We start from the raw sequence: 57671 nt of genomic DNA on the forward strand, positions 1-57671 counted from the left end.
GCGGCAGCTCTGCGAATTCCCGGTTCACATGCTGGAACAGTAGCTGGATCGTGTTCATGATTTCCTGACGGGACAACATTGAGGCATGAATTTGCTCAAACAGCCTGTCAAAATGCTTGTCCCAATCGTCATCGGACAGCCGCATCGCCTGTACCAACAGCGATATGGTCTTCAGGAATTCATACACGTCATTGGTTGAGCCCGGTACATCACCGTACGGAATAATCCGGTTTACACCCAGTACCGCTTTGTAATCGAGCGCATGGACAGCCTCCTTGAAGGATGCTCTGAGACCACGCAGGTCCACAGCTACCCGTCCAATTCCGATGGTTACCGTGAAGTTCAGATACTGCTCGACCTGGTCCAGATAACCTTCGAGCAGTCTGCGCTCACTCTCCTCCGGCTGCGGCGTCTCCGGTAACCATAAGATGGCATACAGCCGATGGTCCGAGATCCACTCCGCCCATACCTCTGTATCTTCCTTGCGGGCGCTCTCCTGCAAAATGCTGGACAATACAAATTTCAGAAGGGACTGGTCCTGCACATGGTATTCATCAATGAAGCGGGAGTAGCGATCGATCTCCACGACCATCACGGTCCATCTGTCATCCAATCGTGGCAGGCTGAACTTGTTCATCTCGGCCAAGAGCTCATCTCCGGTAAACTCCTTCGTTCCCTCCAGCAGTTCCTGAAAGAAGTATTTTTTCTTCAAAATCAGATTCTCTTCGTATTCCTCCTGATACTGCTTCGTTTGGTCAATCATTTGCTCCAGAGTCGTCTGGATAAATCGGAACTCATTCTCCTTGGCATAGCTCATGCCTGGCTGTTTCTGTGAAGCCACCGTCTCGATTAACGTGACAATCTGCTGAATTGGCTTATAATTCCTGCGCGTTACATAGATCACCCACACTACACCAATCAGAACAACAGCCACGGCAAACACAAACCAGATATTGTAGAATTTCAGGGCAAATTTGACGACTTTGCCATTGTTCAGCCCTGTCTGTACCTTCCACCCGCTGTAGCTGGAAGTGAATTCAGAGAAAACTTCGCCGGAAGAGGCTTGGACTGCATGCTCTTCTGTCACACCGCTGTCCCACAGATTGCCGCCTGATCGATTGTAGATATTGACGAAGGTGAACTCGGGATCGTACATCTGCATAATGGACTTTTGCAGCGTCTGCAGATCAACATTTACCACAATCAGCCCACTCCCATTGCCAACTCCACGGATCAGTGTAATGACTTGTTTCCCTTCCTCTGTGGGAAAGGCCCTGAAAGTTCTTCCGCCGACCCATTTCTGCGTTTCTGCAGCCCGGCTGTCTTCTATAAATGCCGCATCCGGGAACTCCTCGATGGGCACGGGCTTGCCATTGCTGAATACCTTATCATCCCTGTAACGGACCATATAAATGGAGTCGATTAACGGATATTCTATTTTCAATTCGTCGATAACCTGAACTGCCTGAATGCCGGCATAGACATCATCACTTCCGGTTACCGCGTAATAATTTTTCAGATTCGGATTGGTCAAAATCTCACGCAGCACCTTGAAATCGATCGAGCGCAGGGAATTATCCAAATACTGCGTCACTTGTGAAGCCAGAAATTCATTGGCCTTTAGCGCTTCCTTGCGGTTCTGTTCATTGAAAATCTGAAAGAAGATAATAAATAGAATCGTAGTCACAATAAAGAACACAGGCAGATACGAAAGCAGCAAACGTCTAAACCAATTGTTGTTCATCCCCAAGGTCCCCCCACCACTGTTTATACATGTGACGACAACCACTCGCTCTGGTCGTTAACTACCTATAAATAATCCGTATTATATCGGAGGAAGTGGGGTTGTCAAAGGATAAAACTGTCCCGGTCACTGGTGACTTCGGGACAGTCTCGATCTTGAATTCCTCAACTATTATTGATCCTTCTCAATTGCACGCTGGTAGATCTCAAGGTAATTGCTGAGTCCCAGTCCATCGAAGCCTTTGACATATGAATCCCATTCCTTATCGATGCTTTTGCTGCCGATAATGAACTGTGCCATATTGGTCTGCACATAATCCTTGATGGCCGTGGTAAGTTGTGCTGCCGATTCGGTATCCTCCGGACGAATAAATACATTTGCCGGATATACTTCTTTTGGTGCATATGGTTCATACACATTGGTCGCTTGAGCCAGCCTTGTACCGTAGCCTTCTGCCTCTAATGGATTTTGACCTTCGGCAAACAGGTTACGGAATGTATTGGACAAGTCATGTGCTCCGATCTGGGACCAGCTTTCGTTAACGACAACGTTCGGGTCACGTTCAGGCAGGTTGTAGTAGCTGTACTTGGCAGGCTCACCATTAATGTTTTTCTCATCTGCATCAGCCTTCTTCCATCCCTTGCCTTCGGTCGGGCCATATTCCGCGTACAGGGCACCTTCTTCACTGAACATGTAATCCACAATTTTGATCGCCGCAATCTGCTGTGCTTCTGTTGCTTTGTTCGTGATGGCAAACTCAAACTCGCCTACGCTCTGTGTAGCACCTGTTGTCTGTACGCCATCCGGTCCTTTCAATGGAGGAACGATCTCCCAATGCTGGTGACGTGTAATATCTTTGTCATAGGTGTTCACGAGATAACTGACCAGTGCCGTCGTAATGGAACCGACCACTTCGTCGCCTTCCTTATTTCCCAGCTGTCCGATGGCCTGGTCGTTTTGCGTGAATGAAGCCGGGTCAATCAGGCCTTCCGCATACAGCTTGTTCATGTACTCCAGCCCTTTTTTCCACTCATCCTTGTTTGCTGCAAAATCTACCTTGCCATCGTTCACGATCAGGTATTTGTCATTGTCGTTGTAGATGAAGCTGTTCATCAGGTAGGCATCAATGTTGCCATTCCATACATACTTGTTCGGTGCGCCAGTGAGAGGAATCTCATCAGCCTTGCCGTTACCGTTGGGGTCCTGCTCCTTGAACGCCTTCAACACCGTGTACAGTTCATCCGTCGTTGTTGGCATTTTCAGGCCCAGGTTATCGAGCCATTCCGTGTTGATCCAGTACTTCTGTGCATACGTACAGTGGTAACATTCATTGAAAATCGGCAGGGCATAGATGTTGCCGTCCGGAGCTGTGATGGCTTCTTTGAAATATGGCTTCTCTTCCATGATCTTGGTCAGATTCGGGCCATATTCCTTGATCAGATCCTGCAGCGGAAGGAACACGCCTTGTTTTCCATAGTTCTGAAGATCTGAGGTGGTGAACTTGCCGTGAAGGAACACTTCGGGATAATCACCACTGGCGAGCAGCAATTGTCTGCGGTCCTGCAATGCGTCTGTCGGGGCCAGATCCCATTTCAGGGTAACGTCGAACTTGTCTTCGATAAATTGGGTGAACTCATTCTCTTCCATGGACGCTTTGCCTTGCGGGGCAAAGAAAGTCATCGTTACAGGGCCACCGCTCTCGCCGCTACCGTCGCTACCTGCACCCGATTCTTCGGATGAACCGCATGCGGACAACAAAGCCATTGAAGCAAAGACCAGAAACAACATCGAAATCCAAGATTTTCTCAATCTGACTCCTCCTTTTTGTTCAAAACGGCATACAACTCGTTTACTGCACTCGTATAAAACCGATCCCGGAAGCCGGCGTGTTCCTTCCACCTCCTTTCAAGAGGCCAGCCGGGCATCATTTCTGTGAATTATCCCTTGAGGGAACCAACCATGACCCCTTTGACAAAATGCTTCTGTACAAACGGATACATGATCAAAATTGGAATACTTGCAACAACAATAAGTGCATATTTCAATACCTGCTCGAAGCCCTGATCCCGCATCTGCTGACTGGTATTGGCGAGCATCGCCGGATCAGCCGCATTCAGGATGAGCAGATTGCGCAGGACATATTGCAGCGGGAACAACTTTTCGGAACGCAGATAGATCAGGGCATCGAAATACGCATTCCAGTGACCTACGGCATACATGAGTGTCATGACAGCCAGGATGGGCTTCGACAACGGCAGAACGACACTGATCAAATACCGGATATCCCGGCAGCCGTCCATTTCCGCCGCCTCTCCGAGCTCTTCCGGGATGGAAGACTGGAAGAAGGTTCTCGCTACGATGACCTGGAACACCGCGAGCGCCCCTGGCAGCCACATCGCCCAGCGTGTATCGAGCAGGTGCAGGTCCTTCATCAGGAGGTAGGTTGGAATCAAACCGCCATCGAAGAACATCGTAATCATCATGAAAATGATAATGGCTCCTCGTCCATAGAACGACTTGCGTGACAAGGGATAAGCCAGCATGACGGTCAGGGCCACGTTAATGAATGTGCCGACCACGGTGTAGATGATCGTGTTGTAGAAACCGAGCATGAGCTGCTGGCTTTTGAAAATGGAGATGTACGCTTTGATGTTAAAGTCCACCGGGAACAGCCACACTTGACCGGATGTAACGGCTCGTGAAGAGCTGAATGAAGAACTGATGATATACAAGAGGGGGTAAAATACCGTTAACAGTATGGCGAACAGAAAGATATAGTTGAGTGTCATGAAGATGCGGTCACCGAGCGGATCCTTGATCCGGTTACGATTAAACAGGTTGAACATGGATGAGCTCCTCCTTTACCACAAGCTGTTCTGGGATACTTTGCGGGAAATGCCGTTGACGATGATCAGCAGGATCAGATTGATAACGGAGTTGAACAACCCTACTGCCGAGGAGAAGCTGAAATTTGCACCGATCAGACCGACCTTGTACACATACGTAGAGATGACCTCCGATGCGCTTGTGTTGAGCGGATTCTGCATCAGATATATTTTTTCAAAGCCGACACCCATAATGCTGCCCAAACTCAGAATCAGCATGATAACGGTGACTGGAACGAGCGTTGGAAGGTCGATATGCCATATTTTTCGAAGCCTTGAAGCCCCGTCCATCTTCGCTGCCTCATACAGCGATGGATCAACACCAGCAAGAGCGGCGATGTATATGATGGATGAATATCCCATGCCCTGCCATACACCGGACCAGACATAGATGGATTTGAAGTATTCCGGAATGCCCATGAAGTTGGTCATCGGGAAGCCGAGCAGCGTGAACAGCTTGTCTACCACGCCCACATGCGGGGACAGCATCAGAATAATAATGGATACCATCACGACCGTGGAGATAAAATGCGGAGCGTAGGTGACCATCTGGACGGTCTTCTTAAAGTAACCCGTTCGGATCTCATTCAGCGCCAGCGCAAGCAGGATCGGAATGGGGAATCCGGCGATCAGGGAGTAGAAGCTGATGCCGATCGTATTTTTGATCAGGAGCCAGAAGTTGGGGGATTCGAAGAATGCCTCGAAGTGTTTGAATCCGACCCAGGGGCTTCCCCAGATTCCTTTGACTACACTAAAATCCTTAAAGGCAATCTGTACCCCAACCATGGGGATGTACTTGAAGATCAACAGATACAACACGGGAGGCAGAACGAGCAGATAGAGCTCCCAATGCTTCTTGAGGCTTTTGATGAATGGATGCTGCCTTTTGGGCTCCACCTGATTCCTTTGCTGGAGTTCCAGGTTGGCGGGTATGCTTTCCGTAGCTCGACTCATTTGCGTCACTCCTTCTACACCTCAAGTGTAATAATACATTACATTTAATTCGCTAAAACATCCTGTTTTTCGATCAAATTGATGTTTTGACGCTAACCGTGTTAGTAATAGTATCAGGTAGCGCTTTCTTAATTCGATAGTACATGGAACCTTGTTTTTTGATCAATTCGTAATTTTCTCCCACCTCTCCATATTCCATAAACCCTTGCGGCACAAGCATTTATGCGCCTTTATTATCAGGAATCCCACCTCCCTATGCTTAAATACAAAAATCCCGGAGGCCCTGATTGCTCCCCCGGAATTCACATGCCATCTACCCACTTGTTAACAATTTGAACGTATGCGTGATCGGTGCTGTCCCAGAAACCTCAGATGGCGGCAGATCGACAACGAGTCCATTCTCCGTCTGCTGATACGAAATTACGTCATTGGTACCCACGAGTTCGACTCGCTCTACTTTTTCCAAATAAGGGATGATGACTTGTGCTTCTACTGCTTCGTTCTCGTTTCTGTATAAACGGAAGGCGTACACGGTGTTGATATCTTCCTTCTGCGTAAAGGCCCAATCCTTCGTAAAATAAGGTCCGCAGATCCGGGTTCCATAGATCCCTTCACCGTGGGTGTTGAGCCATTCACCAAGTGCCTTGATGCCCCTCACTGCCCCTTTGGGAAGGCGACCATCCGGCTGCGGTCCAACATTCAGCGCCAGGTTGCCGCCCTTGGACACTACTTCCAGCAAAATATGCGCCAGCTGTCTTCCCGATTTATATTGGTCATCAAATCCGAAGGCGAAGGAATTACCCACTGTGATGCAGCTCTCCCAAGGGATATTCATCGGGTGTTCCGGGATGGTCTGCTCTGGGGTAACAATATTCTCGTATGCTCCACCTACGGTGCGGTCTGCTGACAGAAGCCATGGCTGAGTTGTCTGACGTGCCCGCTCCACAACTTCTCCCAGCCGGATATCCTGGCCGTGGCGACCCTCTCGCACCCAACCGGCGTCCAGCCATAGACATTCGATCCGGCCATAATTCGTCAGCAGCTCCATGATCTGCTCATGTGTGAACTCCACGAATTTCTCCCACAGCCACGGGTACTTGTGGGGATCGTACGATGGTCCGCGCCACATGTGGCTTCCCCGCTCCATTCCAGGTGCCCAATAATACGGGGTATGCCAGTCCGCTTTGGAGAAATACGCCGAGATCCCCAGCCCTTTGGCCCGGAATGCGTCAAAGAGTACTCTACAGATGTCCGCATATTTATGGGTATGAAACGGGGTATCCTTGCCCGTGATCCGATAATCGGTCGTATGGGTGTCCCACATGCAGAAACCGTCGTGGTGCTTCGTCGTGAACAAGAAGTATTTGAAGCCATTGTCTGCTGCCATCTGTGCCCATTCTTCGGGTTGGAAACGGATCGGATTAAAGGTTTTGTTCAGATCGAAATATTCCCGCTTGAAATGCTCCATGTCGTCCGTCCAGTCGATGTCATCACGCGACCAATCGCCATCCTCATCGCTCAGTGCCCAGGACTCCACGAGTCCAAGCTGGGAATAGGGGCCCCAGTGCATCATCAGCCCCAGCTTCTGGTCCTTGAACCACTCCAGCCGCTCAAGGAGCAGCGGATCTTCCGGCTTGACCCATTCTTCCTCTTTGCTAAAATGGTGTACCCCGGCTTCAACGACCTGTTCTTCCTGTTCCAGCACCACGTCTTTGGTTTCGCTCATCCCGTTCATCTCCTTTGGATTAGATGTCATAAGCTGAATAAATAGCTTTACCCTGGGCCACTGCGCGGTCAGAACCATCTTTCGATCGCTGTTACCCCCGGATTTTTTTGAATTCACTTTATAATTGATGGAAATCCGGGGATAAACGCGAGCGCTTCGCTTCTCCAGATTGGTTCTGCCCTCTCCGTTAACGTGTAACGGTTTAGTTCAACTAAGAAAGACATATTAAGTCCTGTTACTTCGTAATACAGATTGGTTCTGCACTCTCCGTTTTGGCTTAAACGTTCAGTTCAACAAATAAGGGCATTATTACAGTGAAATTTCGCGTCCCTCGCGTGCTGACTCGTAAATGGCACAGAGCATTTTCATCACTTCCACGCCGTCCTCTACCGGACTAAGCGTCTCCTTCCGGCCCTGTGTGCTGTCGATAAAATGGTTGATTTCATTGCGGAACGAGCCCATAAAATCGAAGGATTTGAAATCCACCTGCGGGGTCATGTTCAAAATGGTATTGAATTTCTCGCCAATGATCGAGATTTCTGGCTCCAGTTCGGCACCACCCTTGTCACCGTACAGTTTGACCGAGGTTTCATCCGCTTTGGCATGAAGCGTGAAGCTGACATCTACGAGCAGACTTGCCCCATTTTCAAAACGAATCAGGGCATTCGCCATGTCCTCAACAGTGTTCTGGTCAGCGTCATAGTCTGCGGCTTTGTAAAAGGACAGATTCTTGATATGGGCACGATTGCCGAGTCGATTGGATACGTTGGCAGAAACGGATTTCACCTTCGGTCTGCCCATCAGATACCAACAAATATCAATGACATGTACGCCAATATCAATCAGCGGACCGCCGCCGGAGCGATTAATATCCGAGAACCAGCCGCCCGGGTTACCGAGGCGACGCAGGCTGGATGCTTTGGCATAATAGATCTCGCCCAGCTCACCTGCATCAATGAACTTCTTCAGAATCTGCGCATTGTCGCTATAGCGGCGTACAAAACCGACCTGCAGCAGCTTGCCGCTGCGATGAACGGCTTTCTCTACTTCGAGGGCATCTTCTACGGTTTGGCATAGCGGCTTCTCACACAGCACGTTTTTGCCCGCGTCCAGTGCGGCAATGCTGATCTCTGCATGAGAATCATTCCATGTACAGATGCTGACGGAATGAATCTCGGGCAAGGCCAGCAGTTCCTTGTAATCCGTGAATACATGAGTTGCATCATATTTTTTCGCCATGTCTGCGGCACGTGCTTCATTCAGGTCGCATATGGCGTATATTTCAACGTCTGGATTACTGGCATAGGCTTGCAGGTGGCAATCGGATATTGATCCGGCACCGATAACGGCGACTTTCAATTTGGACATTGTGCTGATCCCTCCATCGTTTTCATAAGAATGGACTCAATTAATTATAATTTTGGCTTAACGTAACGACGGTGAATGCTTGGACTTTCGGCCGCTGTTGTCTGCCAATTTCTTTTATCGACCGCTCTGGCGGTTGAAATCTGCAGACAAAGGCGGTCGCTTCCGCTCCTACAGTTCCAAGCTTCCCCTCTGTTACTCACGCCTTCTTTAGAATTTGATTCAATTTATTTAAAACAAGTACTCTGCCCTATGCCTCTTCCCATAGGCGGCGAACGTTATCCATCGCAATGCGTGAGGCGGTTTGGCAATTTTCCATGCCCTCGAATTCAACCGAGATGTATCCGTCATACCCGGATTGTTTCAGTACACGGAACACCTCAGGCATGTCGATATCGCCATGGCCTACAATAGCACCGCGCAGGTAATTGCCGTGCGAAGTTTGGAACCAGCCTTCACCGGGATTCCGGTACGAAGATCTCCAGTAGAAGTCCTTGGCGTGCACAATCGACGCGTATGGAATGTTATTTTTCACGGCACTCACCGGATCTTCATCCACACAGAGAAAATTACCGACATCCAGCGTAGTCTTAAAATTTTCCCGTGCCGTTTCATGCAGCAAACGCTGAATTCGCTCGCTGGACTGCACATAGTACCCGTGATTCTCTACACTCGTTGTAATTCCGAAGCCTGCTGCATAATCGGCAATTCGCTGACAGGCCTGCACCAGTACCGGCAGGTCCTTCTCAAACTGCGCTACAGTCCCTTCTTCGGCCGGACGAAAAGCTACATCATGACGCATAAGCTTAACACCCAGCGCAGCAGCCACATCCACATGCCGCATCACATTCTGAATCTCTTGCTCCAGCGCATCGGCGTCCTCCTGTACAGCGAAGTTTGCGCCAATCGCATAATTGGAAATGTCGATTCCGACCTCTTCTGCAGTATGTTTAATTTCATCAATCAACTCCGGATTGTCGATCAGACTGAATCCCATCGGTACAATTTCCACATGCTCACCGCCATGGCCCGCGATAAATCGGATGGCATCCGGCACGGTCAATTCATTGCGATCAAGTGCCTGCTGCAAACTGTAGGTACTAAGTCCAACTTTCATACTTCACCTCATCCTCTCTTGTAGTCGATGACCATACCCAACGTATACCTTTTTCCGGATGGCTCGACAATTCCCAATAATCGTTTGCTATGCTTTTTTCCTTTTCCTAGCCCAAATCTGCCTTATTTACAAAAGTTACTGCCTGATCGGTCGTCTTATGCAGCTCAAACACGATGATTTCATTTACACCTTGGCGCAGCAGCGGCGCAGGGACGTACAAGGTTTTTTGCGGCCCCTTATCCCAATATCGCCCCAGATTGAAGCCGTTTACATAAACGACACCCTTGGTCCAATGGTCCAGTCGCAGAAAGGTATCCTGCGCTTCATTTACTTGAAAGTTCCCCCGGTAAAATGCCGGACCTTCAATATCAGAAGATCGTTCGCCGAATTGCAATCCTGATAGATCCGTCAGCGGCAGACAATGAATCGTCCAATCGAACAGAAATTGAAAGCCATGACGTACTCCCTCTGTAATGCCCTTCGGATCTCTCAGGTAAGGTCCATAGTTGATTCGCCCCATGTTTTCAACAAGGATCGTAATGTCCGCACCCTCTACTGGCACTTCAAAGGATACTGACAAAGCATCGTTCCAGCGTTCCAGCACGCCCTGGAATTGACCATCCACAAACACCAGCGCACGGTCATGCACCTCTTGAACCACCAGCTCCTGTCGCTCTCTGGGCCCGGAAATTCGGGTTTGGTACAAAATAAATCCATAATCCTGTCCGAGCTTTTCCATCGGTTCGGGATTGGTTCGCTGAACAGGGATTGAGATTTGGTCCACCTGTCTCAGCAGTTCGGCCTGTTCCGTCAACTTCACTTGACCGTAGGCAAAGGTGCCCTTTGATTCAGGCAGCACAAGCTCTCCCATATCGCGGCCGCTATAACGGGCAATAAGATTACGTACTGCATGGAATTTTGCTGTCGGCTCCCCTGATTCACTGAGCAGAGAATCGTAATCATAACTTGTTATCGTAGGCTCGTATTGATTCTTTTGCTGACAATTGGCCCCGTTGTAGAATCCGAAGTTTGTTCCACCATGGAACATATAAAAGTTAACTGAAGCTCCTTCGCGCAGCATCTCTTCAAATACACCGGCTACATCTTCTGCATCACGAGTGTGATGTGACTCTCCCCAATGATCAAACCAACCGTTCCAGTATTCCATACACATCAATGGTTCTTCGGCTTGATATGTGCGCAGCTTGTCAAAGGCCCCTTGCGTCCCTGAGCCAAAATTGACCGTAGCCAGGTGTCCCGGCACTGATCCAGCCTGCAGCATGTGGTCTGTCGGTCCGTCCGAGGTAAAGAGCAGTACATCGACACCACGCCGCACCATGCCGTCGCGCAAATATTTCAGGTAACTCGCATCATTTCCGAAGCTGCCATATTCGTTTTCGATCTGCATCGCGATGATTGGTCCGCCTTGGGTGCTGAGGAACGGGTGCAATTTGGGCAAAAGCACATCATAATAGCGGTCCACACTCGCCAGAAACTGCTCATCATTACATCGAAGACGTATGGCATCATCAGCCAGCAGCCAGGAAGGCAATCCCCCGAATTCCCATTCGGCACATATATAAGGACTCGGACGGACAATCACATACAAACCCACATCTGCTGCAATTTGAATAAAACCCTCCAGATCCGCCATGCCCTCAAAACGATACTGTCCCGGCTGTGGTTCATGGAAATTCCATGGCACGTATGTCTCCACGGTATTCAATCCGCAAGCCTTCAGCTTCAGCAGCCGATCCTCCCAATATTCGGGGACTACCCTGAAATAATGGATGGCTCCTGAACAAATTTGAACAGGCTTGTTATCATACATGAATTGTGAACCTTGATAAGTCAAAACCGCCATGCTACACCTCTCCCCCCTCGCTCAGATATACACCCAGCCTGGACAACGTCGGGTACCATCTGGATTGATGAATGGTTAGTCGAACCCTTCTCGATGTGACCCTCGGAAAGCGACAAATTCGTTTGTACCCTACAACCGTACCGGTATATATCTCATCCCAGGTGCCGTCTGGCCTGCTAACCTGCAATGTAAAACGCTCAATCCGTTGACCTATCTGGATATGTTCCATTAACACAACCCGGTCAAACATTGTCTCCGTTAGCAAATCCACCTCAACCCACGCCTGCTCCGTTCCTTCGCGCGGACACCAATACGTATCCTGCTGTTCACTCAGCACTTGCAAGACTTCATGTTGTTCATCCATCGTCTCTGATGCTTCAGCCTGTGCATGCAATGCCAGGTTTTCCTGAAACGTGGTACGCAGAACATCTCCGAGCTCCTGCAGCCGTTCCACATCCCGTTCGTGAATAAGGCCACGCGTATTCGGCGGCAGGTTGAGCAGAAAACTGGCGTTGCCGCCTACGGAGCCGTAGTAAACGGTAAGCAGCTCTTCTAGCGTTTTGACCTGGGTATCCTCGCTTGCATGATAGAACCATCCTGGACGAATGGATGTATTCACCTCGGCAGGGTACCAGATCAGCTCGTCACCTAGGTCACGGATGACCTCTCTGCTTCCCAAATCACTGTCCTGCGTATTGACCCTTCTGGCAAACTCCCCATCATCCACCTGCTGGGATTGCTCCTGAATCTTCTCATTATCCTGCATATGCGCCGGCACAACACTCCATTCCGAATCCCGTGTATGACCAGCCTCGTTGCCGCACCAGCGGACATCCGGGCCGCATACCGAGATCACAGCTTCCGGCTGGAGTTCCCGAATAAGCGCATAGTAAGCGTCCCAGTCGTAGACCTGCCTTTTGCCATTCGCACCTTCGCCGCATGCTCCGTCAAACCACACACAGAAGATATCGCCATAATTGGTGAGCAGCTCGCGCAGCTGATGGAGGAAAAACTCGTTATACCTCTCTGAATCCCCGTATGATGCCTCATGACGATCCCAAGGGGACAAATAAATGCCAAATTTCAATCCGCCCTCACGGCAGGCATCGGCCACTTCTTTTACCAGATCACCTGTGCCGCTTCTCCACGGACTGGCCGCGACTGTATGCTCGGTAAACTGACTTGGCCACAAACAAAACCCGTCATGATGCTTGCATGTCAGGATCAATCCCTTCATACCTGCCGCCTTACACGTCTCTACCCATTGCTCTGCGCTGAGCTCCGAAGGATTGAAGATTGCTGGACTTTCTTCGCCAGTCCCCCATTCGCGATCCGTGAATGTATTTACCGTAAAATGAATAAAGGCGTAGAACTCCATCTCCTGCCATTCCAGCTGGCGCTTGGAAGGACTGACTTGTGCTGCAGCCTTGACCCAATCGGCTGCTTGCAGTCCATGACTCATCGTGTATCACTCCCGTCATTCGTGGATTGGAATGCACTTAACAGATGTCGTTTGGCTTCTTCAACCATCTGCGGATGAATGGGCTTATGAAAACCGCCTTCATATCGGACACCTGAACCCATATGTATTTCCGTGATACCCGTTTGCCTTACCAAATCCCTAATCCTGTCCAAGGTTACCCCTGAGCCAGCCATTACCGTTATATCCAACGCCTGACTCAGTTCATGGAGCTGTTTCAATTCAGAAATGGCTTCAGGTGCTGTCCGTTTTCCTCCAGATGTCAGTACACGTTCTACCGGTCCCAGCGTGCTGATGGAATGGAGTGTTCCTGTCAGACTTGCGCTCACATCCATGGCCCGATGAAATGTAACACCAAGTCCCTGCGCTTCGGCTAGACATGACTCCATGGCTGCAAAGTCAACTTCTCCGCCTTCCGACAAGGCACCGACCACAATGCCAGATGCTCCAAGTTCTCTAGCCATACGCACCTGCTGGGTCATAACACGGATGTCCTCGGCGCTATAGCAGAACGAGCGGCTATGCGGACGAATCATGACATATACCGGAATGGAAACTTGGGACACCACTTGCTCGATAATGCCAACGTTGGGGGTAAGGCCTCCTTCAGACATGGCAGAGACCAGTTCAATTCGATCTGCTCCACCCTGCTCGGCTGCCCTGGCGTCTGCTGCATCTACTGCAATCACTTCCAGTATGGGCTGTTTCTTCATTGGATGACTCCCTTCGTTCCTTCCAATATATAAGTCCTTGAGGCTTCTCACCATTCACAAAGCGTCCGGTTTTTTGACCTTTTGTGCCTGCTGACCGAGTGGTATAATCTGTGACAACAAGCTCAAGGCGGTGATTCCATGGATACGGATGTGATCTTTCCCAATATGACGAGCACACTGCAGGTTACGGGATGTCATTTTGGCAGGAAATCACCCGGCTGGATCTATCCAAAGCACCATCATCATTTATATGAAGTTCTGTATTGCCAGTGCGGAGAAGGCAGAATGCTGATCGGTGCGGATGAAATTCTGCTTGGTCCAGGAGACTGGTTCTTCATCCGTGCAGGTGCCAGACACCAGATGGAGAACGCCCATACCAACGAGTCCACAGGCGACATGGAACCGATCCATCATTCACGCTTTGACTTTTTTAATATTCACTTCGACATTGATGATTCCGAGCTGCGAAGAACGCTGAGCCAGCAGGAATATCGCCTGATTCCCCACAGCAAGGCAGCAACCACTGAACTGCCTGCCTATGTAGCCAAGATTGAACAGGAGATGCAGCATTGTCTGTCCTCGACTTCTTTGTCAGCTCCAAATGGCTCAGAAACCAGAATCACCCTGACCTCTGTTCAGAAAATGGCACTGCAGGCCTACATCCTCCTGATCATTCAGGAGATCATCCTGCTGCAATCCGGAGAAGCTGATTCTATCCCGGACGCCATACCGGAGGTCACCATGCATAAAGCTGATACTGCACATCGCATCGAAGAGCAGCTGCTGAACATGATTTCGAGTGAAGGTTCCATCTCTCAGATGGCCGAAGAGCTGAATCTCAGCCGCAGCCAGTGCACCAAAATATTCAAAGAAATATACGGCATCTCCCCTCGGCAATATGTCACGGAGAAGAAGCTTAACCATGCAAAACAGCTGCTCGTCAGTACCAACAAGACCATTGAGGATATCGCAGATGAACTTGGCTATCACTCCGTCAGCCACTTCTCCAGGCAATTCAGACGGGGTACCGGACTCTCACCAAACCAGTTCCGTCCACGCCCCATGACATAAGGACCGAAAAGCGCATCACTTGTGCATTTGCGGTCCTTTTTCCTCACTGTTTGAAGCTTAACATCCAGGGTAAGGGGAGCTCCTCGCCTCTTCAGTTTTTTTCAGTCCTCTGCGTTTCCATGTAATTGTGCAAATTGAATCCATTGCTTATATTGTTATTTTTGTTATTCACATATCGTTATTATGATTTAGGTTTAGTCTAAAACGTTAGGTTCAGCACGTCAATACAAAAAAAGACACCCCGGAGGGTGCCTATCTTGCCTTGATTTCCTTTTCGGTCATCCTGGCTTTTTTTATTTTTTGCGACGAGCCTTCGTCATTCGATTAAACATAATAAGTGCGGCAATCACCATGGCAATCATGGCGATACTACTTGCTGATTCCTGCGACATGCCGAACAGCATACCCAGATTGGTTACCAGGCTTCTTACAATCAATGCCACTGCAATCAGCAGGATTGGACTCCAAAAATTATACCTTCTCATCCTTCGCAACACTCCTGACCAGATTGTTCAGAATTCCAGGATCTCCTAACAACATCATAACAGTCAGCCTGTCCAGTGACAACATGCCCATCACGGGATGCCTGTATGCCTGTGCTAGACCTGTTTGAACTCAATCCAGTCAATCTGCAGACCCGGTTTGGTGAAGTCCAGCTTCAACTCATACAGCCCTGCTTCCAGTTCTACTTTTACAAGCTTCTGTCTGATCCATTTGCCTTCTGTACCATTGGTCTGAATGGTCGTCATCAACTGGTCATTCAAAAGCACATTACATGCGCTTTGGGCCAGTTCTGGCTCAGGGGACATGATCTGTACGATAATCCGATATTGGCCTGCCTCGTCCACTTTCATGTAGACTGGCTCGTTTACAGCAGGCTTCACCTGTGCATTCTCAGCCAGAGCCTGGGCCTGGTCTGCAGCAAGGGATGCATTGGCCTGGAAGGAAGCCACGTTCTCCACGATTTCGTGTTTTCTCGACGAAACCGGTGCATTCATGATGAACTTGCAAATATTGATCGCCGAGCGCTGGAGCTCTCCTCGTGTCAGGGTTCCATTTGCCAGGGACTCAATCGTGTTATCATCCCAGCCGTTAATCTCTGCGCCATAGTTCGGCACGACCATATACAGATCGTTCTGGGCACGAATCATCCAGTTTGTATATTTGCGGTCAGCCTCTCCGCCTTCGACCACATCGTTCATAATGGCCCACCAGTCTGTCATAACGATCCCGTCGAAATTCCACTCTCCGCGAAGAATGGTCGTGTTCAGATCGTAGTTGGATGCAGCCCAGTGTCCATTAATCGGGTTGTAGGAGGTCATGATGGAATTGGCGCCGCCTTGTTTCACGGCAATTTCGAACCCTTTCAGGTAAATCTCACGCAGGGCACGCTCCGAGACTACGGCATCGACCTTGCTGCGGTGTTTCTCCTGATTGTTGCAGGCAAAGTGCTTCAGGGTCGCGTTGGATCCACCCTTCATAATACCTTTGGTGCATGCTGCCGCAAACACACCCGAGATCAGCGGGTCTTCGGAGAAGTACTCGAAGTTACGACCGTTGAGCGGGCTGCGGCGAATATTGAGTCCAGGTCCGAGCAGCGTATCTACCTGATTTCTTAGCAGCTCCTGGCCTTCCATGACGTACAGCTCTTCAACCAGATCCGTATTCCATGTTGCTGCCAGCAGCGTACCGATCGAGACTTGTGTCGCTTTCTCCCCACTATCCATACGAATGCCGGACGGGCCATCCGCTGTGCAGGCTACAGGAATGCCGTAGTTAAACAGGCTGTCACTGACACCACCGAATGCGGACGCTGTACCGGAGGTAACAAGAGGACTGCTCATACCTTCGCCTCGTACGATCGCAGCCAGATCCTGATCGCTTAATTGGGCGATGAAGGCTTCCAGACTAACTTTTCCGTTTTTGACATCGCTTAATTTGTAACCTTGGTTACCCGTTTGCTCCAGCGTTTGCGGCAGGTTTTGCTCAATCCGGTCTGCCATGGAAACCTGACGCTTCGGTACGTCTACATAAATGAGCTCGTACGACCCATCCGCCTTGCGAACACCTGGCTTCATCCGAGTGAAATCTTCGGTTGGGGCCATCGCCTCTTGCAGCTGCTCTACCAATTGAATCGTTTCTACGATGTACCCTTCCTGACCGTCAATTTCGATGTGGTCTGCTTGTTTTACACTGGTACCGACGTGCAAACAATACGTGCCTTCTTCGAGAACGTAAGCAGAAGCATATCCTGTGACGCCTGCATCATCGTAGGATGCCATGGTATGTACCGGGAAGCTTACCGTCAGCAATTCCGATTCTCCAGGCTGGAGCAGTCCTGTTTTGCCGAAGGCAGCCAGAGCCTTCACAGGTTGTCCGAGCTTGCCTTGCGGTGCTTCATAGTACACCTGTACAACCTCTTTGCCCGCATATGTTGTGCCCGAGTTGGTCACGTTTACACGGACTTCAATGAAGGTTTGGTCTTCTGTGGAAATCGTGCGAGCACCTTGCGGTTGAATGGCAAACGTCGTATAAGACAGGCCGTAACCGAATTCAAACTGCACCTTTTCAGGTCGAAACGTTTCGAAATAACGATAACCCACATAAATATCTTCCTGATACAGGTTCTTGAACTCGTTGCCATAGTTGCTTGTTGAAGGGTAATCTTCGATGGAATACGCAATCGTATCCGTCAGTTTACCGCTCGGTGTAACGTCTCCCGCCAGTACATCAGCAATTGCGTTACCACCCTCCATACCACCATGCCAAGAGTAAATGACGCCCTGAATCGGATGTACATACGTTTCGTTCAACCAGCTCATATCGATAATATTGGAGACATTCAGCACCACAATGGTGTGTTCAAAATGCGCTGTAACCTGCTTCAGCATGGCCTTCTCATCTTCGGTCAGCTGGTAGCTGCCTGGTGCATCGGCATTATCCTGATCTTCCCCTGCAGTACGTCCAATGACCACGATGGCTTTGCCGGACTTGCTTCTTGCCTGTGCAACCAATTCATCTGTCAGAGGCATTTCCTTCTGGTTCCAAGGCTCAGCGGCCCATACTTTACCGCCATCATCAAATGGATTTTCCTCAATCCACTTTTCATAGACTGCTGCCAGCTCTTCATTAACGGTGATATTCTTCTTGCTGCGAAGCCCATCCAGCAGGTTCGTTGTATATGCTACATGCACGCTTCCGCCTGAACCTGTGCCGCTGCGATAGTAGTTAACTTGAATCCGGCCAAAAACTGAAACGTTTTCGTTGTCACGAAGAGGAAGTACCTGACCTTCGTTTCTCAATAGTACCGCGCCTTCTGCGGCAACCGTGCGGCTAAATTCTGCAAACCCTTCCAATGGAACCCCGATTTGATGTGTACTCAATGATTTCCCTCCTGATTGTTCTCCCCATAATCCATGAATCGCTATGTATAAAATGAACTTGGAACCAACCTACATTAGACCACTTCGATTGCAGAACAACCATCCGATCACTCTTATCCCCAGATTTCCTGACTCCCTTTTTTAAGGGAGAAATCCGGTGATAAAGGCGAACGCTTCGCTTCTCCAGGTTATTTCTGCCCTCTCCGTTCTATTGTACTTGTTACACCAAGCCCCTCTTATAAATGAGATATTCAGTGATTTGGTAGATTCACTTGTACATAGTCCCATATTAACAGATTCTATAGAAGAAAATAACTCACGAAACCGCTTTTTCACATTGTCGACATGACATTTTAGAAAAATCAAACCAAAAAGCCACGAACGCAATCCGTCCGTGACTTATAAATTCGTTTTAAACCGCTATTCAAGTCGTCAGCTTCGCATATAGAAGGAAGAATAACATATCTTCACCCACGATAACGTAGTTCGGAACCTGATAGATCAGATCCACAATAACAAATGCAGCCAGTACGCCAACCATCGTTACCAGATGAATCGGACGAAGTCTTAAGTGTGCATGTCGGTAACGATGAAACACGAGCGAGGTTGACAGGAAGTACAGCAGTACAGATCCGAAGCCAAATCCCAGCATGAATACATAATTAAGTTCATTCAGGTACAGCAGTTGAATGGAAGCGGCGATCATGCTCATTGAAATGTAGATGAACAGATGGCCATAGATGATCGCTTGCCCGGCCGTCTGAATTTCCTTGCTGACCTTTTTCTCCACGTTATCGAAATACTGCCACCACATCGCAATGACGAATATGGAAGTAAAGGCGGCAAACAGGATGGATCTCAGATCCCAGTGATCTGCCTGCAGTACGGCAATAATACTAATTACCGACTCACCGAGCAGGATGAGTGTAAAAAGTGCGAAGCGTTCGAGCAGGTGATGCGTCTGGATTGGTACCTTCACCAGATTTTTGCGTCCAATCAGCGGAAGCACGATATCTAAGGCAATCCCCGCATACAGCACGACGTAACGCACCCAGGAATCAAAGAACAGGGAACCGGAGGAGATCAGAATACCGATGATAAAGCAGATCCCGAGATAGCGGGCCGCCTGTTGTTGATGTGTGCTTTTGGACTTGTGAACCGTAAGATACTGAATCGCGGTAAACGCCCTCGAACCGATATACCCTACGAAGAATGACAGATAATACTGATCAAAATGGGTGGAAAGACTTGCCGTCATCACGAGAACCGACAGAAGCTGAAGGATGAGAAAGATCCGATGGCTGAGGACATCCTGACCGTATCGATTAATGAATAGGGTCTGTCCCACCCATGCCCACCAGACGGGGATAAAGATCAATACAAATTTCATTAGATATTCAAACGAAATAACGCCGTGTTCGGCATGCAGCAGGACATGTCCTGCCTTGGATACGGCTGCGACGAAGAGCAGATCGTAAAACAACTCCAGCCAGGTAACCTTTTTCTCCATCATCCTTCGATGCTCCTTTGGGTTCAAGTCTTCATTTGTCTTATGTAAAAGTTAATCCATTCGCGGCCGGAACATCGTTCTGGCCGCTATGGTTTATATTGTCCACTTACTTAGCAGCTGTTGCGGCAGGTTCCAACGTTCTTACCACAATCGGCTGCAGATTGCCTTCGATTTGTTCACGGTATGGTTCGAACCACTCTGGCAGCATCAATTTTTCTCCGAGTGCATCGGCAGGTTCATCTTTGGCAAATCCCGGTGGATCTGTTGCAATCTCAAACAGGATTCCGCCTGCTTCTCTGAAGTAGATGGCATTGAAATATTGACGGTCGCGGACTGGGGTTGGTTGGTAGCCATATTGGTATACGGCCCCTCTCCATGCCTCATGCTCTTCAAAATCTTTGGCACGCCACGCAATGTGGTGTACTGTGCCCGAGCCGCCTACACCCAGAGGTATGCGGGTAACCGGAACGTCCACGACGTTACCGATATCTCCGCTGGAGCGGAAACGGACATACTCTTCATTTTCATCCACTCTGACGAATCCCAGAATGTTCTCGAGCGCATCCATCGTTCTCAGTGGATTCACACTGAACAATACAGCACCGCCGAAGCCTTTGATTGCTTTGTTTGCCGGAATTCCTTCATGCTCCCATGTGCTGGCAGCACCCTCTTCCCTTTCAACAAGCTCAATCCGCAAGCCTTCGCTGTCTTCGAATTGAAGAAGCTCTTCATTGAAGCGACTTGTTTTGGTTACCTCAATGTTATACCGTTCCAGTCGATCCTGCCAGAAGCCAATAGTCCCAGGAGGAATGACATAAGAGGTAATGCCGACTTGGCCGCCGCCAATTTTGCCTCGAGGTGATCCGGCAGATGGGAAGAAGGTAATAATGGTGCCCGGGCTGCCTTTTTCATCCCCGAAGTACAGATGGTACACGTCGGGTGCATCGAAGTTGATTGTTTTTTTCACGAGACGAAGTCCCAGAACCCCAGCGTAAAAGTCGACATTGGCCTGTGGATCTCCCGCAAAAGCCGTAATATGGTGGATACCTGCAGTTTGAAGTGTCATAATAAATTCCTCCTTGGATTTTCGAATTGGATATGGTGGTTTTAGTTTTTTTATTTATTGTAATTTGTATTATCTTTATTTTAAGATATATGACCAATTGAACTTAGTTGTTGTTTTGGCTTGCTTGTTCCTGTTTCAATTTGTCCGGAGTAACGTCATCGCCGTTCGGATCATAGATGGTGACATTCAGCAGAATATCATTGATCGAACCGCGAAAGATTTGCAGGTATTCCTGGCGCAGACGAATTTGTTCCGCTTTCTCCATCTCTGTCAGTTCTGCCTCTTTAGCTTTTCTGGAAAGTTCATTTATTCTGGTCAATGTTGGAATCATCATCTTGATCTCTCTCCTTGTAATTGGATTCAGATATTATTCTTTGGTGTCGTTTTCCTTTGAATTAAATATCTTAAATTAAAGATAAATCATTTTTGAGGTATTGTCAACACTTTTATCAAAATGAAATAGCAAAAGAAAAAAAGGCTCCATACAGAGTTTTCACTCCGATGTGAGCCCTTCTTCAATTCCGTTATGTTAAACCAGCTTTTGACCACAGTTGGGACAGAAGTTGGCTCCTTCATTTTTGGCACCACAGTTCGGACAGAAGTTCGGCTTCTTGGCCCCCTCGGAAGAAGATCCTTCCTTGGGCGCGGATGGTTGATCCGTATTTTGGCCTGAACTGTTGTTATTATTATTTTGATTCTGGCCTTGATTCTGGTTCATGTTCTTCATCATTTCGTTAGCCATATTCATACCCATCATCATGCCCGCCATATCCGATGCTGCGCCGCCACCTTTCACCTTGCCGGATGCGATGCCATCCGTCATGCTAACCTGCTGGTATTTCTGCAGATTACCGATCATCTCATGCGAAGCGGTCTTCGTGATCATGTCCTGAATCTCTTGCGGGTAATTGAAACTCATCACTTGGAATCCGGTAATGCCAATCCCGATGTCCATCATTTGCATATCCAGGTCTTCCTGTATGCCTTTTGCAATCTCCGATGCGTTCGCCTGCAGGTTAAACATATCCTTGCCCTCACGGCTAATCCACTTCATAAGCAGCTGATCCAGTACAGAAGTCATGCGGATTTTGACATCCTCGACCAGATAGCTCTGCTTGATGCCAGCAATTTTATCAATGAGCGTGACGTAGTCACTCACCTTGAAGTTGAACGTACCGTTGGCCCGAATCGGCATTCCGCCCGGAAGCTGAGGTGTCGGAATCAGTACAGGGCTTTGCGTTCCCCACCGAACGGTAAATTCCTTTGTATTCACAAACAGCACTTCGACCCGCATGCCGCTGTTGAACCCGAATTTAAACCCTTTTAATGTAGACAGAAACGGAATGATCTCGGAATCAATATTAAATGAGCCTTCATCTTCAAAGATTCCCTCAACCTTTCCGTTGTTCAAAAAGATCGCATCCTGACCCGAACGGATAATCAGCTTACTGCCCTTCTTGATCTCCCGGTTGCTCCACTTCCAGAAAATCATGTCATCTCTGAATTCTTCCCATTCCACTACATTCGAAAATTGATTTTTGAAAAATCCCATACTCGTTCCCATCCCTTCTATGTTGTACTAAAACAAATGTTAAAACGATCTGCTGCTTCCGCTATGTGAGTGGCCGCCTCGGGTGGTACCTCCACCACCGCCGCCTCCGCCTCCGCCTCCGTTGTTATTGTTTCTTTCTATTTTTTGTTTGGTGACCGTTGTGCGGATATACCGATCCTGACGATCAATTACACTGGAGGAACCGGAATCCTCATATGTTACTCGATTGACGGTGACTCTTCCTCCTGAACGGTAGGCCATCACCCCAACTACGATTCCTCCGATAGCCACGGATGCAGCGAGCTGAAACCAGGTTTTGAATAGAATGTTATCCGGATTCACACCCGGTTTAATTCCCATGTATTCATAGGACAGGTCCAGATACTTCTCAAAGGCCAGTCTATAATTCCCGTCCGTTACATCCGGGGCTATTTTGGCTGTAATTTTGTCAGCCCTCCCGTTGTCGATATATTCTTCTCCTTTGTAAAAGCCAGCCAAATACATTTTTCGATTGTACATATCAAGTGTCAAAATGACCGTGTTTCCGTGGGCCTTATCGTAACCGGGCGCTCGCTCGTCGTAGAAATCCTCCGTTAGCAATTCTTCATTTTTGTGCTCTTCATTATTGGAAGTAAATATAATAAAATCCGTCTGCCTCTCGGCTCCATACTCATTCGCCAGTGCGTTCAATTCACTTTTCTCCTGCTCACTCAGCAGATTGGCCTCATCATGGATGAGATTTTTACTCTCGGCTGCCGAGGCAGTCTGAACAGTCCAAAAGGAGAAGGCCAGACCAAACACCATCATTACCAGCGTGGTCACCATTGCAAGCTGTTTGACCTGTTTCACAGGAACCCACCTCCCATCATCCAGGAGATCAGTTTCAAGGACAATAAGGACACGGCGGAAACGCCGGCGAACCATCCGGCCACTTTGGCTTTGCTAATGGGCGGTTTGCCGACCACTTTTCCCGTCTGGCCATTCATGGCAAAGGTATATTGGGCACGATTGAAGTCATAATAGACCATCCATACGGGAAGCAGCACATAGTCTGCATTTTTTAGTGTCGTATCAATTTGTTTGTCCGTGTAACTTACACTGTTATATCCGGATACGGTTGAAGCAATATATGAATCAATATAAGATCGGGTCTTCTCCTTGGCCCGCGGATATAACTCTTCATCGGTGTAGCTGTATTTCTCTGCAATGTATCCCGCAAGATACGGGGTCTTGAACTCTTTCAGCTGATTATAGGGAAACGGCTCCAGCTTATCCATCAGCTCATCCTTCATTTTCTCCGAAGCGTCAATGGGCAGATTCACATAGTTGAGCCGGATTTTCCGGTAAATATCAAAATGCTGTGTCTCCGTATAATGGTAGTCGCCTTGCGTGTAGGTTCTCACCTTGGTTCCGCGGCCGTGAACTTCGATTTTGTTATGTAGCTCATATAACCAGAACGGCACATACATTCCGGTAATATTCTGAATCCGGTCTGCACTCATGAATCCGCTCGGGGTCAGCAGGCCGTTCCGGCACCACTTTTTGAATGCCTGCTTCGCCTGCTCCTTGCTGATAGAAAACGGAATAACCATGACGGGTGCCAGATCACCCGTCAGCCGATCGCTCAGCACAACTGCCGCTCCGCAGAAGCTGCACGTGGTTGCACTCGTCTCCGGTTCCGTGACGATATCCGCGCCGCAGCTGTTACAGTGATATTGCTTCACTTCATTTTCCGTGAACACCTGTTTCTTGAGCGGATCAGGGATTTGCTCAATGTTGTCCTGTCGTCCACAGCTCGGGCAGGATAATGAACCTGTCGCGCTGTCAAAAACCATACCACTGCCACAGTTGGGACACTTGTATTCAATAACTGGCATCTGCTCACCTCAATATTAACGAAATATAATCGTATAAATCCTAATTATTCTTCAGCTTCTCCTGAATTGCTGCGAGTTCTTCCTCCGCACTCGGAGCTTTATTGTCACTATTACCCGCTTCCGCGTTCATTTCTCTCTCCAGCTGCGCAATAAGTTCATCCAGATCATCTTCCTGCTTCCCTGCCCGGAGCTCGGCAAGTGCTTCTGCTTCATTCAAAGCCTGATTGGCCTTCTCTTCCATCGCCTGAAAAGCCGCGTTTGCTTTTCCTACTGAAGCATTCCGTTCATTGGCCTGCTGCTGGGCTTTCGCCTCTGCCATTCTGCCTTTCAGCTCGGTATGTCTGGCTTCCAATTGTCCCAGATCTGCTACCAATTTCTCATTCATATGCTTCATCATTTTGACTTTCGCGGAGGCACGTTCATACGCTGCCTGTAATTCGTTCCATTTCTCTGTCTGCTTCACTTTCTTCTCCAGAAAACTCCGGGCCTGATCTTCATCGCCTGATTCTGCCGACTTCTCTGCATACCGCTGCAATTTCTTCATCTCAGCACTGCATTCGTCCACAGCTCGCTTCGCCCTGCTCTCCTCCGACAGAACGGCCGCCGTCTCTGCCTTTACCTGTCCCAGATCACTGCTTAGACTCCGCATATATTCATTCACGGTCTTCTCCGGATCTTCCGCCCGAGCCAGCAAGCTGTTCACATTGGCCTTCATCACGTCCCTAAACCTCGATAAGATTCCCATTCCTGTGTTCCTCCTCCGAAAAGTTTACATATACCCTATAATACATGAATTCCAAGAACGAGGTTTCATTACACGGATTGGGAAGTTATTTCCCAAATGAAAAACCATCAGCTCCTGCTGATGGTTGCTCTTAAGCTGCACTATCCATTTTTAATGGTATGGCTATCCGGATCAGGCGGGAAGACTCTCTACCGCGGTAAAGAATACATCCAGCAGTTCTACACCAAAGTTTGCCTCAACATATGCCGTAATATGCTTCAGATCCTCTTCGTGCTGATACTCCAGACATGGACGACCTTCGCTCCAGAGCACTCTGCACGTAAACTCATTAACCACGCATTGAATAATCTGATCCTGCTCTACCGCTTCACGAAATGCTGGCATCGCATGACGCTCCTTTCTTCCCTTTCCATCGTTGATGCTATGTATTCATTTTGAAAAAATGGATTCCGAACTTCCGTGATAATTATCACAAGGTCGTAGTGCAGCAAACAGCATGGCTTATCCCTCCTCTGTGACCTTGCACCTAAAGCTTCTAGAGCAAAGATGCCAATCTCTCGTAAGTTGGCTATAATAAGGGAACCATGAAATGAGATTTCTATAAAAGGCAGGAACATTATGCGTACACGAGTTCATATCATTGCTCCTTACGAATCCATGACTACCATCATACAAGAATGCATTCCCCAGTTTCCTCAATTATCGATTCAATGCGATGTGGGCGACTTGGCGAAGGGGGCCGAACTGGCTTCACAAGCCGAACGAAACGGGGCCGAAATCATCATAAGCCGTGGGGGTACTGCACAGTTAATCAAGGAAGCCGTCACCATTCCCGTCATTGATGTACAGCTCTCGGGATATGACATGATTCGTTCCTTGACTCTGGCCAGCCAGTTTAACGGCAAAACGGCCATCGTTGGCTTTTCAAATATCACATCAGGTGCACAGTCCATTATTGATTTGATGGACCTGCCCCTCAAGGTATACACGATTCGCAGTTCCGAAGATGTCGCCAGGCTGCTGCTGGAGCTGAAAGCATCCGGGTACCGTCAGATTGTCGGGGACGTTATCACCGTAGATACCGCCAGAACCTATGGGCTCGAAGGGTTACTGATCCAGTCTGGCAAGGAAGCCATTCTGCGTGCGCTTGAAGATGCCCAGCTGGTATTTCGCTATCTGAGCAAGAACCAAGCCATTTCAGTCATTTTGAATAACCTGGTCACACAGGAACACCCCAATCTGCTTATTTTAGATGACCGGAATGATATTGTATTTGAGAACCTGACAGACTTCGAACAGAACCCACTGACGGATAATTACATTCATTTGATTAACACCAATCTGGAGTTTGAGCAATCCCAGGTTCAACATATGTTCATGGTGGACGATTATCAGCTGACAGTAACGGCCCATGAAACGACACTGAATCATAAGGGTTATAAAGTCTACACACTTGAAAAAGGACAGCCCTACCAGTTTGCACAATTCGGCATAACCACCTACACGGATATATCCATCGAGCCCATTGTTGCTGAATCGCCAGCCATGCAGGTGATGTTGAAGAACATTCAGGCTTTATATGAAAATCACGAACCCATATATCTGCTCGGACATGCGGATTCAGGCAAATCATTTCTCGTAAAACACATGCATCAGATGTACTCAGGCGGTGGACTGCTGCTGCAAATAGACCTGTCACAGGTACCTGCCGGTCATTTGCATAAAATACCGCTCTCCAAGGTTCGCAACGTGGAGCTGAATCATATCGAACAACGACTCTATGATGAAGAGGTGACCTCCTTCATTCAAACCTGTCTAAACAGGCAGATTGGTGTATTCATTCTGGGAGAAGAGCCCCTGAATCCGTATTGGACCCTTGATATCGAGCTCAGTACCATGATGATGCCAAGTCTTGCGGACAGGCTGGAGGATCTGGCTCCACTGATCCAGCAGTTCCTTACCGACTATTATCATAAGTATGGAACCGCTGCGGTGAAGATCAAAGAGGATGCACTGCAGTTAATCCGGGAGCAGGTTCCACAGATGACAGTCAGCCAGCTGAAGCATCTTATCAAACAGGCTGCCCTGAATGAGCAGGATTATGTGATCTCGACAGATACGTTGTCCCGCCTGCTGAATCAGCATTCTGCAACGAACACGATGAGGTTGAATGGTACGCTGAAAGAGATCGAGAAGGAAATTATTCAGCACGTTCTGCAGGAAGAAAACAATAATCAATCCAAGGCTGCAGATCGCCTGGGGATTAACCGGGCCACACTTTGGCGCAAACTTAAAGAATAATCTTTAAGTTTGTGCTTTTTTTATTGCTCAATGTGTTGCATTATTAAACACTTTAGTGATTACTTAAAATTTACAGCAAATTATTGTTGCTAAAATAAACAATCTGCGTTAAGATAGTCCCTGCAAGCGCTTCATAAAAACGATTACTTAAATAAGGAGCTACTACTATGAACATTAAAGCGACATTAGATCGTATTCCTGGCGGTATGATGGTTGTCCCGCTGTTACTTGGTGCAACGATTAACACTTTCTTCCCCAATGCCTTGCGGATTGGCGGATTTACCGAAGCCCTGTTCGTTAACAGTTCAAGCACGCTGATCGCTTTGTTCCTCCTGATTGCCGGAACACAAATTACGTTCAAGACAGCCGGTTCATCTGTCGGTAAAGGTATTACACTGCTTGTGTTCAAGTGGGCTGTTGGTGCAATATTAGGTTTGATCGCCATTTTCTTCGCGGATTCCAATGGATTATTCCTTGGTCTGGCACCACTTGCCATTATTGCTGCGATGACGAATTCCAACGGCGGGCTGTACATCGCACTGGCCGGACAATACGGCAAAGAGGATGACAAGGCTGCTTATCCATTCCTCGCGCTCAGCGACGGACCTTTTCTTACCATGGTTGCACTCTCTATTTTCGGTGCGATGGGCTTCGCCAATGGCATGTTCTCCCCGATGGCTTTTGTAGCGGTACTGCTTCCCCTGATCGTCGGTGTGGTTATTGGTAACCTGGATCGCAGCTTGGCTGAATGGCTGCACAAAGGCAGTGACAAGCTCGTTCCATTCTTCGCCTTTTCACTCGGTATGGGAATCAACTTCTCGTCTATCATTCAAGGTGGACTAAGCGGCATCATGCTCGGTGTAATTACAGTATTGATCACTGGCGGCGTTGGCTACCTGCTCTTCAAAGCCATTGGCTGGAATCCCATTGTCGGAGCTTCGGAAGGTTCCACAGCGGGTAACGCTGTAGGTACACCTGCTGCCATCGTGGCTGCGAATGCTTCTTTTGCCCCAATTGCTGAAATTGCTACCGTACAAATTGCAGCAAGTGTCGTAACCACCGCTATTCTATTGCCGATCTTCATTGGTTTCCTCTCTAAACGGCTGGAGAAATCAGGCGGCGTCGAGAAATACAATCAAAGACCGACCACATAAATGGATGTAGCCCTATTACGACCGGACATGAATTCACTTTTTTTGCTCAAGGAGGCGAGAACAGCATGAAATTAGCCATTATTGCAGATGATCTGACTGGTGCCAATGACAGCGGGGTCCAGCTTGCCCGTCATGGCTTGAAAACCAGTGTACTATTCGACATGGACGAGAATAACATTCGTCATTACGATGCTGTTGTTTTCGACACGGACAGCCGTTCCATTGCCTCGGATGAAGCTTATCAGCGTGTTCGTAACGCAGCGGAGTTTCTGACGAGAAACGGATTCGATACCATTTTTAAAAAAATGGATTCTACTATGCGTGGTAACATCGGAATTGAGATTGATGCTTTGTACGACGTGATTAAACCGGATTTCATGATGATCGCACCAGGTTATCCGAAAAACAATCGTACGATCCAAAGTGGAGTACATTACCTGAACGGAATTCCACTGGCAGACACTGAGATCTCAAACGATCCAAAAACACCTGTAACTGTTTCGTACCTTCCGGAACTGCTGAAACTACAGACGAAATATGAAATCGGCGAAATTAGCGTATCCGATCTGGAAGCAGGCAAAGACCATATACAGAAGAAGTTAACCCAGTTTAAAGAAAACGGCATCCCATACGTGCTTGTGGATTCGACGGAGGAACTGCATCTGGAGCAAATTTTGCAAATGACCAGCGCACTGGAGTACACCTTTGCATGGGCAGGCTCTGCAGGAATTGCCAATTATCTTCCCGGGCACTACAGTCTGGAGGGTAAATCAACGGAACTGACTATACCGGGAAACTCTGGACCCATTCTAACTGTCGTAGGCAGTGTAAACAAAAACTCACGTGCTCAGTTGAAGAAACTGCTGGGACAGACCAGCGTTTCCTCTGTTGCATTCCACTCCTTCAAAGCCGTATCCGCTGCATCAGATCGCACAGAGGAAATGGAGCGTGTGTATAAAGAAGTAAAAACCAAGTCTCTTGAAGGCCATGACGTTGTCTTGTATTCCACGGCAGAGCAGGTTGATATTGAACTAGCACGTGCCACGGGTGAAGCCCGCGGTCTGGATCATACCGAGGTCAGCAACGAAATTGTGCGGGCTATGGGCGAGATTTGTGCCAGATTGCTTGAAGAAGGCAATTTCAAGGGTGTATCCATGACCGGTGGAGACACTGCCAAGCAAATTTGCATGAAGTGGAATATTAGCGGCTTCGAGCTGCTGGACGAACTTGAGATTGGTGTTCCAATATCCAAGTTTATCGGAATAGAAGGCTTACATGTCATTACCAAAGCAGGAGGCTTCGGCACACCAGAAGTCTTCATCCATGCGATTGAAAAATTAAAAGGAGGGATTCCAGTATGAAACCCACAGTTGGAATTACAATGGGCGATGCAGCAGGTATCGGACCCGAGATTATTATGAAGGCACTAGGCCATCAGGAGGTCTACGACAACTGCAACCCACTCGTTATTGGTGATGCAAAAATATTGGAACGCGTTCTGCCCGTTATTGGATCAAGCTTGAAAGTCAACGCTATTCAGGAGCCTTCGGAAGCCAAGTATGAATTCGGCACAGTGGATGTCATTGATCTGGATCTGGTTCCTGCCGATCTCGAATATGGAAAAGTATCTGCCGTAGCGGGAGACGCAGCCTTTCAATTCCTGGCCAAGTCTATTGATCTAGCCAAAAAACAGCAGATCAACTCCATCTGCACTGCTCCTCTGAACAAGGAAGCTCTGCATCAAGGTGGACATCTGTATCCAGGACATACTGAAATTCTGGCTGACCTGACCGATACAAAGGATTTCTCCATGATGCTGACGACACCCAACCTGCGGGTTATTCACCTGACAACACACATGGGCTTGATCGATGCGATCGCCAGCATCAACCCGGAAAGAACCTACACGGTAGTTAAGCTTGCACACGATACACTCAAAAAAGCAGGCTTCGAAAATCCACGTGTAGCTGTATGCGGCATTAATCCGCACGCCGGCGAGAACGGATTGTTCGGCAATGGTGAAGAAGAAGAGAAACTGCAGCCAGGTATTGAGCGCGCGCAGCAGGAAGGCATTAATGTGGTTGGTCCTCTCCCTGCGGATACATTGTTCTTCCGTGCAGGTCGCGGTGACTTCGATATCGTAGTTGCTTGCTACCACGATCAGGGACATGCTCCGATTAAAGTTATGGGCATCGAAGAAGGCGTGAACATCACCGTTGGCTTAAAAGGCGGCATCATCCGCACTTCCGTTGACCACGGTACGGCCTTTGATATCGCTGGTAAAAACATCGCCGATGATAAAAGCATGCTGGCAGCCATTCGCTCTGCCATTGAGCTTGCTCCAAAAATGTAAATGTAACCGAACGTATTCAAACGTATTTAACTATTGAAGCAAAATAAAGCAGCGACTCTCCCCAGTCGGGAAGAATCGCTGCTTTTTCTTTTGTACACCCTGCTGCATTATTGCCTACCATTCGATCTCCGGTCATACCAATATCCAGGAATGCCTCGTTCCAAACGCATCAATGCCTCGAGATAGAAATAATCGCCCCAGATGACATAGTCATCCGGTGAATCCCCACCTCTTACGGAGTAGGAACCATGCTTGAGTAAGCCTTCTTCGGTTTCGGACCCGTGAGTGGAGTAATTCTGTACCAGGGACGCCATTGAATTCTGCACCGCGTCCAGGAAGAACTGACGCTCAGGATCGGTTGGATCCAATCTCTCGGCGATCTCCAGAATCCCGCACGCAGCAATAGCGGATGCAGAGCTGTCGCGCTTTGTTTCGGAGGTCTGTGGTGCATCGAAATCCCAATAGGCTACATGATCCTCAGGCACATGAGTAATAAAGTAACGGGCTAGACGCCTCGCTGTCTCGAACATCTCTGCATTTTGCAGATATCGGCTGCATAACGCAAAGCCATATATCCCCCATGCCTGACCGCGGGTCCATGTTGAGCCATCATTATAGCCCTGATGGGTCCCTCCACGAATGGCTTCGCCAGTAGCCTGATCAAAATAAAAGGTATGATAGCTGGAATCGTCTCCACGAACCAGAAAACGCCGGCTTTTCTCCGCATGGAGCTTGGCGACGCGCCGATATTCTTCGTTATGGGTCTGTTCATACGCCCATAACAATAATGGAAGATTAAGCAGGCAATCGATAATAATACGACCTCCGTTGTTCACATCGCCCTTGCGTCCCCAAGCCTGGATCAGCCCTGACTCTTCACGCCAGCGCTTCATCAACATATCTGCAGCCTCCAGCGTGAGGTCACGTGCAGCAGGGTCACGTTCCACGATCCATTGGGCCTTGGAGGACAACGAGTAGAGAAAACCTATGTCATGATGGTCAAAAATGCTCTTCCGTTCCATGCGCCCCCGAAAGTTATCAACGGTCTTAACAGCTGCCTCGCGATACAGCGGGTCCTGCGTGTATTCCGAGCATAACCAAAGGATTCCTGACCAGAAACCAGCCGTCCACTCCGTATTATCATTCAGCACATAATGCTCATCCCCGTTACTTACATGGGGAAATCGCCCCCCAAATCGGTCAATGTTGCTTCTCGTGACTTGGAGTGCATCATCAATGGCATTTTTCCACATGGAACAAGTCCTCCTCTATGAATCTATTTTCTTCATCCTTCATGTTGGACAAGTCTGCTATTTTGCTTATATTGACCAGGCGTAATGCCCTCATACTTTTTAAAGACACGAATGAATGAATTGCTGTTGAGAAACCCTACGCGCTCGGATACGTCCTGAATGGTCCCTTCCTCTGCCTGCAGAATTTTCTTGGATTGTTCGATGCGATATTGGTTGATGTAATCGATCACGTTGATTCCAGTCTGCTCCTTAAAGTACTTGGAGACATAGGTTGGATGGAAGCGAAAGCGTTCTGACAAATGGGTCAAACCCAGATTGACGTCTGCATAGTTCTCTACAATGAATTCGATCAGCTGATCTTTCAGCTCTTCGTTGCGGGAGCGCTTGCGTTCATTCACCATCTGACAGACGGTCTCCAGGATTCGCAGCAGCTCGGCTTCAATCTCCTCAAACGTCTCGCATGCAAACAATTGCCGAATCAGATCATTACGATGCGTCATCTCGTTCTGGTCATCTGACTTGATCTGTTCCGTGGCTTTCAGAATGGTACCGATTAACTCAAACATCAGGCAGCGTGCCAGTTCAACAGACAAGGGCTCTCCTGTAAAATTGGTCATGAGAATTTCGTTCATCACTTCGGTTGAACGGGCATAATTGCCTGTCGCGATATAATTAATGAGCTGTCTCTCCAGATCGAGAGGATAATATAATTCCTCCTTCGGCCTGCGAATCCGGTTTTGGTCAATGATTTGTCCGATCCCCAATATCAGCCGATATTCCAGTGCCTCTTCCGATTCCCGAAAACTGTCTCCAATCGCTGCAATGCCGTGATGAACATCGCTTACCCCCACCGAAAAGTACACGCAAAACCGTGATCCGATAAAACGCTGGGCCTCCTCAATGGCGCTGATCAGCCGGTATCCGGTATTCTCCTCATCTGCCCGAATGTTGATGAGAAATGCGATCCGTCCATCAATATCTGCCGAAAACACCTGGCCAATGGGGCCTATAATTTCCTCCAGCACATTGGTCAGAATGAGCTGCACAAATTGTTCTTTCTCCTCCTGGTCCTGCTCGCGTACTTTTGTCCGGAACAACCCATCCACATTCTCAATGTGAAGGAGCAGTACGGCAAACGATGGAGTCTCGAAGTGAATACCAAGCCGTTCCAGCGTTGAAGCAAATTCTTCACCTGCCTGAACCCTGCCCTTCATCAGCTTGGCGAGCAAATTGCTCCTTACAACGTTTTGCTGGTCCTTGAGCCTGCTCGCGAATTGATCCTGCTCTTCCCAGGCACGGACCAGCACGGATTGCAGAATGCCATATTCATCGTCCGGCTGCTCCAGTTTCCATTTGACCTTATCGGAGATAATGTTCATGATCCGTCCCAGCGGACGATAGTTCCTCCTGGTGAACCACCAGGCCGCTACCCCGCCCAGCAGAAGTCCAGCTGCCACGCCTCCAATCGTAATATTGCGAATGACCGTTAGTTTCTTGGCATAGATCCGGGTAGGTATAATCGATACATAATTCCAATCCTGGACCTTGGAAGAGATCTGGGACATGGTGACGGATTCACCGTTCCAATCGATCGTCTCGGTGCTGACTCCTGAATCTTGCCCGGAATTCAGATCTTCATTTATTTTGAAAGGGGTTTCAAAACCTCCTGTGGAAAACAACGTGTTCCCCTCATCATCCAGGATGAATACCGTGCTCTCTTTTTCCAAACGGACATTATCAATCGCCTGTTGGAACCGATTCGGGTCAAGATTGACCACGAAGGTTGCAGGACTGTCCGCAGCACTCTGGATGGGGAACGGCTGCAGGTAGACAAGTGTATCTTCAATGCGCCGATCCTCACTCCGAATCGCCATTTTCCTGAACCTGCTGGTGTCGGTATCGTGCATAAGTCCGGTCCACGCCTCCTCGGTTACATCCGTGCCTTTGTAGAACATGTCATACAGATAGGTCTTCTGAATAAGGGAAGAAGAGGACAAGGCAACGTCGGCGTCCTTAATATAAATATATAGTTCGCTAATTAGACCGTTTCCGACGCGTGTAGACTTCAGATTTTTGATTAGCTCCAGTCCCATTAACCGCCACCGGCCATCCTGTTCAGACGCATGATTAATGAAGCTCGTTAACTGGGAATCGGCCATGAGTTGATTGCTGATGCTGCCAATATCCCCAATCTGGTTATCGATCGTCTCCTGCACCTGAGAGAGCAGCACCATGTTGGAGCGATTCACTTCTTCCTCAAGCAAGATGCGAGACTCGGCAAATACAGCTGCACCGATCACAATCGGGATGAGCAGAATGACCATGTAAGAAATGCTCCAGGACAACAGGATGCTTTTCTTCTTCATGAGTCTCCTCCTCACATGGTGGTTTGGCATGGCCTACGACTGATTTATTCCTTGATTGCTCCGATCATAACACCTTTGACAAAGTATTTCTGCAGAAAAGGATAGATAAACAAAATAGGAAGCGTGGCAACCATGACCGTTGCATATTTCACACTTTCCCCGATCGCCTCTTTGTCCACCGCTGATGCCCCTGTCGTCATGGAGTCCGTACTATTTTGGATGAGGATTTCGCGCAGTACCAGCTGAAGGGGAAACAGATTTCGATCCCGGATGTACAGAATTGCACCAAACCAAGAATTCCAATGGCTAACTCCATAAAAGAGAATCATCACTGCGATCACCGGCATGGACAACGGTACTACGATCCGCCAGAGGATCAACATCTCTCCCGCACCGTCCATGCGGGCCGATTCCAGCAGGCTTTCAGAGATTTCCTGAAACGAAGTCCGCATAATAATGAGATTATAACTGCTGATCAGCCCAGGTATAATCAGAGCCCACAGGCTGTTCCCCATATGAAGCGTGTTGTTGATCAACAGATAGGACGGAATAATGCCCCCGTTAAAAAACATCGTAAACACGATCGCCAGCATGATCGGGTTGCGAAGCATGAAGCTTTTGCGAGACAAGGTATACGCTCCCAGAATGGTGAACAGCAGATTCAGTGCCGTACCCACCACGACGATGAATATGGTGTTTCGGTACCCGGACAAAATGTTCGGGTTGCTGAGCACGAGCTTATAGCTCTCCAGGGTCAGTCCTTTCGGAAAGAGCAGCAGACCTCTGTGGGCCATTAGCTGACCGGAATCACTGAATGATGCGTTCAGTACATGCAGCAGCGGATACAAGGTCACAATAATCAGGCCCGTCATCAGAATGGCGTTGGCACCACCAAACAGCCGCTCCCCGAGTGATCGTTTTATTCTCATCTGAACTCCCCTCCTTCACCTCATTCCTGACTAGAATAGCTTGGTATTGGATATCGCCTTGGACAGGCGATTGGCACCAATGAGCAGTGTAAAGTTAATGACGGATTGGAATAAGCCTACCGCGGTTGTATAGCTGAATTCGGCACTTTCGCTAATCCCTTTACGGTACACAAATGTCGAGATGACATCCGCCGTGTCATATACGTTCGGGTTGTATAGCAGAATGATTTTTTCGAAACCGATCTCCATCAATCCGCCAATACGGAGAATCAGCAGAATAAGAATCATCGGAATGATGCCGGGCAACGTAATATGCCAGACTTGGCGAAGGCGACTTGCCCCGTCCACATTCGCAGCATCATACAGCTCGGGATTGATTCCACTAAGTGCAGCCAGATAAATGATGCTGGAGAAGCCAAGCTCCTGCCAGATGGATGAAGCGGTATACATGGTACGGAAATTGGCCGGATCACTGAGAAGCGCACTGCTCTGGCCGCCAAAGTATTCAATAATGGTGTTAAACAGTCCATCCCGGGATGAGAAATCCACAATCATGCCGCAGATGACCACGATGGAAATAAAGTGTGGAATGTAGGAGACGGTCTGCACGGTACGCTTAAATATTTCGTTGCGAAGCTCATTGAGAAGAAGGGCAAGAAGAATCGGTGCTGGGAATCCAAACAACAGTTGATAGAAGCTCAGCACCAGGGTGTTTTTCAAAATCCGCCAGAAATAGTAACTCTGAAAGAAGTCCCGGAAATGCTGCAGTCCCACCCAATCACTGCCCCATATGCCTTTGCCAACCGAATAATCCTTGAATGCAATGATCGCTCCATACATCGGCAGATATTTGAAGATGAGAAAATACAAAACAACGGGAAGAGCCATCCAATAGATCGCTTTATTCTTTTTGTAATTAAGCCATAACAAGGAAAGCTTGTGCGACACCTTTTCCATCCCCTTCCTTATCAATTCGAAGGAGAGCATCCGTGAGGTAAAAAGTGGGCTTCCCCACGGACAGCTTCTTCGTTATCTGGCATTATAGCGGTCCAGAGCAGCCTGCTGAATTTCAACTGCCCGGTCGACGTTAAACTTGTTGATCTGATCGACGTACTTGTCAAAGTTCTCAATCGGCTCGACCCCGATCACAAACTTGACGAACATTTCATCCCGGTACGTTCCAATATCGCTCATGATCTTGCTGTATTCCGTGGATTCTTCTGTTGTCAGACTGGTTGGAGGAAGGCCCACCTTCAGTGTATTCTCGCTGTATTTGGAGAAGAGAATGGCGGCATCCTTCTGCTGCTGGAGCTGATAATACTGCTCATTGTACCGGTCGTCATCTTCACCCACGAAGGGATAGTTCGCAATAAAATGTTTGGCCATCGCCTGGGCAACCGACAATCCATCCGGATTTTTTAAAATCTCATCGGTATAGGTCGGGTAACCGTCCTTCATCGTATACGTGAGGCCTTCCACACCGAAATTTTTCAGCATATGCCCTTCTTCACTGAAGAAGTAATCAAGTGCTTTGACTGTTTCCTCCGGATATTTGTTGCTATTGGTGATCACGACGCCGCTACTGCTCCACTCCCAGGAACGTCCGGTAAACATCGGTTCATCGCCCTTATTCTGCACCGGATATTGGACAGCCGTCAGATTGGCGTTCGGGTCGGTTTCCTGCAGAGCGGGAAGGTAGCGGCCTACACCTCCACCGATGAAGGTGAAAAAGGCACCTGCCTGACCACTCAAAATTTTGGCGTCAAATGTTTTTTGGTCATTGGTGGCAAAATCGGGATCGATCAGCCCTTCCTGATACCAGCGATGGAACATCGTCAGGAATTCCTTGTATTCCGGCTCGATTGGTCCGTAGACCACTTTGCCATCTTTCATAAATATATTGTTGGTTATCCCGTAGGCCTCCAGATAGGTCGGTGCTGCGGGTCCCATCGTTGTCATTTTAGGCGGTGCACCAAACAACAGGGGCGCGGACACGCCTTTTTTCTCTTTGAACGCTTTAAGTACGGTTTCCCATTCTTCCAGCGTTTCCGGTTTCTCCAGCTTTAGCTCATCGAGCCAATCCTGACGAATGAATGTACCGCCGAAGGTTTTGTATTCCCCCAGACGTAGATGCGGAATCGCATAGATATCGCCGTTGTCTGCTTTTAACTGTTTAGCGACTTCGGGATTCTCATCCAAAATCTTTTTCAAATTGGGAGCGTATTCATCAATGAGCTCGTTAAGACGAATGATGGTACCATCATTGAACAGCTTGGCGTAATCTCCATTGACAAACATGGCATCAGGTAGCTGATTCGAGGCAATCATGACATTGAACTGTTCGGTCTCGGCACCCACCGCAGGATGCTGGAATTCGATTTTGGTGTTGGTCTTCTTCTCCCATTCCTTAATCGCCGTGATTTCATTCATACTCTTGAGCGTAATGGAAGCATTCGTGTTCATCGACATCCAGATCGATATTGGTGTAGGGCCATCTCCCTCTGCTCCACCCGCGTTTCCATTGTCCCCTGTGCAGCCTGCCAGAATAGTGAATCCCATCATCAGACAGATTCCAATCGCCAGCCGCTTTCTCCATGACCGTTTCATCGCTTCACGTCCCCCCATGTGTTCGTGTAAGATGTCTGACCCTTGATGTGGAGCTGCTCTCTTCATAAAGGTAATGCCTGACCGCTATTATGGCTATCCTCCATTCTTGCCGAGATATCCAAAATTTGATATTCCCTTATCCGGCGCAGGATTTGCACATGCAGGCAAAAGATCAAGATCATATTCGAGGAATGAACTGTCCGATCCAAATGAAAGCTGATTATCTCCTTTAATCCGTCTAGGTTGAAGCATCTAGATTAATATTGCCATCGACCAAGCCTGTTTCCGAAACCTTAGGGTGTTTGACCAGTCCCCGCCAGAATCCAGGAATACACTAATATCAATTCTTTGACCTGTTCGGCTATCCATAAAAAACATCAACAAACTTAAGGGGGAAATTAGCATGACGATCCGCTACAGTATCATTATTGCAACCTATAACCGGGCCCATCAGTTACCGCTTACACTGGCGGCTTTTGAGGCGCAGACCTACCCAAAACATCTTTTTGAAGTTATCGTCGCTGATGATGGTTCAACGGATGGAACGAAAGAACTGGTTGAAGCTTATCGTGCTTCATATTCATTGACCTATGTATCCCAAACAGAACAGCGCGGCAGATCTGCGATCCGTAATTTGGGGCTCCAGCATGCCAAAGGGTTGTACGTTATCTTTTGCGATGCTGACTTTCTGGCACTACCCGAGTTTATTCGAACCGTGCGGCAGTATCATCGTAAAAATCCCAGAGCCGTGGTTTCTGGCTTTCCGCATTCTTTCGATGGTTCATATACCCACTACTATCCGGACTTTTCCCCAGAAGAGAAAGAACATTGTCATGCCGTCCTCGCAGCTTCAAACTCATGGCGTCCCGAACTAGAAGCTGTGAATGAAATTATCCCGTTGGTAACACCCGCAGATATCATTCATCATACAGATGCTTTGTCACGAGTGGTTTTCCCATCCAAAATGCCGCCAGGTGTCATCAAACAATTTGCAAGCACAGATGTAGCACCCTGGATGGTATTTGTTACTCGGTGTGTATCCGTCCGGCGTAGTCTGTTGAATCGAGTAGGGGGTTTTAACGAAAGGTATGTACTTTATGGGCTTGAAGACTGGGATTTGGGCTACAGGCTGCACCGTTTGAAAGTGCCTTTCTATTGCATCAAAGAGGTCGTAGGCTATCATCAGGAGCACCCAACCCACTTCCGGGGGGATGTGCTCAATACGGAGAATCTGCGAATCATGTTGGAAACCTATGGCTTCAATGATTCCGCACTGAATTTATTTTGCGTTGTGCCTCCATCCGCTGACCTCGAAACCTACAAAAATACACTGAGGATCTTGCGCAGAGGGTTCCGGTCCAGAACAACACGTTCTTCCGCACGATTGTTAAAAAGGACACTACGAATTGCAGCCAAGCAGTTCTTACTCCAATCTGATGCAGAGGCATACAAAAAATCATTAGCTAAAATACAGCGAAGAGCAGCAGGCAGGAAAAGCAGAGTGGCTCGTGTTTTACGGGATATGGTTCAAAGGTCTGAAAAATTGGTGGAGTAGGTTAGGACTCACGTTAGAAGCTTAAAAAGTGCTGATGGGTTGATAATTCAATTCTTCTTTTCAAATAAAAACACAACAAAAAGCCTCCTATCTACATCTCTGCAGATGGGAGGCGACGTATCCTACATACTCGTTTTTCTCACCCTTATGGTGAATAGTACGGTTTCATTATTTACTTTAAAACTCTTCGTATTCGCTCGGGTCCTGTCCCCATAACCGTCCATCTTGACGATTGAATGACGAGATCACTTCCATCTCCTGCTCGCTCAGCTCAAAATCGAAGATATCGATGTTCTCCTTCTGGTGTTGAAGGGAGCCTGCTTTCGGAATTGGAATGGAACCCAGTTGGGTATGCCAGCGCAAAATGACCTGTGTTCCTGTTTTGCCATGAGCTTCTGCTATGCGGAGGATCTTCTCATCCTTCACCACATCCTGCACGGCATCATTACCACGGCCAATAGGACTCCAGGATTCATTGACAATACCATGCTCCGAATCCTTCTTCCGCTGCTCGGCTTGGTCAAAAAACGGATGCAGCTCGATCTGGTTCAGACTTGGGGCTACCCCAGTCTCTTTAATCAGACGCTCATTATGTTCAGGCAGGAAGTTGCTAACTCCGATGGAGCGGATATATCCACGTTTCTTCGCCTCAATGAGTGCCTGCCAGGCTTCAACATACTTATCCTGCTTCGGATTCGGCCAGTGAATGAGATATAGGTCATAGTAATCCAGGTCTGCCCTGTATAACGATTCCTCGATGGCTACGATTGCCTTATTATAATCGTGATAACGCCCAGGCAGTTTGGAAGAGACCAGCAGTTCTTCTCTCGCAACAGAGCTCTGCTTGATGGCCTTTCCGACTGTCGCCTCGTTCTCATAGTTATAGGCCGTATCAATCAAACGGTAACCTACATCCAGCGCAGATACGATGGATTTAACACCTTCTGCACCTTTTAAGCTATAGGTACCAAACCCAATTGCCGGTACTTTCAAGCCATCATTCAACGTATATTCCGGAATTTGATGATTCATCTGAAGACTCTCCTTTGCTAAAAAGGTATACAAAACGAACGGAAAATTAGTTAGTCCCTCTCGTTTATTCTACCCCTCCATGCACGATTGAATCAATTCTTTCCAGACGTGCAGGCCTTCATTAATGCATATGAGCTGAACTCAGTATCCTCTGGTAATCATACTTTAATAGCCGCGTGAAAATTGCGGGCTTTCCTTAAGCTGAACGATATCGTGACCCGTTGGGTTTTGGAAAGCACGAAGACCAAACGTCGGCGCCACAGCAAAGATGTGGTCAAAGATATCGGCCTGCACCGATTCATACACTCCCCAGGTGATATCATTGCTGAATGCATAGATCTCGAGCGGAAGTCCGTTGTCTCCCGGTGCTAGCTGTCTCACGATCAACGTCATATCCTGATGAATCTTCGGATGATTTTTCAGATACTGATGGATGTATTCCCGGAATACCCCCACATTCGTTAGCTGTCTGCCGTTTACTTTGCTCTCCGTATTAATCTGATGCTCCATATTGTACTCGTTAATTTCATTGATTCGCGTAGCGATATAGTCGGTAAGGTAGTGAATCTTCCGGAATTCATCAATCATGTCCTCGGTGCAAAAGGTGATACTGCTTGTATCAATATAGACGCTTCGCTTAATCCTTCTGCCGCCGGATACCTGCATGCCTCGCCAGTTTCTGAACGAGTCCGATATCAGGGCATAACTCGGAATCATCGTGATCGTTTTATCAAAATTTCTTACCTTAACCGTATTGAGTGTAATGTCAATGACATCACCGTCTGCATTATACTTCGGCATTTCAATCCAATCACCAACACGCACCATGTCATTCGAGGATAATTGAACGCCTGCCACGAGGCCCAGGATGGAGTCCTTGAAGACCAGCATCAGCACCGCTGATAACGCACCAAGCCCACTGAGAATAATCAACGGATTCTGACCAATAAGGCTCGAAATGACGATAATGCCCCCGATGATGAAAAGAATAATCTTGGCGACCTGGATATACCCTTTGATTGGCCTGATCTTGGATACTTCATAGGAACGATATATGTCATCAAACACATTGAGCAGCGCATTAAATACAGTGATCGTCACCACAATCATGTACGTCATTGCAGCCTTCTCAATCAGGGCCTGATAGGATGGAAAGACATAAGCAGAATAATAGATAATAATGGCCGGTACGAGATGCGACAGCTTGTGGAACAGCTTTTTCTCCACAAAGATATGGCCCCATTTGTACCGATTGTTATTGACGATATGATGAATCGTCTTCAGCACGATTTTTTTGGCAATATAATTCGCCAGGATGGAGATCACCGCAATAAAAATAACCATGATGATGTTTGAAAGAATGCCAATGGTTTGTTCACTCATACCCGTTCCGTCTAGTTGTTTTTTGATAAAATCCATTGTTTCCTCCTAACGCAGTCTAGTTTAGCTTTTCATTATAAATGACTCTTCTGTGCGAAGCAAAATTCAAGTTAAGAGGCACATGTAAAAGGTATGCTAGTTTGTCGGAGTTAAGAATCTAGAGTAGATATAGATATATGCAGTCCATTTTCTAAATAATAAAATCCAGTTATGGTAGACTATACTTACTTCATATTTTTATAGGAGGGTGATTGACCTGAGGAAATATATTGGTTTGGTTTTGTTATTGGGCCTCATTCTAAGCTTAACTACTGCCTGCTCTTCGAATGAGAGTGAGTCTGCGATTACTCTTGATGATATTGTCACCAAGTTCCGAGAGGCTGGACTTGAGATTGAATCTCCAACGGAGTCTATCAGTGAGGAACATGGATTAGCTAACTTAGGTTTTAAAGATGTGAAGCCCATTCTGGTGCCGGCTTTAGGTGAAGGTGAGGGTGGGTATCTATTCTTGTTTGAGGATAAAACGGAGCTTGAGAAGCTGAAGGATTATTACGAGGAACCTGGAAAATCAACGCTTATGCCTAATTCGCATGCCTATGCTCAAGATAATATCCTGTTGCAGATGAGTGACCAAATGAGTCAAACCGAGTTTGATCGATATGTAGAGGTTATCAAGGATTTATGAAAAATTAGTTCCTTAGTACATTCTAGGGAACTTTTTAAATTCCCTTAATCCTGTCGTGATTCTCTACTTGCTCACTTAGGATCGTCATGATTGGCTTTGTATCACTCATGGTAATCAAATTCCTTCCTTTCTCCTGTTGAATCAAAAATAATTTCAAATTTATTTCCCTCTGCGTCTTCACGTATACGTCTGTTATTCTTAATATAATAAATGGACGCTCCTGATTCCTTGGCTTGCTTCCGTGCATGTTGAGTAGCCTTTTTTAGTATTTCTTGGAGTTGCTTTCGATCTACAAACATCTTGAATTCATCCACCTTTTCATTCATTTTCGGTTAATATAATATATAATAAAAAAACCACCAACCAGAACAACTGGTTGATGGCTTTCTTGTTTCGCTCTAATGGAGGCGAGGGGAGTCGAACCCCTGTCCGAAGATAACGACACATAAGCTTCTACGGGTGTAGTCACAGTTTTGATGTCACCCGAGTATCGCCCCGTAACCGGCTATACGTTGGGTCAGCCTGATTGTCTTCTTCAGCACACCCCAGGCGGAGATGTGACAGCGTATCCCACTACTTGTTAGCCCCTAATCCTGTCACATGGGCGATGCAGGTTAGAAGCACGCACACAGTTTCTTAGGCTGCGAAAGCGTAGTTGTTTTGTTGTTTGCCGTTTAATAGGCTTTAGCGTTGATGAAGCGGACGCGTCCCCACTACCCGCTACCCATGCTCGAACTATCCCCGTCGAATCCATAAACGCCCCCTCATATAAGAAGGGCTCCAGGATTAATCCGTGAATACGGAGCAAAGGTGCTGCACATCTTTTTCCTCCAAGGTAAAAAGATGCTCTTTCAAACTCGGCATTCCTGTCTGCTACATGAATAATCATATCACAGGACCGAATGCAGATATAGTACAGATTACTGGAAGTCATACCAGCATGCTGAGCATCAGTGCAAAATTAACCAATGCACCATCTGAGGCTCAATCGTCTACATATTATACCGCGTCCCTCGGACGAAGTAAAGTTTACCAGCAAGAGGTTGCGAACAACTTTACTTCCTTTATTTTACCCACAATTGGTACAGACTACGCAGAGAGCAGCTACATTTAATGCATCAACTGAATCCGTTCGCTCAGCAACTTCACACCTAACTCTATCTTATGCATCCTGTGCTTGCAGGTTTACCTTCTCAAGGCTCTTCCCAAACATCCTAACAGCAGCACCCACGTAAAATAATAAAAATCCCAAGCTCCGCCCGATCCCGGGCCAAACTTGAGATCCTCATTTACTTCGCATCTAAATTAAACTTATGACAGCCTCCTGCGAAGCTGAAGCACTTCCAATCAGCGAGCAATCTTCTGCTTCTCACGCAGTGCCCGTTGAATATCACGCTGTGCATCCCGCTTCGCAGCAGACTCACGTTTATCATACTGCTTCTTACCTTTACCCAGGCCAAGCAGCAATTTCGCATATCCATTACGCACATAAATCTTCAGCGGCACAATACTGTATCCTTCCTGCTTCGACAATCCAAGCAGCTTGTTAATCTGAGATTTGTGCAGCAGCAGCTTGCGTGTACGCGTCGGATCAAGCGGATTATGTCGGTTCCCTTGTTCAAAAGGACTAATATGCATATTATGAATGTGAATTTCACCGTTGCGAATCGTGGCAAACGCATCTCCAATATTCGCACGGCCGTTACGAAGAGATTTGATCTCCGTTCCGGTAAGCACCATGCCCGCTTCATACGTATCTTCAATGAAGTAGTCATGGGAAGCCTTTTTATTCTGTGCAAGCACTTTACTCTGTCCATCATTCTTGCCCATGTCCTCACTCCTTCTCCGTAAAATAAGCCGGTACCAATGCTCTATAGCCGCGCACCCGATGATGCCCAGGTACCCTAGCCAGACCTTAATTGTAGCAAGGACCGCTGTTAAAATCAAGAAAGAGGCAGCATATGCCGCCCCTTCTCATTACACACATTTCATGCTGTACGAAACGAATATTACTTTTTCTTCTTCCGTACAAAAGCGGCTGTTCCATTAGCGGAAGCACCTTTGTTCTTTTTCCGTTTACGGCGCGGAGCTCCGGCTTCTTGCGTACCTCCAGGTGTAGCTGCTTCGCCGATAAAGATACCGCTAGGTGACGTCTTTTTGCGTCCACCGCCACCTTTTCCGCCGCCCTTGCCAGATTTGAAGCTGCCTTCGCCACGGCCTTTACCGCTGTTCAGATCAGTCCCTTGAGCGCCAGTGCCGCTGTCCTGACTGGACGGCGCGGAGCTATACCCACCTTTACCCGATCCAAAACCAAAGCTTACCGCTCCAGTTCCTTTGCTGCGAGCAGCTGGTGCACTGGCATCTCCCGTGCGGCGTTCACCTTTCGGTTTACCGCCACCTTTTCCACTGAAGCTGCCACGTCCACCCTTGCTGCTCTCTTCCGGTGCTCTTCCACCGCGGCTTCCTCCGCCTTTGCCTCCACGCGAGCCACTGAATCCACCAGAACCGCCTTTGGCGCCACTCCGGCCACCACCGCCAGCAGGACGTCCACCTCTGCCGCCTCGGTTGCCGCCACCAAAGCCGCCTGGCCGTTCGCTGCGTGGCTTCATATCCACCATTTCAAAGTCAATCGTGTATTCTTCCATGCTCACGCGAGCAACACGAATCTTCACCTCATCTCCGATACGGAACACTTTCGAGGTTCGCTCACCAATGAGAGCCATATGCTGATCGTCAAAGTGGTAATAGTCGTCCGTCAGTGCACTCAATCGGATCAAGCCTTCTACCGTATTCTCGAGTTCAATGAACATGCCGAAGCTGGTTACACTGCTGATCATGCCCTCGAATTCTTCGCCGACCTTATCGAGCATGTACTCAGCTTTCTTCATTTTCTCTGTATCCCGCTCGGCTTCAACCGCCACACGTTCACGCTCAGATGATTGCTGCGCAATATCGGACATGCGTGACGCCAGGTATTCCTGACGATTCTCAGGCAGCGCACCCTTGTTCTCAATCACTTCCCGAATGACACGGTGAATAACCAGATCGGGGTAACGACGAATTGGTGATGTGAAGTGACTATAGAACTCAGCCGCGAGGCCAAAGTGTCCTGACATCTCCGCATCATACTTCGCCTGCTTCATGGAACGCAGCATCATCGTACTGATCACCGTCTGTTCCTTCGTTCCATTGATATCCTCAAGCAGGGACTGAAGTGCACGAGGGTGAATCGCGTTACCGCGTCCTTTTACATGGTGTCCGAAGTTCGCTGCAAAAGCGAGGAAGTTTTGCAATTTTTCCTGATCGGGATCTTCATGCACACGATAGATAAACGGAACCTTCAACCAGTGGAAGTGCTCTGCCACGGTCTCATTGGCCGCCAGCATGAATTCTTCAATGATTTGCTCTGCAATGGAACGCTCGCGTTTGACGATATCTACAGGTTTGCCTTCTTCGTTCACGATGATTTTGGATTCTTCAAAATCAAAGTCAACCGCACCCCGGCGCATGCGCATCGCGCGAAGCTTGAGGGCAATTTCTTTCATCAGATGGAAGTCATCCACCAGATCCTTGTAGCGCTCCAGCAATTCCGGCTCTTCGCCTTCAAGAATTTTACGAACGTTGGCATACGTCATACGCTCTTTGGTTTTGATCACACTCGTGAAAATGTCGTGCTTCACAACCTTCATCTGGTCGTTGAACTCCATTTCACAGGACAGCGTAAGGCGATCCACCTGTGGGTTCAAACTGCAGATCCCGTTCGATAGACGATGCGGCAGCATCGGAATAACACGGTCTACCAAGTACACACTGCATCCGCGGTTATATGCTTCCTGATCCAGTTTGGAGTTCTCGCGTACATAGTATCCGACATCCGCAATATGAACACCCAGACGGTAGTTCCCGTTCGGCAGCTTCTCCACATTGACGGCATCGTCGAGATCCTTGGCGTCTTCGCCATCGATGGTTACGATGTTTAATCCACGCAAGTCACGGCGGCCCTGCTGTACAATCTCTTCATCCGTAATGGATTCCGGAGCTTGTTCTGCTTCTTCCACCACTTCATCAGGGAATGCTTCCGGCAGCTGATGCTTACGAATGACAGACAATATATCAATGCCTGGATCATCCTTATGTCCAAGAATCTCAATAATTTCGCCTTCTGCCGCAGCGCGACCTTCCGGGTAGCTCACGATTTTGGCAACGACTTTTTGTCCATCTACAGCCCCGGCAGAATTCGTACGCGGAATGAAAATATCACGGTTAATCCGCTTATCGTCCGGAATGACGAAGCCATATACCTCATGGTTTTGGAACACACCAACCACTTGGGTAACTGCACGGGTAACAATGCGTACGATCTCGCCTTCCAAACGTCCGTTGGATGGACCCTGAGACGTCACTTTAACAAGGACCGTGTCCCCGTTCATCGCGCTCTTCATATCATTGGCATGGATGTAGACATCCGGATGCTCTTTATCCTCAGGGATGAGAAAAGCAAATCCCTTCGCATGTGCCTGCAGCCTTCCGCGAACCAGGTTCATGCGTTCAGGCATGCCGTACCTGTTGTTACGGGTAAGCAGAATCTTGCCGGATTCCTCCAGTGTATTCAGCATGATCAAAAAGGCTTTGAAATCAGCTGCATCTTCAATCTCGAAGTGCTGTTCCAGCTCCTGATAGGTCATCGGTTTATAAGCGGTTTCCCGCATGAAGTCGAGCAATTGTTGTTCTGTTATCATTAATATTCACCTCGGGAAACGTAAAAGTGTAATCTGGTTTGTATCCTGTCTTTATGTATCGGAAATTTTGCAATTTTCATGCCACGTAACACATGCCCTCACTATCTCATACCCTAGTATACACGAATTCAATCCACCGCATCCGTACCCCGCAAAATAATCCAAACCTTAGCTGAATGCAGCACTTCACATCATGAGTACACGTTTTCATTGGATTTTAGGATAACAAATTCCTTAAAGAACGACGTTCAAAGATGAAATAAAGATGAAATGTATGGAGCAAAGTCGTTCGTATTGAACCACTAAGTACGCAATTGGGCTAAGTAACGGGAAGGAAAACGAAATGGAAGTGGGGAACCGAAGATTACATGGGTTGAAAAAAAGTAGTTGGTAAACTTTGGACATGCGCCAATGTATTAAAAAACCTCCGTTTCTTCTCGAAACGAAGGTTCATCATCTTAGGTCGTTCATTCATATATGCTCGATCTACCGATCAATACAGCCTTCCTTACTTGGAAATGACTGTAACAATGATAGCCAAGATCATAAATCCTGCTCCCAGTACAACGGTTGCACGTTGCAGGAAAAGATCCAATCCGCGCGCTTTCGTTTTACCGAAAAGATGTTCCGCACCACCGGAGATGGCACCCGCCAAACCAGCGCTTTTCCCGTGCTGCAGCAATACTACAGTGATTAGACCGATCGAGAAAACAACGAGCAGCAATTTCAAAGCAATATCCATTCTTTCCACCTCCTACCCATGTGGGCATAACATCTCACCATAAAAACAGTTACTTTAATTGTACCACAGCTATTCCCAATCTACAACCTTATCCATGATACTGTCTATGTTATAAAGAAATGAAAAAGACAAGCCGGTTACCCGGCTTGCCCTTGAAGCTGTGAACACAGCTTATTTTTTAAGGTTGTAGAATCCTTTAAGACCATTGTATTGAGCCAGTTCGCCCAGTTGATCCTCGATGCGGAGCAATTGGTTGTACTTCGCGATACGGTCTGTACGGGAAGGTGCACCTGTTTTGATTTGTCCTGCATTTGTTGCAACCGCGATGTCAGCGATTGTGCTGTCTTCGGACTCACCGGAACGGTGGGAGATTACAGCTGTGTATCCTGCACGTTTAGCCATTTCGATTGCATCGAATGTTTCAGTCAGCGTACCGATTTGGTTAACTTTGATCAGGATGGAGTTACCAATACCTTCGTTGATACCTTTTTCCAGACGCTCCGTGTTCGTTACGAACAAGTCGTCACCAACGAGTTGTACTTTGTCTCCCAGTTTTTCAGTGAGCAATTTCCAGCCATCCCAGTCGTCTTCGGACATACCGTCTTCGATTGTGATGATTGGGTATTTCTCAACCCATGAAGCCAGAAGGTCAACATACTCAGCGGAAGTGTAAGATTTACCTTCGCCAGCAAGTGTGTACTTACCATCTTTGTAGAACTCAGTGGAAGCTACGTCCATACCCAGGAATACGTCAACACCTGGTTTGTATCCAGCTTTTTCAATCGCTTCGATGATTGTAGTGATTGCTTCTTCGTTCGAACCAAGGTTCGGTGCGAAACCACCTTCGTCACCCACAGCTGTGTTCAGGCCTTTGGAGCTCAGTACGGATTTCAGGTTGTGGAAGATTTCTGCGCCTACGCGAAGAGCTTCTTTGAATGTTGGTGCTCCAACAGGAAGAACCATGAACTCTTGAACGTCGATGTTGTTGTCAGCATGCTCACCACCGTTGATGATGTTCATCATTGGTACTGGCAGTGCTTTAGCGTTGAATCCGCCCAGGTAAACATACAGTGGCAGGTCCAGAGCGTCAGCAGCTGCGCGAGCTACAGCCATGGATACAGCCAGGATTGCGTTAGCACCCAGTTTACCTTTGTTTGGCGTACCATCCAAAGCGATCATCATTTTATCGATACCCAGTTGATCCAAAGCGTCCATACCGATTACTTCTGGAGCGATTGTTTCGTTTACGTTTTTAACAGCTTGCAGAACGCCTTTACCCAGGTAGCGGGATTTGTCACCATCGCGAAGCTCAACAGCTTCGTGGGCACCAGTGGATGCACCAGATGGAACGATTGCGCGTCCGATTGCGCCGGACTCCAGGTATACTTCAACTTCAACTGTAGGGTTACCGCGGGAGTCGAGGACTTCGCGAGCGTACACGTCAGAAATAATAGTCATGAGTGATAATCTCCTTTTAATTTAAATTTATTTAAATTTGGGACTACTTGTGTTTGCCCTTATGCCACTACGTCAGCAGAATCGCCTTCCGATCGCTGTTATCCCCTGATTTCTTTGAACTTATTTTTAATAAGTTGAAATCATGTGATAAAGGCGAACACTTCGTTTCTTCAGACCATTTCTGCTTCCTTCGTTCGGGGGCAAACTCCAAACTTCCCACTTTGTATATGTGGCTGTGTAACTTATTTACGGGTAGCGATGACCGATGTACCTGTCATTTCTTCCGGTTTAGGCAATTGCATCAGGTCCAGAATCGTTGGCGCGATATCGGCCAGGATTCCACCTTCACGCAAGGTTACGTTAGGGTCTGTAACGATAAATGGAACCGGGTTCGTTGTATGAGCAGTGAACGGACGTCCTTGCTCATCGAATACCATATCCGCGTTACCATGGTCAGCAGTGATGAGTACTACGCCGCCTTTGGCAAGCACTGCATCAACAACACGTCCCATGCACTCATCTGTCACTTCAACCGCCTTAATGGTAGGCTCCAGCATGCCGGAGTGTCCAACCATATCCGGGTTGGCGAAGTTCAGAATGATCGCATCATGTTTGTCTGCTTCAATCTCGCGAACACATGCATCAGCTACTTCGTAAGCGCTCATCTCCGGTTGCAGATCATACGTCGCAACTTTTGGTGAGTTGATCAGCACGCGAGTTTCGCCTGGAAGCTCAACATCACGTCCACCGCTGAAGAAGAAAGTAACATGCGGGTATTTCTCGGTTTCAGCAATACGCAGCTGTTTCTTGTTGTTCTGAACCAGAACTTCACCCAGTGTATTGTCGAGATTTTTAGGCGAGTAAGCCACATAACCTTCAACCGTTTCACTGAACAACGTCAGGCAGACAAAGTGCAAGCCTTCTGGGAACTTCGGACCGCGGTCGAAACCACGGAAATCCTTGTTCGTGAATACTTGCGACAGCTGAATCGCACGGTCAGGACGGAAGTTCAGGAAGATTACGGAATCACCGCTTTCTACCAAACCTACCGGCTCACCATCCGCTTTAACGATAACCGTTGGCTCAACGAATTCGTCAAATACGGACTTCTCATACGATTCTTCAACCGCTCTGAGTGGATCGTTGTATTTTGGTCCATCACCATAAACGATGGCACGATATGATTTCTCAACACGTTCCCAACGTTTGTCACGGTCCATCGCATAGTAGCGACCTTGAACCGTTGCGATTTGTCCTACACCGACTTCCTCAATTTTGGCGATCAGCTTCTTCATGAAGTCTTTACCGCTATCCGGCATAACGTCACGGCCATCCAGGAAGGCATGAATATAAACGTCATTCATTTCTTCTTTTTTAGCCAGATCCAGCATGGCAAACAAGTGGTCGATGTGACTATGTACGCCGCCATCAGACAACAATCCGTAAAGGTGAAGCTTTTTACCGTTTTGTTTCGCTTCGCGCACAGCTTTGACAAGTGTTTCGTTGTCGAAGAACTCTCCGTCACGAATCGATTTGGAGATACGGGTCAAATCCTGGTATACGATCCGGCCGGCACCAATGTTCAGGTGTCCTACCTCGGAGTTCCCCATTTGCCCTTCTGGCAAACCTACAGCTTCACCGCAAGCAGTGAGAGTTGTGTGTGGGAATTGGCTCATGAAGCGATCGTAGTTCGGCTTTTTGGCTTGCGCTACTGCGTTGCCTTCCACCGTGTTACGAAGACCAAAGCCATCCATGATGATCAGTGCTACAGGTTTTGGAGCTGTCATTACTTCGCCCCCTCAACAAGCGCGATGAACGAAGCCGGCTGCAAGCTGGCACCGCCAACAAGCGCGCCGTCGATGTCGCTTTGTCCGAGGTATTCTGTTACGTTTTCTGGTTTAACACTGCCGCCGTATTGAATACGAACTGCACTTGCAACCTTCTCGTCGTACAGATCCTTCACCAGGCTGCGGATGTAAGCAATAACTTCATTCGCATCTTGGGATGTGGAGGATTTACCTGTACCAATCGCCCAGATTGGTTCATAAGCGATAACCACTTGTGCCGCTTGATCTGCAGACAAACCTGCAAAAGCAGCTTCCGTTTGCACTTTGCATACGTCTTTTGTTTGGTTTGCTTCGCGCTCTTCAAGTGTCTCACCAAGACAGAAGATTGGAGTCAATCCGTGACGGAATGCTGCATGCAGCTTTTTATTGACAGTCTCATCGGTTTCCGCAAAATATTGACGGCGCTCCGAGTGACCAATAATTACATAATCCACGCCCAGATCTTTCAGCATTACGCCGCTGATTTCACCAGTGAATGCACCGTTGTCTTCAAAATGAAGATTTTGAGCACCAATTTTGATGTTTGTGCCTTTCACAGCCTCTACCAATGTAGGCAGATTCGTAAACGGTGCACAGATTACAGTCTCTACGCCTTCAACTTCCGCTTTTCCTTTAACTTCCTGAATGAAGTCATTGGATTCGGAAACCGTTTTGAACATTTTCCAGTTACCTGCGATAATCGGTGTTCTCATGGTTTTCAACTCCTTCATGCTATAGCTTAAAACTTACTTGTCGTTCAATGCAACTACGCCTGGAAGCACTTTGCCTTCCATGAATTCCAGTGATGCACCGCCACCTGTGGAGATGTGGTCCATTTTATCAGCCAGTTTGAACTTCTCAGCTGCTGCTGCGGAGTCGCCACCACCGATTACTGTGTAAGCATCCGTTGTTGCACAAGCTTCCGCCACTGCACGAGTACCGTGGGAGAAAGGCTCGATTTCGAATACGCCCATTGGTCCGTTCCATACAACAAGTTTGGAGTTTTTAACAACGTCAGCATAGATCTCACGTGTTTTAGGACCGATGTCGATACCTTCCCAATCTGCAGGAATGTCGCCAACTTCAACAACTTTTGTATTTGCGTTAGCGCTGAAATCATCAGAAATGACGATATCTACTGGCAGATAGAAGTTTTTACCCAGTTTTTTCGCTTTTTCGATGAAGCCCAGAGCTACATCCAGTTTGGACTCATCCAACAGGGATTGGCCTACTTCGTGGCCTTGAGCCTTCATGAATGTATAGGACAATCCTCCACCGATGATTACGTTGTCTGCAATGTTAAGCAGGTTGTCGATTACATCGATTTTGTCCTTAACTTTGGATCCGCCAATGATTGCAGTGAACGGACGCTCAGGGTTGGAAATGGCTTTGCCGAGCACGTCAAGTTCTTTCTCCATCAACAGACCGGATACTGCTGGCAGCAAGTGAGCGATACCTTCTGTTGAAGCATGTGCTCTGTGAGCCGCTCCGAAAGCATCGTTAACGAAAACGTCAGCCAGTTCAGCAAATTGTTTTGCCAGTTCTGGATCGTTTTTCTCTTCGCCTGCATGGAAACGAACGTTTTCAAGCAACAATACGTCACCGTTGTTCAGTTCAGCAACTTGCGCTTTAACGGTTTCACCGATGGAATCGTCAGCTTTAACCACTTTTTTACCAAGCAGCTCGGACAAACGCTCAGCCGCTGGAGTCAAACGCAAGGATTCCACAACTTCGCCATTTGGACGACCCATGTGGCTCGCAAGAATGACTTTCGCACCTTTTTCGATCAAGTAGTTGATCGTTGGCAGTGTTGCACGAATACGTTTGTCATCTGTAATTTTACCATCTTCGAGCGGCACATTGAAATCTACACGGACAAAAGCCCGTTTTCCTGTCAATTCGATATCGCGTACACTTTTTTTGTTCATCTGTATTTCCTCCGCACCCATGTATTTGGTGGATCGATCAGGAGCCCAAATCCCCTGTCCATCCTGGTGTTTTTGAGAAATTTGCAAAATGTTGATAGATAAAGAGCGGAAACAATAGCATCTGTTTCCGCTCTATGTTATTGCAGATATTACTTAATCATTTTTGCAAAGTGCTCCAAAGTGCGAACCAATTGAGCTGTGTAGGACATTTCGTTGTCATACCAAGCTACAGTTTTAACCAGTTGTTGGTCGCCCACAGTCAGAACTTTAGTTTGAGTTGCATCAAACAGGGAACCGAAAGTGATACCTTGGATATCGGAAGATACGATTTCGTCTTCAGTGTATCCGAAAGTTTGTGGATCGGAAGCTTCTTTCATTGCTGCGTTAACTTCATCAGCAGTTACTTTTTGTCCAAGAACAGTTACGAGCTCAGTCAGGGAACCAGTAGCTACCGGTACACGTTGAGCTGCACCATCCAATTTACCTTGCAGTTCAGGGATAACCAAACCGATTGCTTTAGCAGCACCAGTTGTGTTAGGGATGATGTTTTCAGCTGCTGCGCGAGCACGACGGAAGTCACCTTTAGGGTGTGGAGCATCCAATGTGTTTTGGTCGCCAGTGTAAGCGTGAATTGTAGTCATCAAGCCTTGAACGATTCCGAATTTGTCTTGCAGTGTTTTTGCCATAGGAGCCAGGCAGTTTGTTGTGCAAGATGCGCCGGAGATTACAGTTTCAGTACCGTCGAGGATTTCATGGTTTACGTTGTAAACGATGGTTTTCATGTCACCAGTAGCTGGTGCGGAGATAACAACTTTTTTAGCGCCGCCTTTAAGGTGCTTCTCAGCTGCTTCTTTCGTTGTGAAGAATCCAGTACATTCCAGAACGATGTCTACGCCCAGGTCGCCCCAAGGAAGTTCTTCTGGGTTACGGTTAGCCAGTACTTTAACTTCTTTGCCGTTCACTTTGAAGAAGCCGTCGTGTACTTCAACATCGCCATCGAAGCGACCTTGAGTTGTATCATATTTAAGCAAATGAGCCAGCATTTTAGCGTCAGTCAAGTCGTTGATTGCTACTACTTCAATGCCCTCTACATTTTGAATACGGCGGAATGCCAAGCGACCAATACGTCCAAAACCGTTAATACCTACTTTAATCATGAGTAAGTTCCTCCCAAGTTTTGATTTAATTTTTTTATGAAGCTATATATTCAAGACAGACGGTGAAGTCCGTCAAGACAACAAGAGTTGTGGTAAAAGAAAAACTTTATTCCATTTCGGCAACGATGACTTCGGCAGCTGCCTCATCAATAATCAGAATATCTTCCTGTCCGAATCGCAGTACGGAGTGAATGGCAGCTGCCTTACTTTTGCCACCCGCAATTCCGATCACCACATCGGTCCGTTCAATATCCTGAAGTCGCATGCCCAGAGTGAGCATGGTATGTACCACTTCACCCTGATCGTTAAAATAATAACCGAAGGATTCAGATACGGCTCCTTGCTCCTGAAGCTCTTCTATGATCTCCGTTGCAAGTTTGCGTCTTCGCGCCATCTCCACGGCATCACCGATTCCGTGTATTACGATGCGTGACTGTCTGATCAGCTGAAGAATCTCCTGGACGCTAGGGTCCTGAATTAACGATTCATAGGCATGATCACTAAGCAAATCCGGTACATGCAGGAGTTTGTATTGTGCTCCTACCCGTTTTGCCATTGTCGATGCAATCGTATTGGCCTGAATTTCGAGGCTTTCTCCCAATCCGCCGCGTGCCGGTACGAACCATACACCTTTTAGCGAAGTTGGCGGAGTCAGCTGCTCTGCTACTCCTGCCGTTGTTGATCCGCCTGTAACGGCAACAACGTCGTTATCATTCATTACTTGACTAAGAGCCTTCGCTCCAGCCTTACCCAGTTCCCGTTTGGCAAATGGAGAAATGTCCGAATCGCCGGGAACGACAACTACCTTTTGCAGACCGTAGGCTTGCTTGATGCGTTCTTCCAGCTCGGATAATCCGAACAGCTCTTTGGCTACTGGCTCTAACTGCTGCAGCAAATCATGCCCTGCCTCACTGATCTTCATCCCTGCACTGTCAATTTCAATAAGTCCCTGAGCCTTTAACAAATCGGTCTCAGCCCTCAGAACCCGCTCGGTCATCTGCATGGAATTGGCTAACGTCCTTCTCCCGATCACATCCGATAACATGATCTGGTGCAGAATCGTATACCTCTTCTTCAAGACATCCATGAGATCAGGCAGAAGCTGCTTTTGCACTTCTAAAATCGTTCGCATGCTTTCCACTCCCGCAAGCTTCTCGTTCCAAGCTCTCTTTCATGGCCCTAAAATGTCCCGGGTTAACTTTTTAAGTCCCACGTCTATTCTACCTAAAACTGACGTGACATGCAAGTGTTTCAAAAGCCTTATTTCACAACGTTTTGGGCCATTGTACGCGCTTATTTTCACAATCTCCGACTTCCACAGGAAAGCGCAGCCGCATTCATACCATATATAGAAGAAAACCAAATTTCTCATCTATATATCGCTTCTATTGACTCCAGGATCGTGCTTCATGCAACCTGTCCAAAACTTCTCTTAGCATTTACTTAAATGCTCTCTTTATCCATTCTTCATCATCATGATCAATTTCAGGTCATTCCAAACCATAAGCTTGATCATATCTCTTGCAATTCAGGATTCCATGAGCTATAATCATTATTGCTGTCACATCAACGTGCGCCCGTGGTCCAATGGATATGACGTAGGCCTCCGAAGCCTGAGATCCAAGTTCGATTCTTGGCGGGCGCGCCATTCTTGATTAGCAACTCATAACCCTTTTAACCAATGGAACCGTAAAGGTTTCTTTTTTTTCAAAGTTAGTTTGACTTTCTTTGACTTTTTGTTTGAAATTGTTTATGATGTGGGTAATACGGTAACAGTTTAAATAGATACACTATTCCATGTACATTTCCGAGGAGGTTTTTCACGTGAGTTATATTCCTATGGTCGTTGAACAGAGCAACCGCGGTGAGCGCGCCTATGACATCTATTCCAGATTGCTGAAGGATCGTATTATCTTTCTAGGCAGCGATGTAAATGACGTTGTTGCGAATGCCATCATGGCACAGATGTTGTTCCTCGCTGCGGAAGATCCGGAGAAAGACATTCATCTATACATCAACAGCCCAGGCGGATCCATTACAGCCGGTATGGCCATTTACGATACAATGCAATTTATCAAACCTGATGTATCTACCATCTGTGTAGGTATGGCTGCTTCCATGGGCGCATTCTTGCTCAATGCAGGTGCAAAAGGCAAACGTTTTGCACTGCCTAACAGTGAGATCATGATTCACCAGCCGCTGGGCGGCGCACAAGGTCAGGCTTCGGATATCGAAATCCGTGCCCGCCGCATTCTGAAAATGCGTGATACCTTGAACCGCATCATCGCTGAGCGCACAGGTCAACCACTGGAGCGCATCGAGAAAGATACAGACCGTGACTACTTCATGAGTGCTGCTGAAGCTGCCGATTACGGTATCATTGATAAAGTCATCGCAAACGTTGGCTCCCAAGGCGTATAAGCCGAGGTAACTGTATATTGAAGATATGAACAGGCCAATCTGATTGACCTGTTCATACTACGAAGAAGCGCCCCTTGTCATGATCATGACGAGGGGCGCTCTTTTTTTTAGAATGATATCGAATAATTACTCTGCTGCAATTCCACTGAATGGCTGTGTGCCTTTAGGAAGTAACTCTTTGTACGTAAACGGGAATTCCGGGAAACCTTCTGCATAAGCAGTGTACTCATACAGTTGGAAGAACACAACTACCCCTGTAGGTGTTACATAGAAGTCCTGGTCCTTGTTCAGACCTTTATAGCCGTCCAGGTAACCACCGTGAGCCTTAAGCTGTTCACCAACCTTTTTGCCAAGCGTATCGCGCATTGTTTTGTTGTTTTGCAGCACATCATCAAGACTTAGCTCTTTACCTGTATCCAGCGCGAAGGTGTGACCTGTCCGTGTAGTCATCCCGTGGGCTCCGGCATAATCCTCATAACGCTGAGTAACCAATCCCAGCACGCCGTTCTCGTTGTACGTCACCACATAGGTGCTCTCGAATGCATATGGACGGTTGGCTGCTGCCGTTCCGTATTCGGCCGTTTGCTTCTTGAAAGCAGCTACGAATGCATCCACTTCGTCTTTCAACACTTTGTTGATAGCCGCTTCGGCTTCATCGCTAGCAAGTCCACTCACCTGCGGATATTGAATATCCACCTCAGCATTTTTGATGTCCACTTTCACGGTTGCTGAT

General features: G+C 47.8%; 47 protein-coding genes, 1 tRNA gene and 1 other RNA gene (2 of these 49 cut by a window edge). 10 read left to right on the forward strand and 39 right to left on the reverse strand.

Translation table 11 applies throughout. From position 1 onward, the window contains the following. The 10 genes from PIL01S_RS26285 to PIL01S_RS26330 form a co-directional block, all read right to left on the reverse strand. Nucleotides 1–1744, reverse strand: the 5' portion of a protein-coding gene (locus PIL01S_RS26285; RefSeq protein WP_127540537.1) for a helix-turn-helix domain-containing protein. The gene continues 470 nt to the left of window position 1, outside the view; the window shows 1744 of its 2214 coding nt (coding positions 1–1744); its start codon is at nt 1742–1744; its stop codon lies off the left edge, out of view. A gap of 171 nt (nt 1745–1915) precedes the next feature. Continuing rightward, entirely contained in the window at nt 1916–3553 is a 1638-nt protein-coding gene (locus PIL01S_RS26290) for a type 2 periplasmic-binding domain-containing protein (RefSeq protein ID WP_127540539.1), read from the reverse strand. A 128-nt stretch (nt 3554–3681) separates the two neighbouring features. Continuing rightward, complete coding sequence (locus tag PIL01S_RS26295; protein ID WP_095293099.1) at nt 3682–4590, reverse strand: carbohydrate ABC transporter permease; 909 nt, start codon at nt 4588–4590, stop codon at nt 3682–3684. A 15-nt stretch (nt 4591–4605) separates the two neighbouring features. After that, nucleotides 4606–5583: an ABC transporter permease gene (locus tag PIL01S_RS26300; protein ID WP_127540541.1), complete on the reverse strand. Its 978-nt coding sequence runs from the start codon at nt 5581–5583 to the stop codon at nt 4606–4608. Between the two features lie 313 nt (nt 5584–5896). Then, the gene (locus tag PIL01S_RS26305) at nt 5897–7309 is read right to left on the reverse strand and encodes an alpha-L-fucosidase (protein WP_127540544.1); all 1413 of its coding nucleotides are present in this window, start codon (nt 7307–7309) and stop codon (nt 5897–5899) included. Between the two features lie 309 nt (nt 7310–7618). Then, a complete protein-coding gene (locus tag PIL01S_RS26310; RefSeq protein ID WP_110821807.1) occupies nt 7619–8677 on the reverse strand; it encodes a Gfo/Idh/MocA family protein in 1059 nt (352 codons plus the stop codon). A 247-nt stretch (nt 8678–8924) separates the two neighbouring features. Next, nucleotides 8925–9791: a sugar phosphate isomerase/epimerase family protein gene (locus PIL01S_RS26315; RefSeq protein ID WP_127540546.1), complete on the reverse strand. Its 867-nt coding sequence runs from the start codon at nt 9789–9791 to the stop codon at nt 8925–8927. 106 nt (nt 9792–9897) lie between these two features. After that, nucleotides 9898–11655 carry a glycoside hydrolase family 35 protein gene (locus tag PIL01S_RS26320; RefSeq protein ID WP_127540548.1) on the reverse strand — a complete coding sequence of 586 codons (1758 nt, stop codon included), beginning with the start codon at nt 11653–11655 and terminating at the stop codon, nt 9898–9900. A gap of 1 nt (nt 11656) precedes the next feature. Next, nucleotides 11657–13117 carry an alpha-L-fucosidase gene (locus PIL01S_RS26325; RefSeq protein ID WP_127540550.1) on the reverse strand — a complete coding sequence of 487 codons (1461 nt, stop codon included), beginning with the start codon at nt 13115–13117 and terminating at the stop codon, nt 11657–11659. Beyond that, nucleotides 13114–13848 (reverse strand): copper homeostasis protein CutC, encoded by a 735-nt coding sequence (locus tag PIL01S_RS26330; protein ID WP_164764353.1) that lies wholly within the window; start codon nt 13846–13848, stop codon nt 13114–13116. The genes PIL01S_RS26325 and PIL01S_RS26330 overlap by 4 nt, the downstream gene beginning before the upstream one ends. Nucleotides 13849–13986: 138 nt before the next feature. Between PIL01S_RS26330 and PIL01S_RS26335 the strand changes: the two genes are divergently transcribed. Further along, nucleotides 13987–14919 (forward strand): helix-turn-helix domain-containing protein, encoded by a 933-nt coding sequence (locus PIL01S_RS26335; RefSeq protein ID WP_127540554.1) that lies wholly within the window; start codon nt 13987–13989, stop codon nt 14917–14919. A gap of 293 nt (nt 14920–15212) precedes the next feature. On the opposite strand, the gene PIL01S_RS26340 is transcribed toward PIL01S_RS26335, so the two are convergent. From PIL01S_RS26340 to PIL01S_RS26385, 10 genes are all read right to left on the reverse strand, one after another. After that, entirely contained in the window at nt 15213–15404 is a 192-nt protein-coding gene (locus tag PIL01S_RS26340; RefSeq protein ID WP_095362005.1) for a hypothetical protein, read from the reverse strand. 114 nt (nt 15405–15518) lie between these two features. Next, nucleotides 15519–18302 carry a glycoside hydrolase family 3 C-terminal domain-containing protein gene (locus PIL01S_RS26345; protein WP_127540556.1) on the reverse strand — a complete coding sequence of 928 codons (2784 nt, stop codon included), beginning with the start codon at nt 18300–18302 and terminating at the stop codon, nt 15519–15521. Between the two features lie 424 nt (nt 18303–18726). Beyond that, entirely contained in the window at nt 18727–19815 is a 1089-nt protein-coding gene (locus tag PIL01S_RS26350; RefSeq protein ID WP_127540558.1) for a low temperature requirement protein A, read from the reverse strand. A gap of 103 nt (nt 19816–19918) precedes the next feature. Further along, the gene (locus PIL01S_RS26355; protein ID WP_127540560.1) at nt 19919–20878 is read right to left on the reverse strand and encodes a ring-cleaving dioxygenase; all 960 of its coding nucleotides are present in this window, start codon (nt 20876–20878) and stop codon (nt 19919–19921) included. Between the two features lie 103 nt (nt 20879–20981). Next, nucleotides 20982–21209: a DUF896 domain-containing protein gene (locus tag PIL01S_RS26360; protein ID WP_095293145.1), complete on the reverse strand. Its 228-nt coding sequence runs from the start codon at nt 21207–21209 to the stop codon at nt 20982–20984. A gap of 198 nt (nt 21210–21407) precedes the next feature. After that, on the reverse strand, nt 21408–22430 hold the full coding sequence (locus PIL01S_RS26365; protein ID WP_095362009.1) for an SPFH domain-containing protein: 1023 nt from the start codon (nt 22428–22430) through the stop codon (nt 21408–21410). A gap of 39 nt (nt 22431–22469) precedes the next feature. Beyond that, entirely contained in the window at nt 22470–23237 is a 768-nt protein-coding gene (locus PIL01S_RS26370; protein WP_371860013.1) for a TPM domain-containing protein, read from the reverse strand. A gap of 38 nt (nt 23238–23275) precedes the next feature. Beyond that, the gene (locus PIL01S_RS26375; RefSeq protein ID WP_127540562.1) at nt 23276–24307 is read right to left on the reverse strand and encodes a TFIIB-type zinc ribbon-containing protein; all 1032 of its coding nucleotides are present in this window, start codon (nt 24305–24307) and stop codon (nt 23276–23278) included. Between the two features lie 40 nt (nt 24308–24347). Further along, nucleotides 24348–25052 (reverse strand): PspA/IM30 family protein, encoded by a 705-nt coding sequence (locus PIL01S_RS26380; protein WP_127540564.1) that lies wholly within the window; start codon nt 25050–25052, stop codon nt 24348–24350. Between the two features lie 171 nt (nt 25053–25223). Then, complete coding sequence (locus PIL01S_RS26385) at nt 25224–25436, reverse strand: hypothetical protein (protein WP_127540567.1); 213 nt, start codon at nt 25434–25436, stop codon at nt 25224–25226. 234 nt (nt 25437–25670) lie between these two features. Here PIL01S_RS26385 and PIL01S_RS26390 point away from each other — a divergent pair, with 234 nt between their 5' ends. The 4 genes from PIL01S_RS26390 to pdxA all read left to right on the forward strand — a co-directional run bounded on the left by PIL01S_RS26390 (nt 25671) and on the right by pdxA (nt 30860). Further along, nucleotides 25671–27353 carry a sigma-54-dependent Fis family transcriptional regulator gene (locus PIL01S_RS26390; protein ID WP_127540569.1) on the forward strand — a complete coding sequence of 561 codons (1683 nt, stop codon included), beginning with the start codon at nt 25671–25673 and terminating at the stop codon, nt 27351–27353. A gap of 167 nt (nt 27354–27520) precedes the next feature. After that, nucleotides 27521–28507 (forward strand): 2-keto-3-deoxygluconate permease, encoded by a 987-nt coding sequence (locus PIL01S_RS26395; RefSeq protein WP_095293059.1) that lies wholly within the window; start codon nt 27521–27523, stop codon nt 28505–28507. A 65-nt stretch (nt 28508–28572) separates the two neighbouring features. Continuing rightward, nucleotides 28573–29868, forward strand: coding sequence for a four-carbon acid sugar kinase family protein (locus PIL01S_RS26400; protein WP_127540571.1), 1296 nt, complete (start codon nt 28573–28575; stop codon nt 29866–29868). Next, nucleotides 29865–30860 (forward strand): 4-hydroxythreonine-4-phosphate dehydrogenase PdxA, encoded by a 996-nt coding sequence (pdxA, locus tag PIL01S_RS26405; protein ID WP_127540573.1) that lies wholly within the window; start codon nt 29865–29867, stop codon nt 30858–30860. Before PIL01S_RS26400 ends, pdxA begins: the two co-directional genes overlap by 4 nt. A 107-nt stretch (nt 30861–30967) precedes the next feature. Here the strand turns inward: pdxA and PIL01S_RS26410 are convergent, their stop codons facing one another. The 5 genes from PIL01S_RS26410 to PIL01S_RS26430 form a co-directional block, all read right to left on the reverse strand. Beyond that, nucleotides 30968–32113, reverse strand: coding sequence for a glycoside hydrolase family 88 protein (locus PIL01S_RS26410; protein ID WP_127540576.1), 1146 nt, complete (start codon nt 32111–32113; stop codon nt 30968–30970). Between the two features lie 32 nt (nt 32114–32145). Continuing rightward, the gene (locus PIL01S_RS26415) at nt 32146–34479 is read right to left on the reverse strand and encodes a helix-turn-helix domain-containing protein (protein ID WP_164764354.1); all 2334 of its coding nucleotides are present in this window, start codon (nt 34477–34479) and stop codon (nt 32146–32148) included. Nucleotides 34480–34523: 44 nt separating this feature from the next. After that, a complete protein-coding gene (locus PIL01S_RS26420) occupies nt 34524–35408 on the reverse strand; it encodes a carbohydrate ABC transporter permease (RefSeq protein WP_095362018.1) in 885 nt (294 codons plus the stop codon). Between the two features lie 30 nt (nt 35409–35438). Beyond that, a complete protein-coding gene (locus PIL01S_RS26425) occupies nt 35439–36365 on the reverse strand; it encodes an ABC transporter permease (RefSeq protein WP_227779990.1) in 927 nt (308 codons plus the stop codon). Nucleotides 36366–36437: 72 nt separating this feature from the next. Beyond that, nucleotides 36438–38015 (reverse strand): extracellular solute-binding protein, encoded by a 1578-nt coding sequence (locus PIL01S_RS26430; RefSeq protein WP_164764355.1) that lies wholly within the window; start codon nt 38013–38015, stop codon nt 36438–36440. A 403-nt stretch (nt 38016–38418) separates the two neighbouring features. On the opposite strand from PIL01S_RS26430, the gene PIL01S_RS26435 reads away from it, so the two are divergent. Next, on the forward strand, nt 38419–39570 hold the full coding sequence (locus PIL01S_RS26435; RefSeq protein WP_127540584.1) for a glycosyltransferase family 2 protein: 1152 nt from the start codon (nt 38419–38421) through the stop codon (nt 39568–39570). 177 nt (nt 39571–39747) lie between these two features. On the opposite strand, the gene PIL01S_RS26440 is transcribed toward PIL01S_RS26435, so the two are convergent. Further along, nucleotides 39748–40602, reverse strand: coding sequence for an aldo/keto reductase (locus tag PIL01S_RS26440; protein ID WP_127540586.1), 855 nt, complete (start codon nt 40600–40602; stop codon nt 39748–39750). 165 nt (nt 40603–40767) lie between these two features. After that, on the reverse strand, nt 40768–42021 hold the full coding sequence (locus tag PIL01S_RS26445; protein ID WP_127540588.1) for a mechanosensitive ion channel family protein: 1254 nt from the start codon (nt 42019–42021) through the stop codon (nt 40768–40770). Nucleotides 42022–42229: 208 nt separating this feature from the next. Here PIL01S_RS26445 and PIL01S_RS26450 point away from each other — a divergent pair, with 208 nt between their 5' ends. Further along, complete coding sequence (locus PIL01S_RS26450; protein ID WP_127540590.1) at nt 42230–42667, forward strand: uL10 family ribosomal protein; 438 nt, start codon at nt 42230–42232, stop codon at nt 42665–42667. A gap of 101 nt (nt 42668–42768) precedes the next feature. Here the strand turns inward: PIL01S_RS26450 and PIL01S_RS26455 are convergent, their stop codons facing one another. Both PIL01S_RS26455 and ssrA read right to left on the reverse strand, forming a co-directional pair. Further along, nucleotides 42769–42966 carry a hypothetical protein gene (locus tag PIL01S_RS26455; RefSeq protein WP_127540593.1) on the reverse strand — a complete coding sequence of 66 codons (198 nt, stop codon included), beginning with the start codon at nt 42964–42966 and terminating at the stop codon, nt 42769–42771. 100 nt (nt 42967–43066) lie between these two features. Then, nucleotides 43067–43431: a transfer-messenger RNA gene (ssrA, locus tag PIL01S_RS26460) on the reverse strand. A gap of 176 nt (nt 43432–43607) precedes the next feature. On the opposite strand from ssrA, the gene PIL01S_RS29630 reads away from it, so the two are divergent. Beyond that, nucleotides 43608–43781: a hypothetical protein gene (locus tag PIL01S_RS29630; protein WP_164764356.1), complete on the forward strand. Its 174-nt coding sequence runs from the start codon at nt 43608–43610 to the stop codon at nt 43779–43781. Nucleotides 43782–44014: 233 nt separating this feature from the next. On the opposite strand, the gene smpB is transcribed toward PIL01S_RS29630, so the two are convergent. The 9 genes from smpB to PIL01S_RS26505 form a co-directional block, all read right to left on the reverse strand. Further along, complete coding sequence (gene smpB, locus PIL01S_RS26465; RefSeq protein WP_095293038.1) at nt 44015–44497, reverse strand: SsrA-binding protein SmpB; 483 nt, start codon at nt 44495–44497, stop codon at nt 44015–44017. Nucleotides 44498–44676: 179 nt separating this feature from the next. Beyond that, nucleotides 44677–47406 carry a ribonuclease R gene (gene rnr, locus PIL01S_RS26470; RefSeq protein WP_127540595.1) on the reverse strand — a complete coding sequence of 910 codons (2730 nt, stop codon included), beginning with the start codon at nt 47404–47406 and terminating at the stop codon, nt 44677–44679. 508 nt (nt 47407–47914) lie between these two features. Then, nucleotides 47915–48148 (reverse strand): preprotein translocase subunit SecG, encoded by a 234-nt coding sequence (gene secG / locus PIL01S_RS26475; protein ID WP_095293034.1) that lies wholly within the window; start codon nt 48146–48148, stop codon nt 47915–47917. Between the two features lie 171 nt (nt 48149–48319). Further along, nucleotides 48320–49606, reverse strand: a complete 1287-nt coding sequence (gene eno / locus PIL01S_RS26480) for a phosphopyruvate hydratase (protein WP_095293032.1) — start codon at nt 49604–49606, stop codon at nt 48320–48322. Nucleotides 49607–49848: 242 nt separating this feature from the next. Beyond that, complete coding sequence (gpmI, locus tag PIL01S_RS26485; RefSeq protein ID WP_095293030.1) at nt 49849–51393, reverse strand: 2,3-bisphosphoglycerate-independent phosphoglycerate mutase; 1545 nt, start codon at nt 51391–51393, stop codon at nt 49849–49851. After that, nucleotides 51393–52145 carry a triose-phosphate isomerase gene (gene tpiA / locus PIL01S_RS26490; RefSeq protein WP_095293028.1) on the reverse strand — a complete coding sequence of 251 codons (753 nt, stop codon included), beginning with the start codon at nt 52143–52145 and terminating at the stop codon, nt 51393–51395. The genes gpmI and tpiA overlap by 1 nt, the downstream gene beginning before the upstream one ends. A 33-nt stretch (nt 52146–52178) precedes the next feature. Beyond that, on the reverse strand, nt 52179–53360 hold the full coding sequence (locus tag PIL01S_RS26495) for a phosphoglycerate kinase (RefSeq protein WP_095362034.1): 1182 nt from the start codon (nt 53358–53360) through the stop codon (nt 52179–52181). Between the two features lie 149 nt (nt 53361–53509). After that, nucleotides 53510–54517 (reverse strand): type I glyceraldehyde-3-phosphate dehydrogenase, encoded by a 1008-nt coding sequence (gap, locus tag PIL01S_RS26500; RefSeq protein WP_095293026.1) that lies wholly within the window; start codon nt 54515–54517, stop codon nt 53510–53512. A gap of 106 nt (nt 54518–54623) precedes the next feature. Further along, nucleotides 54624–55649 carry a sugar-binding transcriptional regulator gene (locus PIL01S_RS26505; protein ID WP_095362035.1) on the reverse strand — a complete coding sequence of 342 codons (1026 nt, stop codon included), beginning with the start codon at nt 55647–55649 and terminating at the stop codon, nt 54624–54626. A gap of 441 nt (nt 55650–56090) precedes the next feature. On the opposite strand from PIL01S_RS26505, the gene PIL01S_RS26510 reads away from it, so the two are divergent. After that, a tRNA-Arg gene (locus tag PIL01S_RS26510) sits at nt 56091–56165 on the forward strand. A gap of 176 nt (nt 56166–56341) precedes the next feature. After that, nucleotides 56342–56938 carry an ATP-dependent Clp endopeptidase proteolytic subunit ClpP gene (gene clpP, locus PIL01S_RS26515; RefSeq protein WP_095293022.1) on the forward strand — a complete coding sequence of 199 codons (597 nt, stop codon included), beginning with the start codon at nt 56342–56344 and terminating at the stop codon, nt 56936–56938. 126 nt (nt 56939–57064) lie between these two features. Here clpP and PIL01S_RS26520 read toward each other — a convergent pair whose 3' ends face one another. Then, nucleotides 57065–57671, reverse strand: the 3' portion of a protein-coding gene (locus PIL01S_RS26520) for a PdaC/SigV domain-containing protein (RefSeq protein WP_127540597.1). Its footprint extends 488 nt past the window's final position; only the last 607 of its 1095 coding nucleotides appear in the window; its start codon lies off the right edge, out of view — the gene reads right to left on this strand; it ends in the stop codon at nt 57065–57067.

This window comes from Paenibacillus illinoisensis NBRC 15959 (assembly GCF_004000925.1).
In the GTDB taxonomy this organism is placed as follows: domain Bacteria; phylum Bacillota; class Bacilli; order Paenibacillales; family Paenibacillaceae; genus Paenibacillus; species Paenibacillus illinoisensis.

What these genes read in the sequence shown, in the direction of transcription:
- PIL01S_RS26420 (WP_095362018.1), bottom strand. Translation starts at nt 35,408, where the DNA reads ATGAGAATAAAACGATCACTCGGGGAGCGGCTGTTTGGTGGTGCCAAC.
- PIL01S_RS26440 (WP_127540586.1), bottom strand. Translation starts at nt 40,602, where the DNA reads ATGAATCATCAAATTCCGGAATATACGTTGAATGATGGCTTGAAAGTA.
- PIL01S_RS26455 (WP_127540593.1), bottom strand. Translation starts at nt 42,966, where the DNA reads ATGTTTGTAGATCGAAAGCAACTCCAAGAAATACTAAAAAAGGCTACT.
- PIL01S_RS29630 (WP_164764356.1), top strand. Translation starts at nt 43,608, where the DNA reads ATGCTGAGCATCAGTGCAAAATTAACCAATGCACCATCTGAGGCTCAA.
- PIL01S_RS26310 (WP_110821807.1), bottom strand. Translation starts at nt 8,677, where the DNA reads ATGTCCAAATTGAAAGTCGCCGTTATCGGTGCCGGATCAATATCCGAT.
- PIL01S_RS26330 (WP_164764353.1), bottom strand. Translation starts at nt 13,848, where the DNA reads ATGAAGAAACAGCCCATACTGGAAGTGATTGCAGTAGATGCAGCAGAC.
- PIL01S_RS26415 (WP_164764354.1), bottom strand. Translation starts at nt 34,479, where the DNA reads ATGAAGAAGAAAAGCATCCTGTTGTCCTGGAGCATTTCTTACATGGTC.
- PIL01S_RS26400 (WP_127540571.1), top strand. Translation starts at nt 28,573, where the DNA reads ATGAAATTAGCCATTATTGCAGATGATCTGACTGGTGCCAATGACAGC.
- tpiA (WP_095293028.1), bottom strand. Translation starts at nt 52,145, where the DNA reads ATGAGAACACCGATTATCGCAGGTAACTGGAAAATGTTCAAAACGGTT.
- PIL01S_RS26495 (WP_095362034.1), bottom strand. Translation starts at nt 53,360, where the DNA reads ATGAACAAAAAAAGTGTACGCGATATCGAATTGACAGGAAAACGGGCT.
- eno (WP_095293032.1), bottom strand. Translation starts at nt 49,606, where the DNA reads ATGACTATTATTTCTGACGTGTACGCTCGCGAAGTCCTCGACTCCCGC.
- PIL01S_RS26300 (WP_127540541.1), bottom strand. Translation starts at nt 5,583, where the DNA reads ATGAGTCGAGCTACGGAAAGCATACCCGCCAACCTGGAACTCCAGCAA.
- PIL01S_RS26335 (WP_127540554.1), top strand. Translation starts at nt 13,987, where the DNA reads ATGGATACGGATGTGATCTTTCCCAATATGACGAGCACACTGCAGGTT.
- PIL01S_RS26425 (WP_227779990.1), bottom strand. Translation starts at nt 36,365, where the DNA reads ATGGAAAAGGTGTCGCACAAGCTTTCCTTGTTATGGCTTAATTACAAA.
- pdxA (WP_127540573.1), top strand. Translation starts at nt 29,865, where the DNA reads ATGAAACCCACAGTTGGAATTACAATGGGCGATGCAGCAGGTATCGGA.
- PIL01S_RS26435 (WP_127540584.1), top strand. Translation starts at nt 38,419, where the DNA reads ATGACGATCCGCTACAGTATCATTATTGCAACCTATAACCGGGCCCAT.
- PIL01S_RS26360 (WP_095293145.1), bottom strand. Translation starts at nt 21,209, where the DNA reads ATGATTCCAACATTGACCAGAATAAATGAACTTTCCAGAAAAGCTAAA.
- PIL01S_RS26365 (WP_095362009.1), bottom strand. Translation starts at nt 22,430, where the DNA reads ATGGGATTTTTCAAAAATCAATTTTCGAATGTAGTGGAATGGGAAGAA.
- PIL01S_RS26370 (WP_371860013.1), bottom strand. Translation starts at nt 23,237, where the DNA reads ATGATGGTGTTTGGTCTGGCCTTCTCCTTTTGGACTGTTCAGACTGCC.
- gpmI (WP_095293030.1), bottom strand. Translation starts at nt 51,393, where the DNA reads ATGACAGCTCCAAAACCTGTAGCACTGATCATCATGGATGGCTTTGGT.
- PIL01S_RS26505 (WP_095362035.1), bottom strand. Translation starts at nt 55,649, where the DNA reads ATGCGAACGATTTTAGAAGTGCAAAAGCAGCTTCTGCCTGATCTCATG.
- PIL01S_RS26325 (WP_127540550.1), bottom strand. Translation starts at nt 13,117, where the DNA reads ATGAGTCATGGACTGCAAGCAGCCGATTGGGTCAAGGCTGCAGCACAA.
- secG (WP_095293034.1), bottom strand. Translation starts at nt 48,148, where the DNA reads ATGGATATTGCTTTGAAATTGCTGCTCGTTGTTTTCTCGATCGGTCTA.
- PIL01S_RS26305 (WP_127540544.1), bottom strand. Translation starts at nt 7,309, where the DNA reads ATGAGCGAAACCAAAGACGTGGTGCTGGAACAGGAAGAACAGGTCGTT.
- gap (WP_095293026.1), bottom strand. Translation starts at nt 54,517, where the DNA reads ATGATTAAAGTAGGTATTAACGGTTTTGGACGTATTGGTCGCTTGGCA.
- PIL01S_RS26380 (WP_127540564.1), bottom strand. Translation starts at nt 25,052, where the DNA reads ATGGGAATCTTATCGAGGTTTAGGGACGTGATGAAGGCCAATGTGAAC.
- PIL01S_RS26355 (WP_127540560.1), bottom strand. Translation starts at nt 20,878, where the DNA reads ATGACACTTCAAACTGCAGGTATCCACCATATTACGGCTTTTGCGGGA.
- PIL01S_RS26445 (WP_127540588.1), bottom strand. Translation starts at nt 42,021, where the DNA reads ATGGATTTTATCAAAAAACAACTAGACGGAACGGGTATGAGTGAACAA.
- PIL01S_RS26375 (WP_127540562.1), bottom strand. Translation starts at nt 24,307, where the DNA reads ATGCCAGTTATTGAATACAAGTGTCCCAACTGTGGCAGTGGTATGGTT.
- PIL01S_RS26315 (WP_127540546.1), bottom strand. Translation starts at nt 9,791, where the DNA reads ATGAAAGTTGGACTTAGTACCTACAGTTTGCAGCAGGCACTTGATCGC.
- smpB (WP_095293038.1), bottom strand. Translation starts at nt 44,497, where the DNA reads ATGGGCAAGAATGATGGACAGAGTAAAGTGCTTGCACAGAATAAAAAG.
- PIL01S_RS26390 (WP_127540569.1), top strand. Translation starts at nt 25,671, where the DNA reads ATGCGTACACGAGTTCATATCATTGCTCCTTACGAATCCATGACTACC.
- rnr (WP_127540595.1), bottom strand. Translation starts at nt 47,406, where the DNA reads ATGATAACAGAACAACAATTGCTCGACTTCATGCGGGAAACCGCTTAT.
- PIL01S_RS26295 (WP_095293099.1), bottom strand. Translation starts at nt 4,590, where the DNA reads ATGTTCAACCTGTTTAATCGTAACCGGATCAAGGATCCGCTCGGTGAC.
- PIL01S_RS26350 (WP_127540558.1), bottom strand. Translation starts at nt 19,815, where the DNA reads ATGATGGAGAAAAAGGTTACCTGGCTGGAGTTGTTTTACGATCTGCTC.
- PIL01S_RS26430 (WP_164764355.1), bottom strand. Translation starts at nt 38,015, where the DNA reads ATGAAACGGTCATGGAGAAAGCGGCTGGCGATTGGAATCTGTCTGATG.
- PIL01S_RS26410 (WP_127540576.1), bottom strand. Translation starts at nt 32,113, where the DNA reads ATGTGGAAAAATGCCATTGATGATGCACTCCAAGTCACGAGAAGCAAC.
- PIL01S_RS26320 (WP_127540548.1), bottom strand. Translation starts at nt 11,655, where the DNA reads ATGGCGGTTTTGACTTATCAAGGTTCACAATTCATGTATGATAACAAG.
- PIL01S_RS26395 (WP_095293059.1), top strand. Translation starts at nt 27,521, where the DNA reads ATGAACATTAAAGCGACATTAGATCGTATTCCTGGCGGTATGATGGTT.
- PIL01S_RS26385 (WP_127540567.1), bottom strand. Translation starts at nt 25,436, where the DNA reads ATGCCAGCATTTCGTGAAGCGGTAGAGCAGGATCAGATTATTCAATGC.
- PIL01S_RS26340 (WP_095362005.1), bottom strand. Translation starts at nt 15,404, where the DNA reads ATGAGAAGGTATAATTTTTGGAGTCCAATCCTGCTGATTGCAGTGGCA.